This is a genomic window from Niallia sp. WK069_GA_01 (assembly GCF_983173855.1).
On record NZ_OZ470138.1, the window covers coordinates 3,460,286 to 3,517,956 of the forward strand.

At 35.1% G+C, this 57,671-nt stretch carries 50 protein-coding genes and 1 riboswitch (2 of these 51 running past the window's edge); of the genes, 17 read left to right on the forward strand and 33 right to left on the reverse strand.

The genetic code is table 11. From position 1 onward, the window contains the following. Positions 1-297: the 5' end (the start) of an ATP-binding protein gene (locus tag AC5LWL_RS16350; RefSeq protein ID WP_493435305.1), read on the reverse strand. The gene continues 1,314 nt to the left of window position 1, outside the view; the window shows 297 of its 1,611 coding nt (coding positions 1-297); the start codon lies at positions 295-297; its stop codon lies beyond the left edge, outside the window. A gap of 223 nt (positions 298-520) precedes the next feature. Between AC5LWL_RS16350 and AC5LWL_RS16355 the strand changes: the two genes are divergently transcribed. Next, positions 521-781 (forward strand): YiaA/YiaB family inner membrane protein, encoded by a 261-nt coding sequence (locus AC5LWL_RS16355; RefSeq protein WP_493435306.1) that lies wholly within the window; start codon positions 521-523, stop codon positions 779-781. Between the two features lie 75 nt (positions 782-856). Here AC5LWL_RS16355 and AC5LWL_RS16360 read toward each other — a convergent pair whose 3' ends face one another. From AC5LWL_RS16360 to AC5LWL_RS16370, 3 genes are all read right to left on the reverse strand, one after another. After that, positions 857-2,176, reverse strand: coding sequence for an aminotransferase family protein (locus AC5LWL_RS16360; protein ID WP_493435307.1), 1,320 nt, complete (start codon positions 2,174-2,176; stop codon positions 857-859). 24 nt (positions 2,177-2,200) lie between these two features. Then, positions 2,201-3,790 (reverse strand): amidohydrolase, encoded by a 1,590-nt coding sequence (locus AC5LWL_RS16365; protein WP_493435308.1) that lies wholly within the window; start codon positions 3,788-3,790, stop codon positions 2,201-2,203. Positions 3,791-4,138: 348 nt separating this feature from the next. After that, complete coding sequence (locus AC5LWL_RS16370) at positions 4,139-5,578, reverse strand: MDR family MFS transporter (RefSeq protein ID WP_493435309.1); 1,440 nt, start codon at positions 5,576-5,578, stop codon at positions 4,139-4,141. 725 nt (positions 5,579-6,303) lie between these two features. Here AC5LWL_RS16370 and AC5LWL_RS16375 point away from each other — a divergent pair. Continuing rightward, entirely contained in the window at positions 6,304-8,289 is a 1,986-nt protein-coding gene (locus AC5LWL_RS16375) for a methyl-accepting chemotaxis protein (protein WP_493435310.1), read from the forward strand. 147 nt (positions 8,290-8,436) lie between these two features. Here the strand turns inward: AC5LWL_RS16375 and AC5LWL_RS16380 are convergent, their stop codons facing one another. The 4 genes from AC5LWL_RS16380 to AC5LWL_RS16395 form a co-directional block, all read right to left on the reverse strand. After that, positions 8,437-9,726, reverse strand: a complete 1,290-nt coding sequence (locus AC5LWL_RS16380) for a DUF4179 domain-containing protein (RefSeq protein ID WP_493435311.1) — start codon at positions 9,724-9,726, stop codon at positions 8,437-8,439. Continuing rightward, positions 9,719-10,264 carry an RNA polymerase sigma factor gene (locus tag AC5LWL_RS16385; RefSeq protein WP_493435312.1) on the reverse strand — a complete coding sequence of 182 codons (546 nt, stop codon included), beginning with the start codon at positions 10,262-10,264 and terminating at the stop codon, positions 9,719-9,721. Before AC5LWL_RS16385 ends, AC5LWL_RS16380 begins: the two co-directional genes overlap by 8 nt. A 324-nt stretch (positions 10,265-10,588) precedes the next feature. Continuing rightward, positions 10,589-13,783 carry an SNF2 helicase associated domain-containing protein gene (locus AC5LWL_RS16390; RefSeq protein WP_493435313.1) on the reverse strand — a complete coding sequence of 1,065 codons (3,195 nt, stop codon included), beginning with the start codon at positions 13,781-13,783 and terminating at the stop codon, positions 10,589-10,591. Positions 13,784-13,842: 59 nt separating this feature from the next. Further along, entirely contained in the window at positions 13,843-14,793 is a 951-nt protein-coding gene (locus AC5LWL_RS16395; protein ID WP_493435314.1) for a TRM11 family SAM-dependent methyltransferase, read from the reverse strand. 183 nt (positions 14,794-14,976) lie between these two features. Between AC5LWL_RS16395 and AC5LWL_RS16400 the strand changes: the two genes are divergently transcribed. Continuing rightward, the gene (locus AC5LWL_RS16400) at positions 14,977-15,519 is read left to right on the forward strand and encodes a biotin transporter BioY (protein WP_493435315.1); all 543 of its coding nucleotides are present in this window, start codon (positions 14,977-14,979) and stop codon (positions 15,517-15,519) included. A gap of 19 nt (positions 15,520-15,538) precedes the next feature. Then, complete coding sequence (locus AC5LWL_RS16405) at positions 15,539-15,970, forward strand: DUF1284 domain-containing protein (RefSeq protein WP_493435316.1); 432 nt, start codon at positions 15,539-15,541, stop codon at positions 15,968-15,970. A gap of 59 nt (positions 15,971-16,029) precedes the next feature. On the opposite strand, the gene AC5LWL_RS16410 is transcribed toward AC5LWL_RS16405, so the two are convergent. Further along, positions 16,030-16,932, reverse strand: coding sequence for a CPBP family intramembrane glutamic endopeptidase (locus AC5LWL_RS16410; RefSeq protein WP_493435317.1), 903 nt, complete (start codon positions 16,930-16,932; stop codon positions 16,030-16,032). 593 nt (positions 16,933-17,525) lie between these two features. Beyond that, the gene (locus AC5LWL_RS16415) at positions 17,526-18,155 is read right to left on the reverse strand and encodes an HAD-IA family hydrolase (protein ID WP_493436630.1); all 630 of its coding nucleotides are present in this window, start codon (positions 18,153-18,155) and stop codon (positions 17,526-17,528) included. Between the two features lie 152 nt (positions 18,156-18,307). Here AC5LWL_RS16415 and AC5LWL_RS16420 point away from each other — a divergent pair, with 152 nt between their 5' ends. Continuing rightward, positions 18,308-19,507: an MFS transporter gene (locus tag AC5LWL_RS16420; protein ID WP_493435318.1), complete on the forward strand. Its 1,200-nt coding sequence runs from the start codon at positions 18,308-18,310 to the stop codon at positions 19,505-19,507. Between the two features lie 877 nt (positions 19,508-20,384). On the opposite strand, the gene AC5LWL_RS16425 is transcribed toward AC5LWL_RS16420, so the two are convergent. The 5 genes from AC5LWL_RS16425 to AC5LWL_RS16445 form a co-directional block, all read right to left on the reverse strand. Continuing rightward, positions 20,385-20,552: a DUF4025 domain-containing protein gene (locus tag AC5LWL_RS16425; RefSeq protein ID WP_493435319.1), complete on the reverse strand. Its 168-nt coding sequence runs from the start codon at positions 20,550-20,552 to the stop codon at positions 20,385-20,387. 442 nt (positions 20,553-20,994) lie between these two features. Continuing rightward, complete coding sequence (locus AC5LWL_RS16430) at positions 20,995-21,939, reverse strand: metal ABC transporter substrate-binding protein (RefSeq protein WP_493435320.1); 945 nt, start codon at positions 21,937-21,939, stop codon at positions 20,995-20,997. Positions 21,940-21,966: 27 nt separating this feature from the next. After that, positions 21,967-22,830 (reverse strand): iron chelate uptake ABC transporter family permease subunit, encoded by an 864-nt coding sequence (locus AC5LWL_RS16435; RefSeq protein WP_493435321.1) that lies wholly within the window; start codon positions 22,828-22,830, stop codon positions 21,967-21,969. Positions 22,831-22,845: 15 nt separating this feature from the next. Continuing rightward, positions 22,846-23,619, reverse strand: a complete 774-nt coding sequence (locus AC5LWL_RS16440; protein ID WP_493435322.1) for a metal ABC transporter ATP-binding protein — start codon at positions 23,617-23,619, stop codon at positions 22,846-22,848. A gap of 302 nt (positions 23,620-23,921) precedes the next feature. Further along, a complete protein-coding gene (locus tag AC5LWL_RS16445) occupies positions 23,922-25,415 on the reverse strand; it encodes an aldehyde dehydrogenase family protein (RefSeq protein WP_493436631.1) in 1,494 nt (497 codons plus the stop codon). A gap of 458 nt (positions 25,416-25,873) precedes the next feature. Here AC5LWL_RS16445 and AC5LWL_RS16450 point away from each other — a divergent pair, with 458 nt between their 5' ends. The 3 genes from AC5LWL_RS16450 to AC5LWL_RS16460 are packed head-to-tail and all read left to right on the forward strand — an operon-like array spanning position 25,874 to position 27,823. Beyond that, positions 25,874-26,248 carry a GntR family transcriptional regulator gene (locus tag AC5LWL_RS16450; protein ID WP_493436632.1) on the forward strand — a complete coding sequence of 125 codons (375 nt, stop codon included), beginning with the start codon at positions 25,874-25,876 and terminating at the stop codon, positions 26,246-26,248. Then, positions 26,245-27,135: an ABC transporter ATP-binding protein gene (locus AC5LWL_RS16455; protein ID WP_493435323.1), complete on the forward strand. Its 891-nt coding sequence runs from the start codon at positions 26,245-26,247 to the stop codon at positions 27,133-27,135. Before AC5LWL_RS16450 ends, AC5LWL_RS16455 begins: the two co-directional genes overlap by 4 nt. After that, positions 27,119-27,823, forward strand: a complete 705-nt coding sequence (locus AC5LWL_RS16460; RefSeq protein WP_493435324.1) for a hypothetical protein — start codon at positions 27,119-27,121, stop codon at positions 27,821-27,823. The genes AC5LWL_RS16455 and AC5LWL_RS16460 overlap by 17 nt, the downstream gene beginning before the upstream one ends. A gap of 269 nt (positions 27,824-28,092) precedes the next feature. Here the strand turns inward: AC5LWL_RS16460 and AC5LWL_RS16465 are convergent, their stop codons facing one another. From AC5LWL_RS16465 to AC5LWL_RS16475, 3 genes are all read right to left on the reverse strand, one after another. After that, entirely contained in the window at positions 28,093-28,893 is an 801-nt protein-coding gene (locus AC5LWL_RS16465; protein ID WP_493435325.1) for an SDR family NAD(P)-dependent oxidoreductase, read from the reverse strand. Between the two features lie 189 nt (positions 28,894-29,082). Then, complete coding sequence (locus tag AC5LWL_RS16470) at positions 29,083-30,090, reverse strand: HAAS signaling domain-containing protein (RefSeq protein ID WP_493435326.1); 1,008 nt, start codon at positions 30,088-30,090, stop codon at positions 29,083-29,085. Further along, entirely contained in the window at positions 30,087-30,425 is a 339-nt protein-coding gene (locus AC5LWL_RS16475) for a PadR family transcriptional regulator (protein ID WP_493435327.1), read from the reverse strand. The genes AC5LWL_RS16470 and AC5LWL_RS16475 overlap by 4 nt, the downstream gene beginning before the upstream one ends. 150 nt (positions 30,426-30,575) lie before the next feature. Here AC5LWL_RS16475 and AC5LWL_RS16480 point away from each other — a divergent pair, with 150 nt between their 5' ends. From AC5LWL_RS16480 to AC5LWL_RS16490, 3 genes are all read left to right on the forward strand, one after another. Continuing rightward, a complete protein-coding gene (locus AC5LWL_RS16480; RefSeq protein ID WP_493435328.1) occupies positions 30,576-31,487 on the forward strand; it encodes a helix-turn-helix transcriptional regulator in 912 nt (303 codons plus the stop codon). Between the two features lie 101 nt (positions 31,488-31,588). Beyond that, entirely contained in the window at positions 31,589-32,059 is a 471-nt protein-coding gene (locus tag AC5LWL_RS16485; protein WP_493435329.1) for a GyrI-like domain-containing protein, read from the forward strand. A gap of 270 nt (positions 32,060-32,329) precedes the next feature. Then, entirely contained in the window at positions 32,330-32,854 is a 525-nt protein-coding gene (locus AC5LWL_RS16490) for a type 1 glutamine amidotransferase domain-containing protein (protein ID WP_493435330.1), read from the forward strand. A 95-nt stretch (positions 32,855-32,949) separates the two neighbouring features. On the opposite strand, the gene AC5LWL_RS16495 is transcribed toward AC5LWL_RS16490, so the two are convergent. The 5 genes from AC5LWL_RS16495 to AC5LWL_RS16515 form a co-directional block, all read right to left on the reverse strand. Further along, on the reverse strand, positions 32,950-33,516 hold the full coding sequence (locus tag AC5LWL_RS16495; RefSeq protein WP_493435331.1) for a GNAT family N-acetyltransferase: 567 nt from the start codon (positions 33,514-33,516) through the stop codon (positions 32,950-32,952). A gap of 1,270 nt (positions 33,517-34,786) precedes the next feature. Continuing rightward, entirely contained in the window at positions 34,787-36,154 is a 1,368-nt protein-coding gene (locus AC5LWL_RS16500; RefSeq protein ID WP_493435332.1) for an amino acid permease, read from the reverse strand. Positions 36,155-36,365: 211 nt separating this feature from the next. Continuing rightward, positions 36,366-37,115, reverse strand: a complete 750-nt coding sequence (locus AC5LWL_RS16505) for an SDR family oxidoreductase (protein WP_493435333.1) — start codon at positions 37,113-37,115, stop codon at positions 36,366-36,368. A 488-nt stretch (positions 37,116-37,603) separates the two neighbouring features. Next, positions 37,604-37,996: an iron chaperone gene (locus tag AC5LWL_RS16510; RefSeq protein ID WP_493435334.1), complete on the reverse strand. Its 393-nt coding sequence runs from the start codon at positions 37,994-37,996 to the stop codon at positions 37,604-37,606. A 169-nt stretch (positions 37,997-38,165) separates the two neighbouring features. Then, positions 38,166-39,254 carry an ABC transporter permease subunit gene (locus tag AC5LWL_RS16515; protein WP_493435335.1) on the reverse strand — a complete coding sequence of 363 codons (1,089 nt, stop codon included), beginning with the start codon at positions 39,252-39,254 and terminating at the stop codon, positions 38,166-38,168. A gap of 682 nt (positions 39,255-39,936) precedes the next feature. On the opposite strand from AC5LWL_RS16515, the gene AC5LWL_RS16520 reads away from it, so the two are divergent. After that, entirely contained in the window at positions 39,937-40,869 is a 933-nt protein-coding gene (locus AC5LWL_RS16520) for an aldo/keto reductase (protein ID WP_493435336.1), read from the forward strand. Between the two features lie 477 nt (positions 40,870-41,346). Here AC5LWL_RS16520 and AC5LWL_RS16525 read toward each other — a convergent pair whose 3' ends face one another. From AC5LWL_RS16525 to AC5LWL_RS16545, 5 genes are all read right to left on the reverse strand, one after another. After that, positions 41,347-42,423 carry a Gfo/Idh/MocA family protein gene (locus AC5LWL_RS16525; RefSeq protein WP_493435337.1) on the reverse strand — a complete coding sequence of 359 codons (1,077 nt, stop codon included), beginning with the start codon at positions 42,421-42,423 and terminating at the stop codon, positions 41,347-41,349. A 75-nt stretch (positions 42,424-42,498) separates the two neighbouring features. Further along, positions 42,499-43,143 carry a YesL family protein gene (locus tag AC5LWL_RS16530; RefSeq protein ID WP_493435338.1) on the reverse strand — a complete coding sequence of 215 codons (645 nt, stop codon included), beginning with the start codon at positions 43,141-43,143 and terminating at the stop codon, positions 42,499-42,501. Between the two features lie 143 nt (positions 43,144-43,286). Further along, the gene (locus AC5LWL_RS16535; RefSeq protein ID WP_493435339.1) at positions 43,287-44,825 is read right to left on the reverse strand and encodes a type 2 periplasmic-binding domain-containing protein; all 1,539 of its coding nucleotides are present in this window, start codon (positions 44,823-44,825) and stop codon (positions 43,287-43,289) included. A gap of 51 nt (positions 44,826-44,876) precedes the next feature. Then, entirely contained in the window at positions 44,877-45,797 is a 921-nt protein-coding gene (locus AC5LWL_RS16540; RefSeq protein WP_493435340.1) for a carbohydrate ABC transporter permease, read from the reverse strand. Positions 45,798-45,812: 15 nt separating this feature from the next. Further along, on the reverse strand, positions 45,813-46,736 hold the full coding sequence (locus tag AC5LWL_RS16545; RefSeq protein WP_493436633.1) for an ABC transporter permease: 924 nt from the start codon (positions 46,734-46,736) through the stop codon (positions 45,813-45,815). A 286-nt stretch (positions 46,737-47,022) separates the two neighbouring features. Here AC5LWL_RS16545 and AC5LWL_RS16550 point away from each other — a divergent pair, with 286 nt between their 5' ends. Next, positions 47,023-48,732, forward strand: coding sequence for a sensor histidine kinase (locus AC5LWL_RS16550; protein WP_493435341.1), 1,710 nt, complete (start codon positions 47,023-47,025; stop codon positions 48,730-48,732). 5 nt (positions 48,733-48,737) lie between these two features. Continuing rightward, a complete protein-coding gene (locus tag AC5LWL_RS16555) occupies positions 48,738-50,375 on the forward strand; it encodes a response regulator transcription factor (protein WP_493435342.1) in 1,638 nt (545 codons plus the stop codon). A gap of 220 nt (positions 50,376-50,595) precedes the next feature. Here AC5LWL_RS16555 and AC5LWL_RS16560 read toward each other — a convergent pair whose 3' ends face one another. Further along, entirely contained in the window at positions 50,596-51,210 is a 615-nt protein-coding gene (locus AC5LWL_RS16560) for a hypothetical protein (protein ID WP_493435343.1), read from the reverse strand. A 418-nt stretch (positions 51,211-51,628) separates the two neighbouring features. Between AC5LWL_RS16560 and hcp the strand changes: the two genes are divergently transcribed. Beyond that, positions 51,629-52,915, forward strand: coding sequence for a hydroxylamine reductase (gene hcp / locus AC5LWL_RS16565; RefSeq protein ID WP_493435344.1), 1,287 nt, complete (start codon positions 51,629-51,631; stop codon positions 52,913-52,915). A 42-nt stretch (positions 52,916-52,957) separates the two neighbouring features. On the opposite strand, the gene AC5LWL_RS16570 is transcribed toward hcp, so the two are convergent. After that, a complete protein-coding gene (locus AC5LWL_RS16570) occupies positions 52,958-53,647 on the reverse strand; it encodes a Crp/Fnr family transcriptional regulator (RefSeq protein ID WP_493435345.1) in 690 nt (229 codons plus the stop codon). Between the two features lie 185 nt (positions 53,648-53,832). Then, on the reverse strand, positions 53,833-55,032 hold the full coding sequence (locus tag AC5LWL_RS16575; RefSeq protein ID WP_493435346.1) for a phosphoglycerate dehydrogenase: 1,200 nt from the start codon (positions 55,030-55,032) through the stop codon (positions 53,833-53,835). Between the two features lie 210 nt (positions 55,033-55,242). After that, a riboswitch (ZMP/ZTP riboswitch) is annotated at positions 55,243-55,321 on the reverse strand. A gap of 144 nt (positions 55,322-55,465) precedes the next feature. Here AC5LWL_RS16575 and AC5LWL_RS16580 point away from each other — a divergent pair. Beyond that, on the forward strand, positions 55,466-55,894 hold the full coding sequence (locus tag AC5LWL_RS16580; protein WP_493435347.1) for a hypothetical protein: 429 nt from the start codon (positions 55,466-55,468) through the stop codon (positions 55,892-55,894). On the opposite strand, the gene AC5LWL_RS16585 is transcribed toward AC5LWL_RS16580, so the two are convergent. After that, positions 55,872-56,102, reverse strand: coding sequence for a hypothetical protein (locus tag AC5LWL_RS16585; protein WP_493435348.1), 231 nt, complete (start codon positions 56,100-56,102; stop codon positions 55,872-55,874). The two genes, AC5LWL_RS16580 and AC5LWL_RS16585, sit on opposite strands and share 23 nt — an antisense overlap. Before the next feature lie 403 nt (positions 56,103-56,505). On the opposite strand from AC5LWL_RS16585, the gene AC5LWL_RS16590 reads away from it, so the two are divergent. Beyond that, positions 56,506-56,892: an SET domain-containing protein gene (locus AC5LWL_RS16590; RefSeq protein ID WP_493435349.1), complete on the forward strand. Its 387-nt coding sequence runs from the start codon at positions 56,506-56,508 to the stop codon at positions 56,890-56,892. Positions 56,893-56,987: 95 nt separating this feature from the next. Here the strand turns inward: AC5LWL_RS16590 and AC5LWL_RS16595 are convergent, their stop codons facing one another. After that, positions 56,988-57,671, reverse strand: the 3' end of a protein-coding gene (locus tag AC5LWL_RS16595; protein WP_493435350.1) for a helicase-related protein. Its footprint extends 1,800 nt past the window's final position; only the last 684 of its 2,484 coding nucleotides appear in the window; the start codon falls outside the window, past its right edge; the stop codon is at positions 56,988-56,990.

The window sequence follows — 57,671 nt, forward strand, 5'->3', positions numbered from 1 at the left end:
CCCCTCTACAATACCAATAGAAGCTGCTGCCGCTTTGCTTTGTTTATCGCCTTGCATTTTTAATAAATAACCTTCCGCATCACATACACTTGCAATGATGGAGATATCTTTTAATGATGTTAAAAATTTATCTAAAAAATAAATAACCACCTCTAAAATATCAGCGTATTGCATATGCTTTTGATATAACCCATTTTCCGTTAAACTCTCGGTAAATATGACAATATCTGAAGAATCTAGTCCTCTTCTTTTGCATCTTTCTTTCAATTCTTCAAAATTAATTACTTTGCCGTTCATCTCTTTATACTCCAGAATATTTTTTATGCTTATAATTGATTTTTGTTCTAACTGAACTTTACCCTTCATTATAACATAGAAAATATAACCAGATGGAAAGTAGGTTATTTCCTATTTTGATTGATTTATTAAAATAATAGTGAAATTCGTTTGCAGCAAATTTTTATGATAAGTAATGAGTTAGCTAAATTTTTTTTCCTAATATTCTATCGGAGGGGAAAATATGAATAGATATAGACGTAGAAATACACCTGCTTTTACTGTTTTAGCCTATTTTACTTTTTTTGCTGGAGTGGCACTTTTCTGCATTGGTCTTTATAATGCGGATAATTTAGAGTTGAACGAAAAAGGATATTATATTGCTGTAATGATCCTTGTAGCAGTTGGCGCCATTCTGACACAAAAAGTTACGAGAGATAATGCAGAAGACAATGAAATTTTGGCAGAACAAGATCGGAAATACAATCAGTCTAAAGCGGACTAATTGTACTTCCGAGAAGGCGCTAAGCATTTTTAATTACCCAAATCCCTTCCATTTTACTCCTGACGGTAACCCCGCTTATTTATCGGCGATTACCGTTTTAATTGTCTCTTTTAGAATGGAAATAATTTTATTTATTTCATTTTTATTAATAATTAATGGTGGGGCTAAAACAATTGTATCACTATGGTTATATGTTACACTCCGGCAGATCAGCCCATTTTTAGCTGCTTCTGCTACTACTTTTGGTGCCATTTTCTCTGAAAAACGATTCTTACTTTTGGCATTGGCGTATAGTTCAAATCCACCTAACAGTCCAATTACGCGGCTGTCTCCAACATAATTAAAGTCTTCTTCCAGTTTTTTAAACCCTTTCAATAGCTCTAAGCCCATTGCACAGCTATTTTCTACTAACTTTTCTTTCTCTATTATGGATAAATTCTCACTCGCAATATGACAGCCAACAGGATGACCGCTGTAAGTAAATCCATGAAATAATGTGCCTGTTGATTTTTCTTTAAACACTTGAAAAATATCTTCTGAAATAAGCACACCACCAAGTGGAAAATATCCACTTGTTATGCCTTTTGCAAACGTTAATATATCTGGAACTACACCCCAATTTTCCACGCCGAACATTTTCCCCGTTCTGCCAAACCCTGTTATCACTTCATCTGCAATAAATAAAATATCATGTTCGCTGCAGACAGAACGAATCTGTGTCAAATAGTCATCTGCTGGAATAAACATGCCACCTGCTCCCATTACTGGTTCAGCAATAAATGCTGCGATATTTTCTGGTCCTTCTTGAGCAATTAACTTTTTTAAAGCTTCTACAGAATCTGTCTCTACATGAAGAAAATCTGGTGCAAGTGAATTCGTTACTTGATGAAATTCGGGAATTCCCGTTGCGCTTGTCGCTCCTGTAGCAACCCCATGGTATGCCTTTTGCCTTGAGATGATTATCTTCCGCTCCGGTTTTCCTTGCATGATCCAATAATAACGTGCTAATTTAAATGCACTGTCATTTGCTTCAGAACCCCCTGATGTAAAAAAGACAGTATTTAGATTGCCTGGTGCTATGTTTGCAAGCTTTTCAGCAAGAAGGACAGCAGGCTCATGGCTAAAGGTAGAAAAAGCAGAGCTAAAGCTTAATTGATTAATTTGCTCCATTGCCGCTTTCCCCAATTCTTTTCTGCCATATCCTATTGCTACATTCCATAAAGAGGACATTCCTTCAATATATTTTTTTCCTTCTATATCTTTTACATAAATGCCATGGCCTTTTTCAAAAATAATGGATGGTCCATAATCTTGTTGCTGTTTCACAGAAGAGGTTGGATGTAGAAAGTGTTTTTTATCAAGTGCCTCTAACTGCTCTTTTGTAAGCTTTCCCATTCTTTTTCCTCCTTTGAATTACATCTAATCTTTTTTTTGATATTGAACACGTCCGCCAATTATCGTCATTTCAATCGATGTATTTTTTATTTCTTTTGGAGTATATGAAAAAAAACCGGCTGGTAATACGGTCATATCCGCTAATTTTCCAATTTCTAATGAGCCTTTCTTTTCTTCATCAAAGGAAGCCCTTGCAGCATCAATGGTGTACATTTTTAGCGCTTCTTCTAAAAGAATTCTGTTTTCCGAAACAAACATATTTCCGCTTACTGTTTCTCGACAGATAGCAGCATATATTCCAAGTAAAGGTGAACATGGGGTGATAGGAAAATCAGAGCTTCCTGCTGGTTTGAGTCCACTATTAATCATTTTTCTTGCTGCAAATACATGTTCAACCAAAGAATGAGGCAAATTTTCTTTGTACACATCTCCTGCTTGGTAAACCAATGTAGGCTGTAAAATTGGGATGATCTCTAGCTCTTTCATTTTCTTTCGTAATATTTTATTTGTTACCATTGCATGTTCAATTCGATGCCGATGATCTTGGCGAGGAAATTTTTCTAATGCGTTCTCATATGCCATTATTACTTGTTCTACTGCCCGGTCTCCAATCGCATGTATCGCTAGCTGATATCCTAATTGATGTGCTGCCATCACTTTATCTTCTAATTCTTGATCGGAAAACATCAGCATTCCTTTATGGATTGAATGATTATATAACAAAGAAATGGCTGCTGTTTTGCCACTGATCGTTCCATCAGCAAACATTTTTACTGGGCCAATTTTCAAATAGTTATTACCAGATAAAAAAGATAATTGCCGTCTTTTTGCTTGATAAAAAAAATCTTCGAGTATCATCGCATATACTCGAATCGGAAGCTTCTTCTCTTCCATCATTTCCTGCAGTACTTCAAATTCATCCAAGAAATTCGAAAAAAAGCCAAGCCCCGCCTCATGCACACTTGTAATACCATAAGAAAGATTATGCTCCATTACTAACTCTATTGCTTTCTTCATCTGATTTTTTGTATATGCAGGCATTACTTCTTTAACAAGCTGTATTGCCTCTTCCTTTAATACACCTGTTGCTTCCCCTTTTGAATTCTTTATAATTTCCCCATTTTTCACGACCGTAGTTGATTTAATATTCGCGATTTTTAATGCTACTTCATTCACGACTGCTGTGTGAGCACAATACCTTGTAATAAAAAGCGGATTTTTTATTTCCTGAAAGTCGGAAGCAATAGGCTCCCTTCCCTCTTCTAAGTTTGCCTCATCATACCCCCAGCCGATAATCCATTCATCCGCACCCACCTCTCTCGCTCTTTCCCTAACCACTTGCACCATTTCTTTGATAGAAGGTTGATTACAATGAATATTCAGCAAATTAAATCCACTCGTAAATAAATGTTGATGGGCATCAATAAACCCAGGAATAACCACTTTACCATCTAAATTAACCACTTCTGTTTGTTTCCCTGTCCATTCCACTATCTCTTTATTAAATCCTAATGCAATAATTTGCTCATCTTTTATCGCAACTGCTTCATATTTATTATTTTTCTCGTCTAATGCTATAATTTCTCCATTATAAAAAATAATATCTGCAACCATCCATCCACCTCTTCTCTCTCCACATTCCAAAAAACGGTATAGGTTCATTATAAAAATATATGTTTTTAAAAAGTAAATATCCTTGATTTTTAATAGATAGACATCCATGTTAATAAAGATTTACACCATTGCACATGAAAAAGAAACGGTTTTCTTAAGTTTATAAGCAGGGAGCAGGCGGACCATTTTGAGAGCACCACTTTTCAGACAGCCTATTAGATTGCTAAAACAAACCTTCAACATTTATATTTTTAATATCTTCTATACAAATAAAGCCGCATTTCCTAAAAAAAATGCGGCTCCCTTACAATATATCTTTTTTAACAACTGTTAAACATTATTCGCAACTCACACATCCGCTTTAGACTTATTAAAATCTGGAGAAATGGACTTTTTAATAAAGAGTGCAACGATAAAAGCAATAATACATAAACTTAACGCAAACCAGTATGCGTGATGTACACCATACGTCATAGCATCATTCACTGCCTGCTGTGTTTTTTGACCATCATATTCGTCCAAAAACCGCTTGCTTCTTCCAGTTAAAATACTAACAAAAATAGAAACGCCCAATGCTCCTGAAATAGGCTGCAGAGTATTAGAAATGGCTGTTCCATGCGGATACAAATGCTTTGGTAATTCATTTAAGGCATTCGTCTGAGATGGCATCATAATAGCTGAAATAGAAAACATTAATAAAATATAAACTAGAATAAATGCCCACATTGGTACAGAAGCATTTATTCTACTATAGAAAACCATTACTCCAATCAGTACAAAAGCTCCTGGAATTATTAATTTTCTTGGTCCATACTTGTCAAACAGCATGCCCATCACCGGTGACAAAATTCCATTCAGCAAGGCGCCGGGTAAAAGAATCAATCCAGCCATTTTTGCTGAATATCCAAGAGGTCCTTGAAGATACATTGGCATCACAATTTCAGATGCAAACATTGCCATAATAACGATGACAAATACAATTACACCAAATGCATAGTTTTTATATTTAAAAACACGTACATCTAATAACGGTTCCTCTAACTTTAATTGTCGAAGTACAAAGAGGATAAGGCCTATAACCCCTATTAAAATAAAAATTAAAATTTCCGTTGATAATAACCCGTCTTTGCTTTCACCAGCACTGCTAAATCCATATACTAAACCGCCAATTCCAATCGTTGAAAGGATAATAGACAGTATGTCCACTTTTGGTTTCGTGATTTCACCAACATTTTGCAGATATTTTAAAGCAAATAGCATCGAAAACAACACAAATGGAATAACAGATAAAAATAACCAGCGCCATCCAAAAGTATCGACGATAATCCCTGATAGAGTTGGACCAATTGCTGGTGCAAACATAATAACCAACCCAAATGTTCCCATAATTTTCCCACGAACTTCAGGTGGATACAATAATAACAAGGCATTCATGATCACAGGTATTAACAAGCCTGTTCCAACTGCTTGAATCATTCTTCCTGTAAGCAGCATTGGAAAATTCACTGCACATCCTGCAATAATCGTTCCAATTAAAAAGATGGTCATAACACCAATAAACATTTGTCTTGTTGTAAAAGATTGAATCAATAATGCAGAAACTGGCATCAATATCCCCATGACAAGCATAAAACCAGTTGCTAACCACTGTACTGTAGGTGCATCTACTTTAAATACATGCATTAATTCTGTGAGCGCTATATTAAGTAAAGTTTCATTTAAAATAGCAAAAAATGCCCCAATCATAAATGTGATTAATATTGCTTTCGAGTTAATTTTTTGTTCCATTATTTTATTTTCCTCCGATACCATTTTCCCTGATACAATTTTTTTAATGAGCTGTTTTGCTATTTTTACTCAAGAAAAATAGCACTATTCATTTCTGCTTATTTTACCAAACAAAAGTTCGCATGACAATTCTGCTGATGAAAATTTTATAAGTTTCTTCTTTTCCTATACAAAAGCTCAAAGTTATGAAAAGTTCATAAAGTTTTCCTAACTTTGGGCTTAGTATTACTTCATTATTTCCATTTAAAATCAGATAGCTGTTGTTTTCATTCACATTTTTTATGCTCCTCTAAAAAAAAGCTCTGGCTCTCTCGAATAGTCCGCAGTCAGCATACACTTCGCTTTCCTGTGGGCGAGCGTCAAGCCTCCTCTCTGCGCTGCGGGGTCTCGTCTTTCTCGCAATCCCACGGGAGTCTTCGTGTATGCTGACTGCTCCCTGCTTATAAAAATTAAGAAAATTGCTTCTTTTCATAGGTCTTGATGCAAATTTTTTTGCATGGGTGTCTGCCTGAAACTTTGCTCTTGATCCTTCTCTTGTCCAATCTTATTTTGCAATCGCTATCAATTATTGAATAAAATATTCTTCCTACAACCTTTGAATTTATTATAGAAAAAGACTTCACTTTTAATCAATACTGTCGAAATTAAAACGAATACTAATTTTATCATTTATATAAAATACAAGCATTCATCTTAGAAGCAATATAACAAAAGGAGTCAAATTAATGGAGAAATTTAAAAAACAGAAATCCACTATTCAATTAAGCACTAAGCTGTATATTGTGTGTACGCTCATTCTTATCATTCCTACTATTATGGTTGGCCTTCTATCTTATAATAGTGCATCAAAACAATTAAAAGATAGCTTACTAGTTAGTGCAGAAGAAAATGTAAAATTATTAAATTCAAATATTAATAATACAATTTCACCTAAAATACATGATGTCAATTATTTTGCAGCACATATTACCAATGAAATGCTGAGTGATGAGGGCGAGTCTTCTCCTACCATTTCAAGGTTCAAACAATATTTTGATCTTCACCCAGAAATACAAGCAATCTACATTGGTACAAAAAACGGAAAAACATTAAGTTACCCACATCTGGACCTTCCTGAAGATTTTGATCCTAGACAACGGCCTTGGTATCAAGAAGCGGAACAAAAAAAAGGAGAAGTCGTAGTGACAAGTCCTTATATTGATGAGAGTAATAATGAAATGGTTTTAACTGTAACAAAGTCTACCGACGATGGATCTGGGGTTATTGCAATCGATATTAACCTTAAAAACTTAGAAACAACAGCTGAAGAAGTAAGTGTCGGAAAAAATGGATATGCTGTTTTATTGGATTCCAAACAAAACTATATTGTAAGCCCAAACGAAAAAGCTGGTAGCAAAGCGAATGAACCATTCTTTCAAAAGCTTTATACTGCTAATTCAGGCATGCTTAATTACAATCTTAACGGACAAAACAAAATAATGTACTTTTCAACAAATGAACAAACTGGCTGGAAGGTTGCAGGAGCAATGTTGGTTTCCGAAGTTGAAGATGCATCAAAACCTATTATGAAAACCACCTTACTAGTAATAACAACTGCTCTTATTATCGGAGCAATTATTATTATTTGGATTGTTCGTTCCATCGTAAAAAGATTAAAAAATTTACAAAGCAAAGCGAAAACAATTAGCGAAGGCAATTTAAGGGAGAATATTGAAATTCAGGCACATGATGAAATTGGCAGTCTGGCTATATCTTTCCAAGAAATGCAGGCTAGCTTACGAAAGACTTTAAAAACGATTGAACAACACGCATTGCAAGTAGGAGCTTCAGCTGAGGAACTTAATGCAAGCTCTTCGCAAACAAGTGAAGCGACAGAGCAAGTAGCAGCAGCTATTCAAGATGTTGCAAGCAGTGCAGAAAAGCAAACAATTGAATTAGAAAAAAATAATGCTTCCATCGAAAAAATTTCAACAGGAAGTTCTTCTATAGCAGACAGCACTTTAGAAGTTGCCGAATTGACAAAGGATACAACAAAAATGGCTGAGGATGGTGAAAAAGCTGTCTTACAAACTGTTAATCAAATGAATCTAATTCATGATTCTGCATTAGAATCGAATAATATGATTCGTTCCTTGTCAGAACGTTCAAAGGAAATCGGCTCCATATTGGGTGTTATTACAAGCATTTCTGAACAAACAAATCTATTGGCTCTAAATGCAGCGATTGAAGCGGCAAGAGCTGGCGAAGCAGGAAAAGGCTTCTCAATTGTAGCAGATGAAGTAAGGAAATTGGCAGAGCAATCTCAAGATTCTGCAAAAAAAATTGCTGAATTAATTCAAGTTATTCAACAAGATACAGAAAACACCGTACAAAAAATGTCATCAGTTGTAGACAATGTACAGGATGGTTTACATGTTTCCAATGATGCAATCTTAAAATTTTCGCAAATTTTATCCAGCATGCAGAAAATATCTCCTAAAATCGAAGCAGTTTCTTTTACGATTCAGCAAATGACAGGAGGTATTCAAGAGGTAGAGGCTGCAGCAAATACCATTTCCGATATATCCAAAAACAATGCAGCATCCTCGGAGGAAGTGGCAGCTTCAACAGAAGAACAATTAGCTTCTATGGAAGAAATTTCAGCATCTGCCCATACCCTTTCATCCATGGCTGAAGAATTGCACGATATAGTGAAACAGTTTAAATTTTAAAAAGAAAAAATGATACCTTTCAACTTAATAGAGGTTGTTCCAAAAGAACACACCGAAGAAATAAATGGTTGTTAAGTTGTCCAAACTAGTAAATTGTTTTCAAAAAAAACTGCTCTCCCTATTGAGGAAAGCAGTTTTTTTGAAAGTTTAATCAAGAGAAATACCTATTTTTTTATTATATTGTTTCTTATAATGCATTCCTCCTATCGTAAGAATATCTGCTTCTTTATCTGTATCAAATAATAAAGTGCGCTCTTTCCCTATCTTTCCGTCTTTTTGTTTTACATATCTCGTATTCAGCGTTGCTTTTAATGGGACTTCTCCTTCTTGTGTATGGATAGATACTTTATCCATTACGATAGATTCATCTGTTGCCACTGTAATTTCCGTCCCTTTTGATGTATTGGTAATATTATTAAACCATAAATTTTTTCCATCGATTTTATAGGCTTTTTCTTGCCCAGCTTTTAAAGGAAATGTTTCATTTATTTTTTTATATCCTACAAACTGTTTAACATTTACTTCTAATGTTTGCACTTTTTTTGGAAGGGCATCAAATTGAATCTCAAAATTTTTGCCTTTTAGAGAAGAGCGAGAACTGCTTCCGATTATCTCAATCGATTTTCCGTTAGCTATCAATTGTATTCCCATTAAGTCTTCATTTAGACGATCGAAATTTTTTACGTTTAGTGACCCTTTTATGACCGTTGAAGTCGGAGATGCAACAATAGAATCAAATGTTATCGTACCTTGATCGACTGCTACCTTTTGCTTAATAGATTGTTTTAATTCAGTTTTCATCGCCTTATTAGGATCATATGAGAATGAAATTTTTTCTTCTTTTGCTTGACCATTCTTTTCATATTGCCAGTAGTAAAAGGTTAATTTTTTTGAAAACGGACTTATTGAGTCAAACTCCGCTAAGCCTTTAAATTCAGTCTTATCCTCATTAATTATTCCCTGTCCCGCTTCGTATCGTGATGATTTTGTTAGAAATCCAGTCAGTCTTGTTGGGGAGAAATAATCACTGTAATTATCATTTAAACCATTTTGATTCGATAATGTGTAGTAAATAATCACTCTATTTTCATCCGCCATCATCCCATTAAGGGTCAATTCTGTTCCATTTTCTAATGCAACCTTTTTTTCAATTCTTTGTCCCATGCCAGCTTCATTCAACTTCTTTAATGTACCTGATGTTATTTCATCAAATCCGGCTATTTTCTTCCCATAATAAGCAAAAGCATTAAAATTGTATCCTACAAACATAAATAGCAGCATAGCGATGGCAGCTAGCTTCCAACCAAATGGAAAAGAAGAGGAATTATTCTCCACTTTATCCAATGCATTTCTTAGCCGCATTTCCAATTCAGGGGGAGATTCCAATGCATCAATATGTTTTTTTTCTTCTTTTAATAACTCTTCCATATTATTCATCCAGTTTACCTCCATACTGACTCTTCATTTTTTTCAGTCCTTGAAAAATTCTAGATTTTACCGTTCCTATTGAAACATTCGTCCTATCAGCTATCGATTGATAATTCAAATCTTGAAAGTATTTTAATTTTATTGCTTCTGCCTGCTGCTCATTTAATGTTGCCAATAATTGATGAATATCCAGTAGTTGTTCTTTTGCTTTTATATCATTTTTCGGATGAATACCCACTTCTCCCTCTTCTATGTATTCATCCATTTTTTCCACTAATAATAACTTTTTTCGTCTTTTTAGTAGTGCTTTACAACTATTTACTAAAATCGTTTTGCTCCAGCTGTAAAAGGAGCTGTCTTTTTTTAGCTGATGAATATTTTCATATAAGCGTACAATCATATCTTCCATTGCATCCATTGCATCGTGGCTGTTTCCCATATACGTGTATGCAAGTTTATAATAATCTTCTTTTTCCAGCATAATTAATTGCAGTAAAGCTTCTTTATTGCCTTTTTTTGCTTTCTTTACTAACTGAGTAACTCGCAATTCCTCACCCCCACATCTATAAGAGTATTAAGCAGAAGAAAAAGTTCATTTTTTTAAAAAAATTTTTTAAGAAGCCCTAACTCTGAGAAAATATAGATAGTTTGATTCCTGCTAGTCCGCCTAGTCTTTTAATAGAAATCCAGGTAAATAGCTATCTAATTTGAAATCTATAAACGAAAGAAAGGATGTCCGATAAGTCGATTAAATCGCCTTAAGAACATCCCCTTTGTACATATTTTCTATTCAACATTTATTAATAATACCCATGCTACAATCCAAGTAATAAAAAATAATTTATGGAAACTTAAGTTGACAACATGAAAATCAGTCCCCACTCAATATTTCTTTTAAATCTTCTGCTGTAAAAGCAGATAATGCCTTTTCTTCCGAATCGATAATGGCTTCGATTAAATCTCTTTTTTTGTCTTGCAGTTCATTTATTTTTTCTTCGATTGTTCCACGAGCGAATAATTTAATCACTTGCACTGTATTTTTTTGCCCGATTCTATGAGCACGATCCGCAGCTTGCTCCTCTACTGCTGGATTCCACCATGTGTCATAAAAAATAACCGTATCAGCAGTCATTAAGTTTAAACCCGTTCCTCCAGCTTTTAAGGAAATAAGAAAAAAATCACATTCTCCAACATTATAGCGACGGCACAGTTCTACCCGTTCATCTGAGGGAGTTTGTCCATCCAAGTATAAGAAAGACACTCCTTTTACTGCCAGCTCATTTCCAATCAGATTAAGCATTTTTGTAAACTGCGAAAAAATCAATACTCTTCTTTTAGATTGTTTTGCTTCATCTACCATTGTTAGCAGCTGCTCAAATTTTGCAGAACTTCCGTTATAACCATCCACAAACAATCGTGGATGACAGCATATTTGCCTTAATCGAGTTAGTCCTGCTAAGATTCTAATCTTATTTTTCCGGAATGTATCCTTATCAAGATGCTTTAATGTATCATGACGCAGTTTGGCTAAATAAGCACCATACAATTTTTTTTGTTCAGGAAACAACTCAGCTGATTCATGCCATTCCATTTTTTCTGGAAGCTCCGTAAGCACATCCTCCTTTAAGCGGCGCAGCAAAAAAGGTTTAATCCGTTTAGCAATGTTTTTTCTTGTCAGATTGCTATACTCTTTTAAGCCAGAAAATAACTGTGGAAAAACAACATAAAAAATGGACCATAGCTCTTCTGCTGCATTTTCCACTGGCGTTCCTGTTAATGCAAAACGATGGTTTGCTTGAATCTTCTTCACCGTTTTTGCTGTTTGCGTCGTTGGATTTTTGAAATATTGTGCTTCATCAAAAAAAACAGTATGAAAACTTTGTTTTTCAAACCATTGGATGTCTTTTAATAACAACGGATACGATGTAATCACCACATCCATTTCTGTTATTTCCTTTTGCAAACTTATCCGCTCTTGTTTTGTTCCATCCATAATAATTGCTTGGATTTCAGGAGCAAATTTCATCATTTCATTTAGCCAATTATACGTTAGAGAGGATGGACAAACGATTAAAACAGGTTGCTTTTTTTGTCGTATAATAGCTAACTCTGACAATATAAAGGTAATACTCTGCAATGTCTTTCCTAATCCCATATCATCTGCAAGAATGCCTCCAAATCCATAATAAGCCATTGTTTTCATCCAATAGTAGCCAATTGTTTGGTACTCTTTAAGAATCGCTTCTACACTTTTTGGCACTTCAAACTGCAAACTGCCAGGCTGTTGTATACTGCTTAAAAATGCATGAAAAGAGTCTTCCCCATTCAGTATATTGCGTTCTTGCAAAAACTCAACAAGTGAAACACTTTGACTTATTGGCAAATCCAAACCGCTTGCCATATCTCCTTGCTGGACTTGCGGTGATTGTAAAAATCGCTGTATTTCTTCCATTTCTCTCGTCTCCAATGAAAGAAACGATCCGTTTTGGAGACGGTAATATTTTCGCTTTTCTTCTAAAGCTTCTAAAATATTCTTTATTTCTTTTTCCGGGATCCCACTCATTTCAAATTTAAACTCCAGCCAGTTAGTTCTTTCTTTTTTCACCCTTACTTTTACCATTGGATAAGTGTTTTTGCGAAAAATTCTATTTCTGACTGCCGTAGTAGCATAAACTTGAAGAAGCTTTTGCAGTTTGGGCATCATATGATACAAAAAGGCATATTCTAACTCTTCATTTTGCAAAATATAGCCACTGTCTGTTTTTGCAAAAGAACTGTTCTCCATTATTTCAAGAATCTCTGCTTCCTTTTCCGTATCTCGTACTACTATACCTTCTCCTTGCCTAGTTTCTAAAGGATTAATTACGATATGATCGTAGTGAAACTCTAAGCCAGCAAGCAAACGATTTTTTAAGCGGTCTATATATAATTTAGCGACCAACGGGACTTTTTTATACTGTTTACTAACTGTCTCAGCAACCATCACTGCACCTAATTTTTTTAAACCTGGAGCAACTTTCTCCAGAAAAAAATCCACTTGGTCTTTCGAAATGGGAATCCTATTTGTTCCAGATTGGTCGATCAGTTCTTTTAAATAGACAAGCCTTTGAAAGTCTTGCCTTTCAAGCTTTGTTAGTATTCCTTCTGATAGAATGGACTGGTACTCTGGTAAAATCGTGAGTTTATTTAGTCCCATAATTTTCAGCGCATACTTTTTTCCTTCCATTTCCATAAAATCAAATTGCAATGGAGTTAGGTTAGCTGATACACGCATGCCGTTAAAACGAGCATTCCCATCCTCTACTATCACATTTTCCGCCTTTTCAAGGAACGGAACAAGTCTGTCAAAAGAAGCTGGCGGAAGAAGAAAAATAGCATTGTTCCGCAATTTTCCGCCTTCCATTCTGTCCATAAACAGCTTTTCATCTTCTATCATATAAACAAGCTCATTAATAACCGCATCATCTTCTGTTGTAAAACAATGTAGATTTTGATTATATGTAAACATCGAGGAAAGTTCATAAGCTTTCCCCTCTTTTATATGACGTAAAAAAGTCAAAATATCGTTAACATTTATTGATCCAATTTTCAACGCAATTCCAAATAGCTTTTGTTCTCTTTTTATATCTAGCAGTTTACAACGAAATTCCACTTTCAGTATATCTCTGTTTTCAAAATGATTTTGGTGTCCACTTGAGCGTATTGGCTTCACATCAAAAATCCGCATTAAATCTTCATTTAAATGATGCTGTGAAGACTTCTCTATGATTGGAATAGCTTCATTGCGTTCATGCTCAAGTATAGCAAAGAGGACTGCCGCGATATGCTGACATTCACGGTCAAAAGAAGCCAACTTAGGGCAGGTGCATGCTGTTTGAATGCCTCCCCCCTTATCGGTTTTTATCGTGACCTGAAAATCTTCTGCTCCTTTCACTATTGCTTTACAATAATTATCCTTATATTCACTAAATTCAACTTTATTATTTTGATAAAAAGAATCTCCTCTTTTGAAGGAGACGGTTCCACATAATTCTTTAATCATTTTTTTACTTACCTTTATGTTCAAAAGTGGTGCTCCTTCCTTTTAGAAATACTTTTTCTTAATGGTTAGACCAGCTATCTAATTTACTCACAAACAAGGACTTGTCTTTTAAACCTTCCTTTTTTAGCAATGCCACGGTCTTTAATCGAGAATCCTGCTTCATGTATGAAGGAGTCAATCTCTTCCACTGTAACAATGACTGCCTTGTCTGCAAACAAACGGGCGCATCGCAACATTTCTAATTGTACATCAGCAGGCAAAACAGAACAAAGATTATAAGGCATATCGATTATGGCAATATCATAATGATTTTCTATATTCCGCATATCTGCTAATTTCACTTCTCCAGCAAGTCCAAAATGCGCAATATTTTCTCGAGCTCCGCCTGTTACAAGTGGGTTTCTGTCACTTCCGATAATGTCGATTCCCATTGATAACGCTTCAACTAACACCGTTCCAATTCCACAGCAAGGATCAATCACTTTCATTCCAAATGGATGCGGGACAGCAATATTCACAACCGCCCTTGCCACACGGGTGCTAAGAGCCGTTGAATAATTATTTGGCTTTAATTGATGCTGCAGCCAAATGGATTCACTTTTATGATATTCCCCAAAAACCCAGCCATCCTTTATAGGCATGAGAGCAAACACAACTTTAGGACATATTAAGTCCACCGTTCCTTGTATTTGGCTGCCTATTTCCCTGGCAATTTTTCTTTTTTGATCAAATGGGAATTCTCCCCGATTAGTAGGATTTTCTATAAAAACAACTTTAAAAGTCGACTCTACTATTTTGAAATCGCTTATAAGATTAACCAATTCTTTTAAACTCCCACAGCAATATAGACTATCAATTCTTTCTTTTATAAATGGACTTCGACTTGGATTTATCTTCAAGGGACTTTCTAAAATAAGCGTTTTGTTGTCAAAACCAAACAAGGAGCGCATTTCTAACCTGCATAAAGAAACTTCATCCTCATGACAGGCATATGTATACAAGTACTTTACTGTTTTTTTATCCTTCTCAATCAATTTTTCCCCGCCTTATTATGCTTTTACGTTTATGATTATTTTCTTATTATAATAGAAAAGCATGGAAATGTACGCTTTATTAACTTTACACTTTTTTCCTTAAAAAAATCACTTAACTTTTAAAAGTTTTTGTGTTAACCTTTCATATAAAATAGTTAACATTTATAAAGTGAGGGAATAAAAATGAAATTAAAAGATTTAATATTATGCGCATTCTTTGCCGCAGTAACTGGCATTTTAGCACAAGTGGAAATACCATTGCCACTCGTACCAATCAGCGGTCAAACATTAGCAGTTGGATTAACAGCAACCATTCTTGGCAGCAGATTAGGCGCGATTTCTATGATTTGCTACGCATGTCTTGGAGCGGTGGGAGTGCCAGTATTTGCTGGAGCAAGCGCTGGGTTCAGTGTATTAATTGGAAAGACAGGCGGATATATCTTTGGATTTATTTTGGCAGCATTTGTTACAGGATATATACTGAAAAAAACGAAACATACCATTCTAATGGCTTTTATTGGTAATACGATTGGTATGATCATTACACTAATTTTGGGAACGATTCAATTAAAGTATGTTGCTGATTTAAGTTGGAATTTAGCATTAGTATATGGAGCTTATCCTTTTATTGTTGTCGGACTTATTAAAGCATTTTTAGCAAGCTGGATCGGTATCCTTATACGAAATCGCTTAGTGCAAGCAAAGCTTTTGCCAAAAGCAGCTTAATAGAGAACGAGAATACGAGATGCTTGCCAAAAGGGTACTGCGTGGCCATCATTTACTCTGCGTTCATGGCTTTCAAGGAATGGGCTATAGTCCAGACTTTGTACAAAAAATGACAGAAGTAGTTACAGATGTCCAAAACGATGAATTAGATTTTCCTATTAAAGTGGTCACTGGATTAGATGAAACTTGTCTATTTTGTCCACATAGTAGAGAAGGAATATGCAATGCACCAAAAGCAAATGAATTTGTACTTGGTTTAGATCAAAAAGTGTTGACACATCTACAAATAGAAAAAGATCAGACATATCAAAAAGAGGAGCTTGTTTCTCTTGTTACTGAAAAGGTTAATCCAGATGATTTAGATTTTTTGTGCGAAGGATGTTCTTGGCTTTCTTATGGTGTTTGTAAAGAAGGCATTCGAAAACTACAAAAGAAACGAAGACCATCATAAGGATAGAAGAACAACCATGTTTGTATTAGCAACATGGCTGTTCTTCTTTTTTATGACGTCTAGATTTGCTCTTTTTTAACTTTTTTTCTGCTTAATAAATAAAAAACAGCAAAAATAAGAATGGACCATACAAGCGAAAGTCCTGGTGATTCATTTACCGTTTTAAATAGGCTGGGGATATTGCCTGCAACAGAGTCATCTGTTGCTAAAAACCAAAACAAAAACATATTATTGGCAGCATGTGCACCAATGGAAATTTCTAAGCTTCCTGTTTTAACCGAAATATAAGTTAAGGCAAATCCAGTTACAATATAATCTAAACCTACTAATACAAATGATTTGTCCATTTCTGGATTAGTAAAATGCATACAACCAAAAATAAGACCAATTATAAGGGAAAGGATGATCGGCTGTTTTAATGCTTTACCTATCCACTGTAAAAGCATCCCTCTAAAAAATAATTCTTCTGATGTTGTTTGAATCGGCACAAATAGTAAAGTAATCAAAAATAAGAATAAATACTCTTTCCCATTCACATTATTCCAACTATAATCAGGTGCATTAAAAACAACATCAATCAGAGTCGTAAGTACGAGCAGTCCGCCAAATACTGCAAATCCCCACAGCACCCTTCTCCAATTCAGCTTTTTATTGGCCGTGATAAGAGATAGTAAACTTCTTTTATGTATAAAGCGTACTCCTATCCATATTCCGATAATCCAAAAAATATTGACAATATGCATAAATAATAAATTAAGAGTAGGATTTAATCCAACTGGCATCCCTGTTATAAAGTCTATATAGGTACTTTCTTTCCCGTCAAATGCTATAATAAGCCCTATGCTTAGTCCATAAACTAGCGAACCGATCAGCATGCATGCTATGGCCAGTAAGCATGAGGAAAGATAACGTTTCCAACTGTTTTTTCCTTCTGTGATATTCAGATAGTTTTTGATGGTCATCTATCTCCCTTCGTATTTTTGAAAATTATTTTTCTTTAATGGTATTCTTTTACACCCCTATATTCCTTCTCTGTTTTTCATACAAATATGCTGGAAATTTTTAATGTTTAAGGCTATGTTGAAAAGTGGAGCTCTCAAATGGGTCCGCAGCCGGAATACACTTCGCTTTCCATGGGGCGGGCGCCGAGCCTCCTCGGAGCTTTGCTCCTGCGGGGTCTCGCCTGTCCCGCAATTCCCATAGGAGTCTTCGTGTATTCCTGCTGCTCCCTGCTTCAAACTTAAACCATAAAAAATGGAATGAAGCTTCTTTTCTTATGCCATGGTGCAAAATTTGTTGCATGGATGTCTACCCGAAAAAAAGGGTTACTCCTTGCTTCAAACTAACTTAGGCTATAAAACAAAATAAAAAGATACTTCTTTTCATGTACCATAAGTGCAAGATTTTATTTGCTTGGTTATCTATGTGCCCTCTCAATTAATCTGCATCTTATACATACTGGGTGGCGGTCTGTTCTGAACATCTTTATTTATAAGGTAAGATTCTTGGCATTCAGTGAAGCTTATAAATAATAGGCTTTATTGCGTCCCTTAGCTTACTCTATAATCTGCAAGATTTCACTAGGCTTATAAACGGAATAATCGGGGTTTTCTGCTTGAGCAATTTCTGCTGCGTCATAGCCCCACCCAACCCAAACTACTTTTATGCCTGCCTTTTTGCATGCCACTATATCTCGACATTCATCTCCTACATAAATTACTTCAGCTGGTTGAAGTTTATGAGATTTTAAAAACTTGTTGATTATTTTATCCTTTCCGAAAATTCGGCTGGAGCATAAAACATCATTTATGTGATTCATTTTGTTATTAGCCAGAAATTGACGAATATTTTTTTCAGCATTTGAGGAAATGATGGCAATCTGATAACCTGCCTCCTCCAGTTCTGTCAGCAATTCTTTTATTCCAGCAAATAAATGGATGTCTGTTATAGATTCTCTGTACAATTTTAAGAAATCAGACATAAAGAGGGGCAACTTATACATAGGAAAATCAGCATATTTACTACGTTCTTTCATCGAAAGATTTCTTAACATCTCATAGTCTGCGATTTTTAGTTTTTTATATTTATACTTCTCAGCTAGTTGATTCCAAGTAAGAAAAAAAGCCATCTTTGAATCAGCAAGTGTACCATCAAAATCAAAAATTATATATTTTATCACATTCATTTCTCCTTTTTCATCTTCTAAAAATACTATAGGATTCACCTCATTTTGTAAATAAATCATTTAAACCACTTTTAATTATCTTCTATTTCGATTATCATCTAATTAGATATTTATATAATTAGATGATAATCGAAACGAATGTGAGGTTTAATATGTTTTCTACTTTCAAAAGTGAAAAATCGTATCAAAAATTATTTATTGCTGGCATCATTAATGGGATTGGTGATCGTTTTAGTCAAGTGGCACTAATGACCATCATTTTACAATTGACAGGATCTGGCTTGTCTGTCGGCATTACGCTTGCAGTTCGAATGCTCCCATATTTATTTTTCGGCCCACTTAGCAGTTCAATAGCTCTTAAATTGTCGAGAAAAAAACTATTAATCTATACCGATCTTTTACGTGCATGCATCGCACTTTCCTTTTTAGGAATAAATAATACAGATGATATGTGGATTATTTATGTTGGATCTTTTTTATTAGCGAGTGGAGAAGCATTATATGCTCCAACAAGAAGCTCAAGCATCCCTTCCATTGTCGAGCAAGCTAACATTAAATTAATCAATGCTTGGGAACAGGTTCTATTAGGATTCGTTCTCATCATCGGGGCATTCACGGGAGGCTTCGTTTCCTTTTTATTTGGAGCGAAAGCAGCTTTCTTTGTTAATATCTTTTCTTTTATTCTTGCAGCAGCAGTAATCCACACGATTCCAACATTAGAAGCAGCATTGGACGACAATAGGGACAACCAGACAGAAAAGACAAAAAATACTGGTCTTTTCGCAATGATTTTTTCCTCTTCTTTACTCCTTCTGCTTGTATCATTTGACTTAATCGTACCTGTAGCGAACGGTATGGAAAATGTATTAATTAGTGTATATGCAGTAGAAACATTTCACGCTGCTGATTTAGGTGTCGGAATATTATATAGTGTACTTGGAGTTGGATTTGTTCTAAGTCCCCTCATTACAAAAAAAATTAATGGGAACTATCTTCTTATTGGAATTATTTGCTTGATGGCAGAAGGAATCCTACTATTAATAGTGAGTCAATCAAAATCCTTTCTACTCGTTGTGTTATTGTTTGGCATATTAACAATATTTGGAGGTATTTCCAATACATTGCTCGATACAGTTATAATGAAATCCATTCCATTAACTTATCAAGGACGTTTTTTTGGAATTTCCACCACAATCGCTAATACGGTTTTTGGGGTTTCCATGTTTTTTACAGGTCTGTTATTAGAATACTTCCATCCTAGAACAATGGGGTTAATTAATGGGGCTTTATATTTCTTTATTGGTTTCTTATACTTCATTTGGTTCAAGAGAATTTATAGAAAGGGTGATTGATTAATCTTTTTGGATGTTTTTTTGCAAACATTATTCCTTATAAATAGGGGCAAGATTCTCGTTTCAGGATGCTCGCTTTCCGTGGGGCGTGCGATGAGCCTCCTCGGCGCAAGCAAGCGCCTGCTTAGGTTTCATCTAACCCGCTAATCCCACAGGAGTCTCGCACCTTACACTCCAATCAAGCCGTTTGATCAATTAGTTGCTGTCGTTGAACTGGTGAAAACATCCATTTGATAGAAATAGACTAAAAGTGCACATTGTGGGAGAACAACGTTGAATAAGAAAAGCACAAACGCCTTGCTCAGACCCGAGAAAAATATTCATATGACCTAAAAAGTGCTTTTTATTTTTGAGGCATGGGGCAATACTCACCGGGGATAGGCGCTGACCGGCTAAATACGCCACGGCCTTATGTCTTTGCCGGCACTTGTACATCCTGTAGACACTCATCTAAGTTCAAAAATTTTATCCTTTCTTATTTTCTTTAAAAAATCAACGCTACTAGCGTTTAGCAATAATACCTTGTCATGAAATTCGAAGACAAAAACTTATTCTAAAACAGGTTGCTTGTAACGGAGGGTGCGAAGACTCCTGCGGGAAATGTGGGAAGGCTAAAGACCCTGCAAGGCAACGCCGAGGAGGCTCAGAGCTCCCACCCCGCGGAAAGCGAAGCAACCCATAGTGGAAAGCAACCCCCACAATAAAAAACATAAATAATCAGTATAGGGAAATAACCATTTACGTGCTAAATTAGAGCATGTTCGTCTTTACCTATTATCTATATAGTTATGTCTCAGCCTCTTTTATGGAACATCGTTTATTTCTTTTCCTAAGTAGAAAAGTTCCTCACTACTTTCTTTACTAGATAAAACGAAGGCTACTCTTCTTTTTCTTTTTCCTTATCAATCGTACCTTCTGTTAAACTATCGGCTGCTTGTTTATGTGTTTTTTCAAGTCCTTTTGAAACTTCATCTTTATTCTCTTTTTTCTTATCATCAGCACGAAATGTTTTACCAGCAGGAGTATTAGTTGTATCTTTCGTCATGAAAAAACCACCTCTATTTTTAGTTTTGGATAGTATAGAATAGCAAAGTGTATTCCTATCATTTGATTCCTTACTAGTGCATGTTCAAAAAGAAGGGTAAAAGTTGCTTCTGAGCATCGGCCTTCCACAGGATGTGGTGACTTCAACGTTGGAACGTTTTTAGTTGGAGACCTTCTAGGTACGTGAGAAGCGAAAGATGAGCCAACAACGAAATTCAAGGCGTCATTTTTACCGGACTTTTTAAACAGCCTTTACTAGTATAAATACCACCATTCTTCTTGGAAATAAACATAAAAATATATCTACTAACACTAACCTCTCCATCCTTTTTTAATTTATTCCTTCAATCAAAAATTTAGAGATTTAACCAAAAAAACTGCATCTCCATTGTTTGTTTAAAGCTAACAATGGAGATGCAGTTTATCACATTTCTTTTACATTACTATTCTGCTAATTCTTTATGAATCGTATCCAGATTCCATTTTACCATTTTAAGATAACTATCTCCATCAGAGCCAGGTTTTCCGATTGAATCCGTAAATACTTTCCCTTTTATGTCCACACCTGAATCTTGAGAAACCATTTCCATGCTTCTTGGATCCACGCTTGATTCAACAAATAATGCTGGGACATGACCTTCTCTAATAATATCAACGATTCGTTTTACTTGTGCACTTGTTCCTTGACTTTCTGTATTGATTTCCCAAATATATTCTGCTTGTAATCCATATGCAGCAGAGAAATATTTAAATGCCCCTTCACTCGTTACCAATACACGGCGTTCTTTTGGAATATCAGCAAATTTTGCTTTTGCTTCATTGTGTAAATCGCTTAATTGTTTTATATAAGCTGTTGCATTGTTTTCATAATCTTCTTTATTCTTCGGATCTTTTTTAATTAAAGCATCACGTACATTTTCTGCATATTTAATTCCATTATTTAAATCAAGCCATGCATGTGGGTCCTGTTCTGATTCTTTGCCTTTTGACGTTAAATATTTTGGTGTAACGCCTTTACTAATACGAAAAACTTGTTCATCTTCTTTACCTTTTTTACCTGCTGTTTCCAACATTTTATTAAACCAGCCATTTGCTGTCTCTAAATTCAAGCCATTATAAAAAATCATATCTGCATCTGTACTTGCACGAATATCTGCTGGCAATGGATCATATTCGTGCGGATCCTTCCCTACTGGTACAATAGAGTGAACAGATACATGATCTCCACCTACATTGTTAATAATATCAGCAAGAATGGAATAAGTAGCTACTATTTTCACTTTACCATTTGATTCTTCCTTGCTTGTTGAATTACTCGATTTACCACAGGCAGCTACTCCAACGATTAATAATATGGACATCAAAACAGTTAAAACTATTTTCTTCATAAAAAGAATCCCCCTTTTATATAATGTTTATATTTCACGTGATCGGACACGTTGTTTACGTGATCTCATTTTATTCCATAGAATTCCTTGCTTTGGTGAAAAGATAAACGCAAGTAAAAAGAATATCGTTGCAACAACAACAATGGATGCTCCTGATGCTAAATTGTAGATATAACTATAATAAAGTCCAATAATGGAAGCTAACGTTCCAAAAATCACAGCAAGCCCTATCATTACAGAAAGTCTATTCGTCAATAAATACGCTGTGGATGCTGGTGTAATTAACATGGCAACAACAAGAACAATTCCAACAGTTTGTAAGGATGCCACTGTTACTAGCGTTAACAATGTCATTAGTAAATAATGAATGGCTTTATTAGGCAAACCATATGCTGCTGACATAGTAGGATCAAAAGAGCTTACTAATAATTCTTTAAAAAATACAAATACAACAACTAGAATAAATAATCCGATGAAAAACGTAATCCACATATCAGAAGATCGAACGGCTAGCACATTTCCAAATAAAATATGATAAAGATCACTTGAACTTTTCACCATCGTAATTAAGATAATTCCTAATGCAAAAAATGTACTAAACATAATTCCAATAGCGGCATCATTTTTAATTCGACTATTTTGGCTTACATATCCAATGCCAAGGGCGGCTATTATTCCACTGATTACTGCCCCAAAAAAGAAATTTATGCCAAAGATATAAGAAATCGCAACACCTGGTAAAACAGCGTGAGAGATTGCATCTCCCATCAAAGACATTCCTCTTAAAATAATAAAACTGCCAATCACCCCACAAATAATGCCAACCATTACAGAAGTTAATAATGCTTTTTGTAAAAATGCATAATCCATTAACGCATGAAAAAATTCCATTTTTGTTCCTCCTTTCTATACTTGCTCTGCATTAGTATTAGAATGCTGCACTGTTTCATCTTGCCAAAAGGAGTGAAAGTGAAAATCCGCTTCATATGCGCGAATAATATGTTGTCTTGTAAATACTTCACTAACTGATCCTTCTTTAATAATTGTTTTATTTAACAGGATAAGATCATCAAAATATTTTTCTACTTTACTTAAATCATGATGAACAACAACTACCGTTTTTCCATCTGCTTTTAATTCCTTTAAAATGTTGACAATTACTTCTTCACTTGCCATGTCAATGCCGACAAACGGTTCATCCAACAGAAAAAGTTCAGGTTTTTGAGCAAGTGCTCTCGCCATAAATACACGTTGCTGTTGTCCGCCAGATAATTCTCCTATTTGTCTTTTAGCGAACCCTTCCATGCCTACTCGTTTTAAACATTCAAATGCCCATTCTTTTTCTCTCTTGCCAGGACGGCGAAAAAGACCAAGTGTTGGGTACGTTCCTAATACCACAGTATCTAATACAGTAATTGGAAATGTCCAATCAATATTACTTCTTTGTGGTACATAAGCAATTCTTTTTTTATTTTTCTTTACTGGCTCTTGGAAAATCTCCACTTTCCCTCCATCTTTCGGTGTTAATTCGAGTAATGCTTTTATAAAAGTTGATTTTCCTGCACCATTTGGACCAATAACACCAATTAATTTGCCAATTTCCAAATCAACATTGACTTGATATAAAGCTGGATTTCCATTGTAGGAAACGGATAAATCTTTCACTGAAATAACTTTCATAACACCCTCCCTTGCATTAGGACAAATTATTTACATACACGAAAATATTTTTACCTAATGCAACTTTCAATAAAATTCTAACAGATAATAATTCTAATGTACAGATTTTTTGTATATTAAAAAAAATGAAAATGCGACAATTTTCTCCTTTCCTATTAATCTAGATCATTTTTAATAAGAAACTTTTATGAAAGCTCGCTTCACCACCTTGCCCATATAAAAAAGCTGGAATCAATTGATTCCAGCTTTTTTACGTCTATTTATATTTTCGAGAAAGAAAAATCTCCATCGTTACAAATCTTTTAATACATTCCATCTGTTTCTTCTTTTGTAACAATATAAATATTTTTTGTTTGTGTATAGCTATCTATTATACTTTTATATGTTTCACGGCCAATACCAGATTTTTTGTATCCGCCAAATGGTGCACCTGCTGGCAATTGATTATACGTATTCACCCAAACCCGACCTGTTTCGATACCGCGGGCAACTCGTAAAGCTGTATTAATATTCCGAGAAAATACCGCCCCGCCTAATCCAAACTCCGATTGGTTGGCAAGCTCAATGACTTCCTCTTCTGTTTTAAATTTAATAACCGTTGCTACTGGGCCAAATATTTCTTCTTGGGCAATCCGCATATCATTGGAAGCATCTGCTAAAATGGTTGGAGCCATAAACGCCCCTTTTTCTAAGCCATCACCTGTTAATCTGCAGCCGCCTGTTACAAGTCTTGCACCTTCTTTTTCCCCGATTTTAACATGTGCTAGTATCTGCTCTAATTGACGTTCATTTACTTGCGCTCCCATTTTCACATCTTCTTCCCATGGGAAACCAACTTTTACATTTTCAAATGCTTGTTTCATTTTAGCAAGCAACTCGTCATAAATCCCTTCTTGAATGAAGATACGGGAACCTGCACAGCAAACTTGCCCTTGGTTAAAAAGAATTCCCAATTGAATGCCTTCCAATGCACGTTCAATTGGTGCATCATCAAAAATGATATTTGCAGATTTTCCGCCTAATTCTAATGTGGCTGGAATTAATTTTTTTGCAGCTGCCTCTGCTACTTCATATCCAATATCTGTTGATCCGGTAAATGCCAATTTAGCAAATCCGTCATGTTTTAACATGTAATCACCAGAATAAGAACCACGACCAGTAATAATATTGACAACACCAGCAGGCAACACTTGATCTAATAATTTTGCTAATTCTAATAAACTTAAAGAAGTAGAGGAGGAAGGATGAATAACAACTGTATTTCCTGCTGCTATTGCAGGTGCAATTTTCCAAGCTGCCATCAATAATGGAAAGTTCCATGGAATAATTTGACCAACTACTCCAATTGGTTCCTTAATCGCAATGGATAATGTGTCTTGATCGAAGGTTTGTGCTGTGCCTTCTTCTGAGCGAATAACACCAGCAAAATAACGGAAATGATCCGCACTCAATGGAACATCAATAGCTTTTGTTTCTCTTAATGGCTTCCCATTATCTAATGTTTCCACTAAAGCTAGACGTTCGGCATTTTTATCTATTAAATCAGCAATTTTCAAAAGCATATTGCTTTTTTCTAGTAAACTAACTTTTTTCCAGGTTTTAAATGCTTCTGCAGCAGCATCTACTGCTGCATCGACATCTGCATAGGATGCATCAACAAAGTCTGCAAGCTTCTCACCATTACTTGGATTATAGCTGCTCATTAATTTTCCTTCTGTTCCTGTTCCCCATTTACCATTAATATATAATTTATACTCTTTATCCAAAACATTTAAAGCATCTAAAGCAGTAGCCATCATCAAAAACTCCCTTTTTATAATAGTATAAAAGTATGGTGCCATCTGATCTGTAAAATCTGCTTTTATCTTTCCTTTCTTACCCTGAAAGCATCTTAATGTAACCTAACTTATTCCGCTCTTTTATGATTAAATATATCATTCTCTTATCTTCTTAACCAATTGAAAACGCAATCATTTTTTCAGTAAATAACCTATGAATATTGGTCTTTTTTGATTATGCAACATCCATTCTAGGGATCACAGAAGTCTGCTGGAGAAGTGATATTTCCCTTCATCAAAGAGCAAAACAAGTATTTCTACATTAGATACCATCATTTTACTTTCCATTTCAGTGTATGTCAAAAATCTTGATTGCCTATTATTTAATGATGTATTGACATATTCAGGTTCACCAACTATAGTTATATACACAACTATATAACTATACAACAAACTTAAAAAGGTGGTGATTTCAACTGAGTCCATCATTCGATGCTAACAAACCTATTTTTTTACAAATAAAAGATCGTATAGAAGATCAAATAGTCAATGAACAGCTAAAGGAACATGAGCAAATTCCTTCCACAACACAGCTTGTTCAATTTTATAAAATTAATCATTTAACGATCGCAAAAGGGATTAATTTACTCGTCGAGGCCGGGATCATTTACAAGAAAAGGGGTGTAGGCATGTTTGTCTCGGAAGGAGCAAAAGAGAAACTATTAGAGCAGAGAAAAGAATTATTTGTTGACCAGTATGTGTTGCCCATGTTACAAGAAGCAGAAAAATTAAGGATTTCCAACAGGGAGATAACGAATATGATAAAAAAATTTAAAGGAGATCAAATATGAATTTCGATATAGCTATTAATCAATTATCTGTAAATTTTGGTACATTTAACGTCTTAAAAGATATCAGTTTTCAGCTAGAAAGCGGTAGAATTTATGGTCTAATTGGACGAAACGGAGCAGGAAAATCTACTCTTCTTTCTTTATTAGCTTCCTTTATTGAACCAACAGAAGGCAGTATTACAATCGGTGGAATAGAACCTTTTGAGAACGCGAACATAATGCAGCATGTTGCCTTTGTTTACGAAACGGATTATAGCGATGAAACAGAAAAAGTGAAAGGCATGCTTGAAGCAGCAGAGCGCTATCGACCAAACTTTGATCGGGTATACGCTGATAAACTAGTGAAGCTGTTTAACCTTCCATTAGATAAACAAGTTAAACAGCTTTCAAAAGGAATGCAGTCAGCCTTAAATGTGACCATTGGTCTTGCAAGCCGTTCTCTCATAACCATTTTTGATGAAGCTTATAATGGAATGGACGCACCTACACGAGAGAAATTTTACAAAGAAATAATGGAGGATCATTCTCAGCATGCTAGAACCATTATCCTTTCAACCCATTTAGTATCAGAGATGGATTATTTATTTGAAGAGGTCATCATTCTTCACAAAGGTAAAATCCTGATGAAAGCACCGATTGACCAACTGCTTGAGAGGGGTTCTTCTATTACTGGCGGTACTAACGCAGTAGAGGAATTTGTAAAGAATAGAAACCAGCTAAATACCCAGCAGCTTGGAGGAACAAAATCAGTTATGGTGTATGGTGAAATCACGGAGGAAGATCGTAGAATAGCCGAACAAAATGAGTTGGAGATAGGTCCTGTTTCCCTGCAAGACTTATTTATTTATCTTACGAGCGAGGAGATTGAAAATGAAAACAAAAAATAATATTTCAAAGATTGCCACTGATATGTCATGGCTGCAATTAACATGGTCAGCATGGTTTCTCTCTATAGTTTTTGTTCTATATATTGCCTTACGAATGATTGGTGGAGATACAACTATCACTCACAAAAGCTTTCTTACATTCTCCTATCAGCCCGCAAAAATATATATGCTTGTGATTGGAATCATTTCAGTTTCTGGATTTCTCACTTTTTATGTCAAACAAGGAGTCTCAAGAAAAGACTACTTCTTTGGCGGATCAATTTCAGCGATTATTGTTTCCTTAATGATTATGATCATTGCAGGTATCGTCGCCTTAGTGGAGAATTTTTTTGTACCTGCAATAGAAACTGGCTCTTTTTTGGGACCGGAAGCATCATGGGTATTAATAATCGCTGTTTATAGTTTAAATATCCTTGTTTATTATGTAGCAGGGTGGTTGATTGGAGCTGGGTTCTACCGCTTTGGTGCAGCTGGAATTCTCTATATTATCCAAGCAATAATTTTAGTGGTTATTTCTGACATTTTTTGGCAATTTGAATTAAAAAATCCATTAAAGAAACTAATAACTATTCATAGCCAATGGGAATTTTCATTTTCTCTATCCGTAATTGGCACCTTTGTTCTGCTTAGTATAGCATTATGGATTATTCGTTCTACAACAAAAAGAGTGCGCATTAAGTTGAAATAACCATGTTGGTAATCGGAATGATCTTATTAAGTAAGAAGAGTGTTGACATTCATCTTATTATTTTTTAATATCTCTTATACTTTAACCAATATTATCAAGGGAAACTTCATAAAACAGGGGATTCGGTTTCCAGAAGATCAACGCGCTTCTCAGAACCAGCCGAATCCACTTCTGCTTTTTCAACAGGAGGCTACGTGATGTATGTAAGCTGCTAAGAAAGATTCCCCTCCTATTCTTTCGGTAAAATTTAAAAATATCCCCATGTTCTACTAACGCATAACCGCTCCACCAGAAATTTTCACAGATTCGCCGACAATATTATTAGCTGCATCTGTTAATAGAAAAGCAATCGTATTTGCAACTTCTATTGGACTAGTAAATCTGCCTGAGGGAATGCTTTTTGCACTTTTTACTTTCTGTTCTTCAAAGGATACATTATTTGCCTTCGCATTTATTTCTATATATTCATTCGCCATCTCTGTGTCAACAAAGCCTGGACAAACGGCATTAACACGTATATTCTCTTGAATCGCCTCAAGCGCAAGGGATTGGGTGAATCCAATTAAAGCAAATTTGCTGGCAGAATAAGCAGCATTTGCATATGTTCCTCTTAATCCGGAAAGGGAAGATACATTAACAATAGCACCAGCATGATTTTCTCTCATTTTTTGATAGACAAGCTTAGTAAGATTAAACGTAGATATATAATTAATATCCATCATGTTTCTAACATCCGTTTCTTCTAATTGATCTACGACCGTTCCTCCCATAATTGCTGCCGTATTGACAAGACCATAAATAAAGCCGAGCTTTTCTTCACAGCTTTGTACAAGATCCATTCTATCAGACTCATCACTTAAATCAGCCGCTTTTGCGAAGATGTTCTCTTCCTCCGTAAAGTTTAAAAGTTCTTTGCGTAAATTTTCTAAGACATCCACTTTGCGACCAGTAATAGAAACCGAAGCCCCCATCGCTGCAATCACTTTAGCCGTTTCCTGTCCTATCCCACCGGTTGCACCAGTAATTAAAATATGTTTTCCCTTTAATGCCTCGTTAGAAAAAATCCCCAATCCATTCAACTCCAATTTTATTTATTCGAAAATTCCGATTTTATTCTTCTTTATTATATCGATTCTTCTTTACCTCATCAAGAAACAGAGAAAATAATAATAGAAATTCTGAATTGGAGATATTTTTATTCCAGCCATAGCAATAGAAAACAAGTACCTTCATGCATGAAGAAAAATGTTCCTTTGACTCTATTTAGTAAAATACTTAATCTTCGCTTTCCGAAAGCCTTGATAACAATCAAATAGAGCAATAAAAACAACGATAATTCCAGTCACTGCTAATGATAGTTTCAGCCAATCATCATGAAACGTAAATATAGCATCCATATACGTAATAAACGCTGGATTAAATAATTTTATATTACTAATCATCATAATAAAAATACTTACTGAAATTAATTGATAAAATGCGTGAAAAAGAGCTAATTTTTTCGTCCATTTTCCTGTAATCATTTTGTAAAAAGCAATCGCAATCTCTAACACTATCACCATTCCAATTATCATCCAATAAGCATGCAAAACCTCTAGATTAAAAACAGGCATTACAAATTCCAGCACTCCACTTTTCTTTTCATAAACACCTAATAGGTTCCCTGCATTATAATATACGGTTGCCCAAATAGCCGTCCATAATAATCCGCCAAATACTTCGATTTTTGAAATCTTTTTCCCTTTAGGAAAATCAGAAAGTTTCTTTAAATCATCAGGTGACCATTCTTTAAAACTTGCGGTTAATGGCTGTTCACTTTTCGCATGATCCGTTCGTTCTAAAATCGCAAATACAACAGTTATCCAGAAAAACACTTGAATTCCTGTACTAAATATTGTTCCAATACCGTGTAAAACAACTAGCAGAATAGCATTTACCAACCCTTTCTCCGCGTTGTAAGAGATCAAATTATCAGCAAGCATCGAAATGAACGAAATGGCTACTGCGATTGGTAAAATCATTTTTATTAGATTAATATATATGTCAAAATAACGTGGCCCAATTAAATACATCGGTCGATCTTGATATCCACTTGCTAGCACAGCTGGATTTCCTAATTGAGACAGAACAGCTTTCACTTCTTCTTCTGAATATTCATCTGGCAGCATATCCTGAATTGTTGAATGAAGTTCAAGGGCTATATCCTCCCGCTGTTTTTCTGGAAGCCTTCGTATTACTTCATGAATATACAACGCTATTAAACTCATCCTAATTCCTCCCCCTTTAATAAAAGAAATAACTCTTTCGACATCTTTTTCCATTCTTTTGTTAATTGCTCCAATATCTCTTCTCCATATCTACTCAGCACATAATACCTTCGTGGTCTGCTTTCTGACGTATCCCAACTACTTGTTACCAGCTCTTGTTTCTCCAAACGACGAAGCAATGGATACAATGTACTTTGCTCAATCGTTATCCCACTTTTTTCTAATAACTGCACAAGAGAGTAGCCGTATTGTGGTGTTTTCAGCTGACTTAATACGGCCAATGTTAATGTACCTCTCCTTAATTCTGTCGTTAAAGATTGTAGTAAGCTGCTCATTATTCGCCTCTTTCCAATACTGTATGTCATACACTAATTATTTATACTATGCATCATACACTATTATTGTTTGCACAGCAATAAACAATTTAAAAGGATAAGCCAAAATAATGGATATAATGTTTTATACTAGTTATAAGGCGGTGTTTTATGCAAATTAATCGATTATTTGAGATCGTTTATTTATTACTGAATAAAAAAAGCATAACAGCTAAAGAACTTTCCGAGCATTTTGAAGTGTCTACTCGGACGATTTATCGTGATATGGATATTCTTTCGGCTGCAGGAATACCTGTGTATACAAATAGAGGAAGAGGAGGTGGTATTCAGCTTTTAGATCATTTTGTATTGAATAAATCCCTTTTTTCAGATAAAGAACAAAACGATATTCTAGTAAGCTTACAAAGCCTTCATGCTGCTAATTTCCCCGATATAAAGTCTGTATTTAACAAACTAAGTCTTCTATTCAATAAGCAAACAACAAATTGGATGGAAATTGATCTATCAAACTGGGGAAGCAACGATAGAGAAAAAGATATGTTTAACACGATTAAAACAGCAGTTTTAGCGAAAGATATGATAGCTTTTGATTATTTCAATTCCTCCGGAGAAAAAACAGAAAGAAGGATCGAACCGCTTAAGCTTCTTTTTAAAGGTAGAGGCTGGTATCTCCACGGTTTTTGCACAACAAAAAATGACTATCGACTTTTTAAAATTTCACGCATGAAGAGCCTCCATCCTTTAAACACGACTTTTGAAAGAGAAATTCCACAGGATATATGGGGAAATTCGAACACTAAACATACGGATAAAATCACCATTGTCTTACGGTTTGATTCATCTATTGCATATCGCCTTTATGACGAATTTGATCCTCAATGTATTCATAAAAATGCAGATGGCAGCTTTACCGTCTCTATTTCATTTCCAGAAAACGAGTGGTTATATGGATATATCCTATCCTATGGAAATTGTGCTGAGGTAGTAGAGCCACCACATCTAAGAGAAATAATAATAGAAAAATATCAAGAAGGATTGAAAAAGTATTTATCTCCCCGTTAATCATTTTTAACAATACATACTTTCGCTAGTAATATGACATACTGTTGTCATATTAGCGTTGCTATACTTTAATCATCTTAAAAGAAATGGTGGTTTAAAGAATGGATTATGAAATCATTGATTTAGAGGAAAAATTAGTAGCAGGATTAAAAATTCGCATGAACAACAATCGTCCAACAATGGGAAAAGAAATTGGGGACCTATGGAAAGGTTTCTTTGAACAAGGTGTTTATCAATCCATCCCTCACAAACGAAATGAGAAAACAATTGGTTTATATACCAATTACGAAAGCGATGTAAATGGAGATTACGATATGATGGTGTGTACAGAAGTTCAGCATACTTCTGATATACCTCCTTCTTTGCAGCAACACATCATATCTGCTGGAAAATACGCAAAATTTATTGTGATAGGAGATATGCAAGCGGTAGGCGCATTTTGGCAGAAGCTTTGGAAAATGGATTTAAATCGAAAGTATGCTAGTGACTTTGAAGAATATCAAAGCGGCAGTGACGGAGAAAACGCCGAAATACATATTTACATTTCATTAAATGAAAGAGAAAGGCAATAATAGATATACGAGTCTATAACATTATGTAATATTTATATTTGAAGTTGCCTGAAATCTTATCGCTTAAATCATGCCGCATCACTAACGATGCGGCATGATTTATAAAAAGAGTAATGTAACTCTTTTCCCTGCTGAAAAGGTTCAGTTGCACTACTTCTAATTTGTTCTCCCTTTTTCCAGCCACCAAATTTTTGCAGTTATTCTCTTAAGAAGCTGTCTTTTTTTAATCAGCACTTATACATGCTATACTAAACTTTGGAGGTGTTGTTTATGCGTTTAAAAAATAAAAAGGTAATTGCTCTTGTCAGTCCTGATTTTGAAGATTTGGAACTTTGGTATCCGGTATTGCGTCTTCAAGAAGAAGGAGCAGCGGTTCATTTAGTTGGAGAGAAAGCGAATGAAACATATATCGGGAAATATGGAGTGCCAGCATTGTCTGACTATGCGTTTTCGGATATACAAGCATCTGAATATGATGCCATTCTTGTTCCTGGCGGCTGGGCACCAGATAAACTACGCCGCTACCCTGAGGTTTTAGATATGGTAAAGCATATGCATGAACACAAAAAACCAATTGGGCAAATTTGCCATGCTGGTTGGGTATTAATATCCGCTAAAATCTTAAATGGTGTAAATGTAACAAGCACACCAGGGATTCGAGATGATATGGAAAACGCTGGTGCTATTTGGCATAATGAACCTGTTGTTGTGGACGGTCACATTATTTCAAGCCGACGTCCCCCAGATCTTCCACCTTATGCAAAAGCCTTTGCCGATGTTTTGGCAGAAGCTTAAGTACAAATTTATTCAACAAATCTCGAGTTTAAAAAAACAACACAAGATAGACAAAGAGCTTATTCTATAGCTACTTGTTTATCTTGTGTTATTTATTATTTATTCCTTGCAGCTTCCCATTCTTCTCTCAAAATCCCCATCCTTATTGAATCGAAATACTCTCCCTTGTATAATCTACATTTTCTTAACACACCTTCTTCCTGCATTCCAAGCTTTTCAGCTACCTTTATCATTCCCTTATTTCCAGACCATATCGTTAGTCCAACTCGCACAAGCGGTAAATGAGTGAATAAATATTCGGTCCACATACTTAAAGATTCGGTTCCATATCCTCCATTCCAATAGACTGGATCATAGATAACGATTCCCATTTCCAGCCAATTTGACGGTTTATGTTCCCAATAAAAGCTTACAGTTCCGACAATTATTTGATCAATCTCGATTATTAATCTAGATTCAATCTCTTTTGTCTGAAGCAGTTGTTGCATCCTATTCTGATATACTTCGTACTCTAGTTTTTCTAATGGATAGTGAGGAGCATCCCATTTTTTCCATTCTGGATATTTTTCTCCGTAAATAAGATTCCATAATTTGGTTAAATCTTTTTCTTGAATGCTTCGGAGGTTTACTCTTTTCCCTTTTAATAAAACATTTCCACTCAATATCTGTCCTCTTTTCCTTTCTAAGCTGTTATTAATAGGAAGAGGCTGAGACATAACTAAATAGAAGAGGCAATGACGAACATTCTCTAATTTAGCACTTAAATGGTTACTTCCTTATACTGGTTATTTATGTTTTTTCATCTAGTTAACTCAAACTTCGCAGTTATAAATTCTTCTTCATGTATTGCTATAACTTGGTTTAGAGAAATGAGAAAGGATGATTGATTCATCTTGCTTATAAACAGGGGCAAGATTCTCGTTTCAGGATGCTCGCTTTCCGTGGGGCGTGCGATGAGTCTCCTCGGCGCAAGCGCCTGCTTAGGTCTCATCTAACCCGCAAATCCCACAGGAGTCTCGCATATCCGCTCCAATCAAGCAGTTTTGATCCATTAGTTGCTGTCGTTGAACTGGTGAAAACATCCACCTTATAGAAATAGACTAAAAGTGCACATTTTGGGAGAACAACGTTGAATAAGAAAAGCATATGCGCCTTGCTCAGACCCGAAGAAAAATGTTCACATGACTCAAAAAGTGCTTTTTACTTTTAGAGGCATGGGGCAATACTCACAGGGGCTAGGCGCTGACCAGCTAAATACGCCACGTCCTTATGTCTTCGCCGGCACTTGTACATCCTGTACGGCGAAGCTAGACACTCACCTAAGTTGAAAAATTTTATCCTTTTTTATTTTCTTAAAAAAATCAACGCTACTAGTATTTAGTAGTCATACCTTGTAATGAAATTCGAAGACAAGAACTTATTTTAAAACAGGTTGCTTGTAGCGGAGGTGCGAAGACTCCTGCGGGAAATGTGGGAAGGCTAAAGACCCCGCAAGGCAACGCCGAGGAGGCTCAGAGCTCCCACCCCGCGGAAAGCGAAGCAACCCGTAGTGGAAAGCAAACCCCACAATAAAAAACAAGTCTCCCATTTTATTGTTCTAAACCGAATAACATCAAGACTTGCAAACGAATTTGATGGTGCGAAGTTTGAGTAGTTAAGTTTAAAAACTATGTTGTTCCATTGCGCTACAAACACTCGCTTTCCGCTGGGAGGAAACTGAGGCCCTGTAGGCCAAGGGCCGAAGCGGCTAAAGCCGAGCCCCATGGAAAGCGAAGTGTATGCAGGCTGCGGGTGATTACCACAAACCTTCTTTTTTACATAAATAAAAAACCCACACCATGATACGAAATATTTTTCACATCTTCGTATCATGGTTCGGGTTTATCTTCGGCTGAAATACTTATGTCCCAGCTTCCTTTTTCTTCTTATATGTTACGCCGGTTTATTATTTGTTACATTCCCTTTTGTACGAATTTTATAGATGACGATTAGCAAGATAAACCATACAGGGGTTACGAACAAGGCAACTCTGGTATCTTCTGCAAGTGCAAGTACAACTAATACAAATGCAAGGAATGCTAGAATTAAATAATTGGAAAACGGATAAAACGGCAGCTTGAATTTATTTACTTTAGCAAGATCTGGTCTTGTTTTACGATATTTCAAATGAGAAATGACGGTAATTCCCCAAATAAATATAAAACAAACAGTAGCAATACTGGTAATCAGCGTAAATACTCCTTCTGGCATTACATAGTTAAGAATAACCGCAATCAATATAACCACAATGGAAAAAAACAATGCATTGGAAGGTACCTTGCTTCCTGTTAGTTTTGCCAATGGTGCAGGAGCATTTTTTTCTTTTGCCAAGGAATAGACCATTCTGCTTGTACTAAAAACAGCACTGTTACACGCAGAGGCTGCAGATGTTAATACAACAAAATTCACAATCCCCGCTGCAGCTGCAATGCCGACCGCTAAGAATACTTGAACAAATGGACTTTCTGTTGGAACGATGGCATTCCATGGATAAATACTCATAATAACAATAAGTGCTCCGACATAGAAAATTAAAATTCTAATTGGAATATTATTAATCGCCTTTGGAATAACCTTTTCTGGATTTTCTGTTTCTCCAGCTGTAAGACCTACAAGCTCAATTCCAACAAACGCAAATACAACCATTTGGAAGGATAGAATAAATCCATGCATACCATTTGGGAACATGCCTCCATGGCTCCATAAATTCGCAAAGCTAGATGTGCCAACATCTGTGGAGAATCCCTTCACAATCATGAATATTCCGATAATAATCAATGCTAATATAGCAATAATCTTAACTAAGGCGAACCAGAATTCCATTTCACCGAAAAGCTTCACCGTTGCAAGATTCATAATAAGCAAAATGACAAGAGCAATTAATCCCGGCATCCACTGTGGTACATTTGGAAACCAAAACTGTGTATAAAGACCAACAGCTGTTAAATCTGCCATCGCAATGGAAATCCAGCAAAACCAATACGTCCATCCTGTTACAAAGGCGGCCATATTCCCTAAATAGTCTTTTACAAAGTCGACAAACGAATGATACTGCAAATTAGATAAAAGCAGTTCACCAAGTGCACGCATAATTAGAAAACAAATAATACCTGTAATGATATAAGCAAATAAAATAGATGGACCTGCTAAATGAATCGATTTTCCTGCTCCAAGGAATAGACCCGTTCCAATAGCTCCTCCAATAGCGATCAGCTGTACATGTCTGTTTTTTAACCCTCTCGACAATGTTTCTTCTTGCATGATATTTCGTCACACTCTCTTTCATAAGATGTAATAAACTTGTCTGCTGTCCATAATAAACTACTAATGTATGTATGCAAATAGAGTTCTCTGAAAAAGAGTTTACCATATAATATAAAAGAAAGCATGGAGATTAAGAAAATATCTCTTTAAATACAAGAAGTTTTGCTAAAAAAGAAACCTGCATAATTAATCAATAGATCTCTATTTTTTATCTGCCTAGCCACCCACCATCTACTGCTAGTAAATGACCATGAATATAATTAGATGCATCGGACGCTAAGAATACGACTGTCCCACTAAAATCTTCTGGCTTTCCCCAACGACCAGCAGGAATACGTTCAAGAATTTGTCTATTTCTTGTTTCATCTATAATTAACGCTTCATTCATGTCTGTTGCAATATATCCAGGAACAATCGCATTAACATTAATATTTTCTTTTGCCCATTCATTTGCCAAAGCCTTTGTTAATTGTGCTACTCCTCCTTTTGCTGCTGCATAAGCTGGAACCGTTAAACCTCCCTGGAATGATAATAATGAAGCCATATTAATAATTTTTCCTTTTTTTTGAGATACCATAAATTTTCCTGCTTCCTGACATAATAGCCAAACACATTTTAAATTCACATTGATTACATCATCCCAATCCCTTTCGGAAAATGTTACAGATGGTGAACGACGCTGGATGCCGGCATTATTAACAAGAATATCAATTTTTCCAAGTTCCTTAACAACCGTTGGAATAGCCTCCTTTACTTGCATTTGATTTTCTAAATCACATTCAACAATAATACTTTCTTGCCCTAATGCCTCTATTTCTTTTTTTACAGAAAGGTCATTTCTATTACGTTGAAGTAAAGCTACCGTTGCTCCTGCTTCCGCTAATGCTATAGCCATTTGTCTACCAATGCCTCTCGTTGCTCCTGTAATAGCAGCCACTTTACCCTCTAAGCTAAACATCTATTTCCCTCCTATTTTAAGATAAAAAGTAAACGTTATCATTCTTTTGTGTTAAATGAAAAGGTAAATGCTTCGTATTAAAGACTCTACTAGTTCCCATTCAACTCATGCGAAAACACTCTTTCCTATCATTTAATTTTATTATATATAATTCTATCACATATTGTATAATTCTAACTATTTCACCTCGCTTTACAGTAACGAAAAAAGCTGCGATCACCCTAGGCAAATCGCAGCTAAAAGCAGTTGAACAGGCAAGCAACATTTCATACGAAACACCTTAAATTTGCTGAGATAGATTCAAATACTGCCACTAATGAAATCGAAACTTCTATAGTATGCATAAATTTTAATTGGCTAGACTAATAGCGATTGGTCCTTCTCCAATACCAGATCCTAAAACACAAAGTGACTTGGAACTAGAGCATTTAGCATTTATTAAACAACTTCCTTAAATACTATCGAAAGACTTTAGCATTTTTATACGATTATTTCTTCTTTTTTAGCTTTGCTTCGGCTTTTTTTCTATTCTCTTCTACTCTAAATTTGACTATTTTGGTTATTAATTCATATGGCAGCGGCTCTTCTAATGGAAATTGCACAGAACCCTTTCCACCTTTATATGCTGATAATTCTTGTTGAAATGCACTTATCCCATTAGGCGTGGGATAAAATCCAATATGTTTGTTATACGCAGCAAAATGTACCAGATTCCCATGCCATACAAATGTAGGCATTTGGTAGCTAATCTTTTCTTCTGCTTCTGGTACAGCCTCTTTAATAACCCTTCTTAATCTATTAAGAATATCCTGAACATCAGGAGAAAATGTTACGATATATTCATCAATAGACTCAAACTTAGTTTTTTTATTCTCTTTCATAATTTCTCCTTTCATAAAACCCTTTATTTGTCTTATTAGTATAACAAAATTAAAGACTCATAAAACTAATCTTCTTAATGTGAACCTTTATCAATCAACTTCAGATAAATTCAAGTAATCATCAAATCAGCAGACTATGTTTGAACATATCCTTTTATTGCTCCCCACTTCATCCTAAATATTTCATGCGGTTAATAGCATAAATCATTTTCATAAAGACAATTGACACGATAAGGGTAAACACAAGTGCAGCAACAGGCAGCAAAAAAGGATATTCAAATACATTAACTGCTTCAAATCTAACGAACAAATCATTTACTTTCATTAAACCATAGTAAGTAAAGTCAAGGATATGCGGTGCAATCCCAACTCCTCCATCCATCTCCATCCAGATAAAGTTCATATAAACAAATCCACAAACAACAAAAGAAATTAATGTATTCTTGGCTAAAGAAGAAATCAGCAGAATAAATAAACAATAAGCAATAGAGGCGATAAGTTGGATCCCCAATTGCATAAAGTAATATTGTCCCATTGTTAATGCATATGGTGATTCTTGAAATGAATAGGCATATTGCAGGAGTGATTCCCAGCCTAAATTACCATAATTGATTTTTATTAGACAGAACGCAGCGAAATTAAACGCAAAACAGATACTCGTTGTAAAAATAATCGCAGCAATAACCTTTGCCGTAACAATTTCTTTGCGGCCTTTTTCAGCACTTAAAATAAACTGGTTTACACCTGTTGTATTTTCAATGGAAAATATTCCTGCTAAACCTAAAGTTATGCTGGAAGCTATAAACATAGCAATAATGTTAGAATTGGAAATCACTTCTCTTAACCCTTCATCTGCATAATAAACAGGCGGGTGAATTTCCCCCAGTATTTTCACTTCTAATATTACTTTCCGATATTCAATCCCCTTAAGCAAAGGAAGCTGGGTTTCCATTATTTTTTTCCGATTCTCTAACTCTTGCGTAATTCGTACATTTTCTAACGTTCTGTAGAAAACTTCTGCTGGTAACTTTCCCAGCTCCTTTGTTGTTTTTAGATATGTTTGGTCATTACTTGTAGCGATTGCAACAACTTCTTCACTTATCACTCCTTCATATTGCTTATTATTATTTGTTTTTTCTCCAATATTCGCATTACTGATGATGCAAATTGCTAAATAACCCAATAAAACAATACTTAAAAAGTAAATCATTTTTTGGTGAAACACTTTATATAATTCAAACCGTACTAATTGTCTCATCCTTACTCCTCACTATAATGTTATAAATGACAAATCTTTTAAACTTTAAAGAACTGAAACTGCATTTTTCGCAGGGGGATCATTAGAAATAAGGCGAATTTCAAACTCCAAGAAAACAATATTGTTTTCTCTTTCTTAATAATCAGCACTTTCACTAATAAAACATGGGAATCAATCGACCGAAAAATCAATACAGGCAGCTTAATTACCAAAGTAATACTATAAAACTACTACTAACTTATGTCGTATATTTCCTTTGTGAAAAAACATAGATTATAGATAATTTTTTTCATTCATCTATATTCTCCCATTCTCCATGCTTTCATTTATCTGCTCTGCTTCAGGTTTTTCTTTCTATAAAGATTTAGAAATGATTCCCACTAACTCCTCCTCAGGATTATTTTCCACTCTTTAAATAGAACGATTGAAGTAGGAATAAGGTTTTAAAAAAATGGCTTTTTTCTTAGGTTAATTTTCGTACCAGGATGCTACTCTCTTCTTGCGGGGTGAATGCCAAGACTCCAGGTTGGCACTGGCGGTGGTTTCTTCTTTCTCGCAAATCTCCACAGTAGTCTTACACCTTACACTCCGAGCAACCGTTTTACTAGTGCATATCTTTTTTGCTTTTTCCCTTATTTTGCTAAAATGATAATGAAATCTATCAATAAGGAGATGCTGTTTTGTGAGTGTACTTACTAGATTAGGAAAATCTGATTTATATGTAAATCCAATTGGTCTTGGGACAAATGCAGTCGGGGGGCATAATTTATATCCTAATTTAAACGAAGAAGAAGGAAAAAATCTTGTTCGTGCTGCTTTAAACAATGGGATAAACTTCTTAGATACTGCGTTTATTTATGGTCCAAAGCGTTCAGAAGAATTGATTGGAGAAGTAATAAAAGAAGCAGGCAATCGTGAACAAATTGTGATTGCTACTAAAGGGGCTCATAAATTTGTCGATGATCAAGTAGTATTGGATAATTCACCTTCTTTTCTGAAGCAATCAGTTGAAGATAGTTTAAAACGTTTGCAAACAGATTATATTGATTTATACTATATCCATTTCCCTGATGAATCCACACCGAAAGATGAGGCAGTTGGCGCTTTAAAAGAATTAAAAGATCAAGGCAAAATCCGCTCTATTGGTGTATCCAACTTTTCTTTAGAGCAGCTAAAGGAAGCAAACAAAGACGGCTATGTGGATGTTATTCAAGGGGAATATAATTTACTTCAACGGGAGGCAGAAAAAGAAATGCTTCCATATACTGCCCAAAATCAAATATCCTTTATTCCATACTTTCCATTAGCTTCCGGTCTATTAGCTGGAAAATACAGCAAAGAGGATACATTTAATGATTTACGCACAAACATGCCTCATTTTCAAGGGGAAAACTTCATCAAAAACTTAGAAAAAGTAGAAAAGCTAAAACCTATTGCTGAAGCCAAAAATGCCGAAATTGCTCATATTGTTTTGGCATGGTATTTAACAAAAGACTCTATTGATGCCATTATTCCAGGTGCAAAGCGGGCAGATCAGGTTTTAAATAATCTTAAAACGTTAGAGGTTCAATTAAGCACAGCGGAAATAGATAAGATTGATCAGATTTTTAAATAACTTATTCTAATGAGAAAAGTGTAAGCGCCTTGTTTATCCCGAAGAAAAATGTTCTCTTGACTCCAAAAGTGCTTTTACTTTTAGAGGCATCGGGTATACGCACAAGAGCTAGGCGCTGGAGCCGGATGCGGACACAACCGCTAAGTTATCCACCATCTCATTTCCTTTATACTTTCCTAGACAACCAGAAAGCTGCATCTCCTGCTTAAGGGATGCAGTTTTCTGGTTGTCCTGAAAATGGTTTTGGGCTTTCTCGAATAGTCCGCAGTCAGCATACACTTCGCTTTCCATGGGGCGGGCACTGAGCGCATGCTCCTGTGGGTTCTCGCCTGTCCCGCAATTCCCATAGGAGTCTTCGTGTATTCGGACTTCTCTCTGTTTCAACCTATCAACGAACTTAATCAAACGGCCTATTTTCATCGTTCATGGTGCTAAATTTGGTTGTATGGGAGTTTTCTGACTTTCGACATACTCGTTTTATGCTTTCCAAGTTGAAGGGTCCTTAGCATTTACTGTCTTTTTTAATACATTGGATTGAATGACTGCCTCTAATACTTGTTGATTAGTAAATCCAGTCATGAAATCTGGAAATCCGGGACTAGGTTTTCCTGTAAGCATTTGAGCAAAATCTTCCCATTCTGAGACTTTTAAACGATTCGGCACTCGTAAATTCTTCTCTACAATCTCCCCTGTCTGTTCATCTTTATATAACCACACTACGTTTTCTCCCCGAACTGTACTGGCATGTAAGGTTCCTTCCTTACCAAAGATGGAAATTTCATGCTGATTGTCTGATCCAATTGCATTTCGAGTTGTTTGGAAAATACCTACTGAACCATTTTTCATACTTGCCTGAAAGCTTGCAAAATCGTCTATTTCAAACTCTACTGTCTCTTCACTATCCATACTTTTTCTTTGTGTAACAAAGCTTGCCATTTTTGAAGATACTTCATCAAAAGATCCGAACAAATAATGAGCCATATCAATCATATGAGAACCTAAATCTCCAAGTGTTCCTGTACCTGTTACTTCTTTATTAAATCTCCATACATAAGGAGTTTTATAAGAAATGGATCCCCATCCTTGCAGGTATTGAAGGGAGAAGCAATGGACTTTTCCAATCCTCCCCTCTTCTAACAATTCTCTTACAAAACGAAAAGCCGGTGTATAACGATAGCTGAACCCAACCATGCAGGGAATTGGGTTCTTCTTATACTTCTCTACCAACTTCTCCGCCTCTTCATAATTTAAAGTAAACGGCTTTTCAGCTAAAATCGGCTTGTTTTTTTCTATGCAGTATTCAAGTATGGAAGCGTGGAAATTATTAGGTGTGACGGAAATCACTACATCTACCTCTTCAGAATCTATTAAATGGTGAAAATCTGTGAACCTGTATTCAGATAAAATAGTTAATTGGTCTCCAGCTTTAATCAATTTATCTTCATCAATGTCACAAATGGATGTAATCGTAAATTGGGGAACAGCTTGTAAACCACTAATATGCGCTTGTGCCATTCCGCCAATACCGATAATACCTACTTTGAATTGTTTCATATTCTTCTCTCCCTATTCATTTTGCGGTCAATATTGTAAGGTAAAAAAAGACCAGCATGACCATCCTTCTTGTTTTTATAAAGCAATAGTATGCAAATTTTTTTCATATTTGAGAAAAACTTTTTTAAAAATAAACGAATTTAGTAAAGCAGATAAAGCAAACCCGCCAAATGTGACAAAATAAATTCCAGATAGAAAACCAACAAAAGAAGACAAACACAAGAAAATGGGAACAATAGTAAAAATCATTAATAGTAGTAAATAATGAAAGTGAAAAAATCCAATTAATAATGAATTTAATAATGTTTTATGAATCGTGTCTTCAAACCTTGCTGTATATGGAAAAACAAAAAGCAAAATGGAAAGATAAATAAATCCAAATAGAAAAGTTACAAACATAAAGAATACTTTTAATACTCCACTAAGATAATCTAAAAAATAGAAATCCGCTAATAGAATGCAACCCAAAACTAGCGCCATAAGCCATATAATCGTACTTTGTTTAAAGTTCTTCCTAAAGGATGTAATGAAATTTTTCCATATATGGCTATCTTCACTTTTCGTTATTTTTATGGTTACTGAGTATAAAGCAGTCACAGATGCACCTATCGTAATAATTGGAAGAGAGAAAAGGATAAATAAACAATTTAATAGAATTAGATCGACTATCCTTGACAAAATTCGAATAACGGGGTTATTTAAACTTAATAATGGACTCATTTTTACCACCTTTCACTATCTATCAGCAACTACTTTTCATCAATTGACTACTATATTCACCTATAAATAAAACAACAGTCGGTCCCTTTTGCTGTATTCCTAACCGACTGTCGCCCTTGTTTCTATACTTGTTTATCTCAAGCTTATTTTAGGGATTCCTGATATCTGTCAAACGCTTTTTTCTGTATGTTCATAAACTCGTCATAGCCCATTTTTTTCATTTGGTCCATGTAGGAGCTCCACTCTTTGGTAGCTCCACCCTCAACAACCCATTTGGATTGCATGGACGTAACATAAGAAGTAAGGTCCACATTTAATGTATTTAAACGTTGCATTTCTTCTGCTGTAAAACTAACCGTTGGATATTGTTCCTTAGCAAATTTACTAATTTTTTTATCTAACTCCAGTTTTAAGCCATCCCCACTATCTTTTGGAAGCGCAACTTTTTCATTAAACCCATCCGCAATGTATTTTGGTCCAAAATCTCTAAACGAATTTGTCCAGGCAAATATATCTGCTGACTCACCTGCTGGAGCATCTAACACTTTATAGGTTTCATCATCTTGTTTTTCGACCCCAACTCCAAATGAACCGTAGAAAGTTTGAATACTAGCATCTTCTGTATAAAATTTATCTGCCCATTTCAAGATTTTTGCAGGATTCTTCGCTTGTGTTGTAATGAGAAGTTCATTTCTAGAATAAGTTTCTGTATCAGCGATAACATAACGCTCGCCATCTGGGCCTTTTAATGGAGCTAACGGAACATATTCACTTGCATTTGGACCAAATACAGCATCTGGCGTCCATCCAAAACCAACACCTACTAAAGAGCCTTTTTCATCTTTTCGTTTTGCTTCAGCCATAGAATCGTCTTGTGTGAAAAACTCTTGATCAATTAGTCCTTCCTTATATGCTTTATGCATCCATTCAATTCCATCTCTATACTCCTCTTGGGATGGTAGATAAACAGGCTTTCCTTCTTTTAAAGCCATAAATCCTGCCTTGTCACTACCTTTTGTTACACCAAAAGGCAAGATAAACCCATAAATATTTCCACCATATGGAATCTCATCATTAAGATTTCCATTTCCATTTGCGTCTTTTTCTTTAAATGCTTGTAATACATGATAAAATTCTTCATACGTATCAGGCATGGAAAGTCCTAAATTATCCAACCATTTTTGGTTAATAAACAGCTGATTTCCTGTCTTGGGTCTTAATGGCAACTTTTTTGGCAAACTATAAATATGACCATCAGGAGAAGTAACTAATGCACGCAGAGCTGGATCTGCTTCAAATGCAGCCATTAAATTAGGCATATTCTCTTTTATTAAATCCTCTAAAGGAATAAACAAGCTCTGATTTTGGGCAATATCGCCATCATTTAATGCAAGTGATCCCCAAAATGCATCAGGTAAATCTCCTCCAGCCATTAATACTGATTTTTTATCTCCCCATTCTGAGTTTAAATAAGTATCCCAATCAACAGTAATTCCCGCTTCTTTTTCCGTTTCTTCCACAAAGCCTTTATGATAGTCTTCTCCCCAATCTGCCCAACGAACAGTGGCAATTTTATACTCCCCTTCTTTTCTCTCCTTTGTGCTAGAAGTATTACTACACCCAACGATTAAGCTAGTTGCTAATGCTGCATTTAATATACCTAGCCACTTTTTTCTACTCATCAAAGTTTCCCCCTAAATTTTCATTTAAATAGCATTATCATAAAGCAAAGGCTACTCTTTAATAGAGCCAACCATCACACCTTGATTAAAGTACTTTTGTAAAAACGGATACAGACACATAATTGGAGCAGTTGAAACGACAATTGCTGCGTATTTCATCATGGCTGACAATCTTCTTAATTCGGAAGCAAGTTCACCTGAAGCTGTTCCAAGAAGAGATTCATTCGAGATTAAAATTCTTCGCAGCACTAATTGAAGCGGTTGCAAATCTTCATTGGAAATGTAAATTAACGCATTAAACCAAGAATTCCAAATACCTACAGCTGTCCAAAGTCCAATTACAGCTAGAATTGCTTTTGACAATGGCAATACCATTGTGAGAAAGTAACGTATCGTTCCACATCCATCAATTTGTGCTGCTTCCCAAAGCGTATCAGGAATACTATTTTTAAAGAACGTTCTGGCTATAATAATGTTGAAGGGTGACACGGCAAATGGTAAGACCATCACCCAAAATGTATCTAATAAACCAAAGCCTTTTACTACTAGATATGTTGGTACCAATCCACCACTAACAAACATTGGGATAAGAACAAAGGTTAGCACCCATCTTTTAGCAAATAGATCAGATCTTGATAATGCATACCCAGCAGGAATATTTACTATAAGCGCTATAATGGTTCCAACAACTGTGTAAATAATAGTATTTAGATAAGACCTCCAGATAATCTCTTGTTTGAATAATTCAATATATCCATCCAATTCCCACTCTTTTGGCCAAAACCATACATTCCCATTTGTAACATCAGTGGGATTACTAAAGGAAGCTATAATGATAAACCATAGTGGATATACAATCATAAGGATCATCCATATAGCAATTAGATAAACTGCTAAATCAAATATTCTCTCATTCCGACTCTTTTTCCCTTTAGTTTTTTTTAATAGTTTATTTTTAACTGTAAATTCCAATTTTCTCCCCCCTTTCTAAAGTAAGCTAGTTTTCGTTAATTTTTTAGAAATCCAATTCACTAAAAGCAGAATAATTACATTCACTACCGTGTTAAATAATCCAATCGCAGTGGACAAACTATATTGAAAATTCTGCATCCCTACTTTGTATACATAAGTAGAAATCACTTCACTTCCAGGCAAATTTAACGTGTTTTGCAGAAGCAGCACCTTCTCAAATCCTACACTCAATAGACTTCCAGCTCTCAGAATTAATAGAATCATGGCAGTAGGCATCAATAAGGGCAAATCAATATGTACAATTTTTTGAAGCCTACTTGCACCATCCATGGTAGCAGCTTCATAATAGGTTGGATCGATTGCTGATAATGCAGCTAAGAAGATAATGCTATCCCACCCTAAATGCTGCCAAACATCGCTCCATACATATACACTGCTAAATAATACTGGGCTTGACAATAGATTCGGCATTTCCATCCCAAATAGTCCTAATATATTGGCAACTAAACCATTGCTTGGTGATAAGAAAACCAAGATCATTCCACACATAACCATTGTGGAAATAAAATGAGGCAAATAAGTTGTTACTTGAAATACCTTTTTAAACATAACCATCCGAATTTGATTACAAAGAATCGCTAGAGCAATCGGCAATGGAAAACCTACCAAAATACTATATAAACTAATATAGAGAGTATTTTTTAAGGTCAAATTAAATTGATAGGAATGAAAGTATTGAATAAAATGTTTCAGCCCTACCCATGGACTATTCCATATTCCTAAAGCTGGAGAATAATCTTTAAATGCCATGACTATTCCATACAGCGGAATATAGGTAAAGCAGATTAATAAGATAATAGTTGGTAATAATAAAAGATATAATGGCCCACTCTTTTTTAATTGTTTTATATTTCTAGATATTTTTCTTTTTTTATTCAGCGATGTTGCATGGTTAGAATTTTGTGTCACAAGAGAACTTTTCAACCCTTTCCCCTCCTTTTATTGATATAATCAATTATAAGAAAGCGCATACATTACAAATAGATGTAAACAGACATGAAATACTACATTCTGGTTGTAGTTAGCTAATAACTTTCGACTACCCGTCAAAGAATTAGCACTATTCCGAACTAAAAGCATATATAAACCGCTTTCTTGACGGAATAATGCTAGAAACTGTTTATTCATTCTATATATACTGAAGGTAAGCATGGGAGATGAGAAAATGAAACAGTCCATTGAAAAAGGCCCTTCCCGATCCATTAACTACTATTTAAAAGTCCTTCTATCCATTATTGTCTTTATATTGCTTATCAATATTTTTGTCAGCACCCTAACTATTTCCATTACTAGGAAACAGAGCATAGACAACATTCATAACACAGTTAATCTCTACTTGGAAAATGCTCAAAACAAATTAAATGCCATCGACCATTTCATGCTATGGACGGTAATGCATGAGCCATTGATTGATAAAATGGAAAACGCTCAAGATATGTCTGAACTTCCTAAAAGTATTGCCGATTTTCGCTTAAGAATAAATGATTTTCAATACTCCACTGGAAAAAAGTTTCAGTTTTTCTTAGGGTTAAAAAAAGAGAACTATTTCTTCAATAGCTCTTCAATTCAAATGGACTATTCTGCTTATCTGCAAATGAAAGATTTTTTCTTCACCAAAAGCAAAATCGCTAGTCTAAATACTTATGAGAATATGAGCACTTGGAATTCATTAGAAATGAATGAACAATTCTATTTATATCATCTATTGGAATACGATAATAGAATTTTCATTTGTCTCATATCAGTAAATGATATCCTATTACCATTAAAAGATATTAATTTAGGGAAAAAGGGAACGATTGTGATGGAAAAGGAGGGGAATGGATTTTTAGCTAATTCTGCTGAAGGGAATACTTTAAAGAACGAAGCAACCTATAACCTTTTTAAAAGTCAATTAGCATTTAGGGAAAAAAATACGGGGTTACCATTTACCCTCCATCTATCTGTCGATCATTTTGGCGCTTTTACGAGTGTTGTCATTGCTCAATGCTTACTAATAGTAGCAACCATCATTATTAGCTTCATTTTGTTTATGATCTTACTTTATATTAAGAATAGATTAATATATCCTATCCATTTATTTTCGAAAAACTTATCTAAAATCAATAATAGTAAGGAACCCATCGATTTTCAAAGTAGCAGTATTATAGAATTGGAACATGCTAATACACAGTTTAAAGAATTAATAACAGAGATAAAAAAACTGAAAGTAAATATTTATGAGCAAGAGCTGGAAAAGAAAAAAACACAAATGGACTTTATGAGATTACAAATTAAACCTCACTTTTATGTAAACTGTCTATCCACTATTTATAGCATGGCTCAAATGAAAAGGTATGAGGAAATACAAGAAATGACCCTTTCTACGTCTAAATATTTTAGATATCTTTTTCAAACAAATCAAAATTTTGTTAAATTGGAAAACGAAATAAACCATATTAATGATTTTCTTGCTATCCAGAAATTATTACATGGCCCTACTTTTCTTTTTGAATGTAACTTGGACCCAAATATTGAGGATACAAACATTCCACCATTATTATTACAGACATTTGTTGAAAATATTATGAAACACGGTGTTTCATTGGAGGATGATTTAATCACGATCTCTTTATTCATTCACTATTTACATAGTAGAAATAATATTTTCATTATTATTAAGGATAATGGACCAGGATATCCTTCAGAAACATTAACCAAGCTTCAAAACAAGATTCCTTTATTCAATGAAAATGGCAGATATATTGGAATTAACAATGTTATTCAAAGACTGAGATTACTATATGGAGAGGAGTATAGCATTAGATTCTTTAACGACCCTAACGGTGGCGCTGTAGTAGAATTAATGATCCCTTATCTACCTTACAAGGAGTGAAGTTAATGAATATTTTAATTGTAGATGATGATCGATTTGTCATCTCCTCATTAGAGAAAAAAATAGATTGGAATTCATTAGGTATTGAACAAATTTTCAGCGCTTACAATATTCAACAAGCAAAGAAAATATTCTCAACAGCCAAAGTGCATTTACTCTTATCTGATATAGAGATGCCCCGCGGGAGCGGTCTTGAACTATTAGCTTGGATACGATCAGAAGGCCATGCTATTCAAGCAATTTTCTTAACTAATTTTGCTGATTTTAATTATGCACAAAAGGCAATTGAATTACAAAGTTTTGAGTATTATTTAAAACCAATTGAAATAGATAAGCTTGAATTAATTTTAAAAAAAGCAATAAAAATGGTTAGAAATAACCAATCAAGTGAGAATGCTCTTAGAGTTGGACAGTATTGGCAGCAAAACAGACAAAAACTCATTGATCATTTCTGGAACTCTTTTTTAATAAACAATGAAATTTTAACGACAGAACAACTGCAAGAACAGCTAAATTTAAATACTATTCCTTATTCAATGGAGGATTATTATTTACCAATTTTACTAGATTTATATCCCTATTCCATCATTGATCATACGAAAATCATGTCATCCTTTGATAGCATAAAAAACCTTAGTAAAAAGCTGACTTCTATCATTAAACAAACTTTTGATGAATCTTCTCTCCATTTTGAAAGTTTGCTTGAATGGAACTCCAATAAAGAGCAGATTCTACTTATCTTTAAATGGCGAGATTATTCAAGAGAATTCAATTCAACTACTGAAGTTAAATCTTCCTGTAAGCAATTAATGAATAGTATTAAGCTCGAATTAAACAGTGATGTGCAATGCAGTATAGGCAATTCTAGTACATTAACAAACATTTCTTCCCATATAAAAGAACTTCAACAAATGAGGGAAGAAACGATTGACTTTAGAAACAAAATCTTTTATTTTCCAGTCAATCAAAAGAATATCCAGACATATTTGGAGCCAAATCTACAATTGCTAGATGATTATATCCAAAGTGGCAATAGATTAAGCTTTCTCCATAAGTGCAAACAATATTTAACCAATATATTAGAAAAAAACGCTTTAAATCAACATATTTTATGTAGTTTCAGGCTGGATATAACACAATTGATCTTTACGCATTTAAAACGAAAGGAAATATTAGCGCATAAATTATTTCATGGAAATACAAGCAATTTTTTACAAACACAATCCTCTCGATCGATAGAAGATCTTATTCAATACATCAGCTATTTAGTAGATGTTTCTTTAGACTATATAGCATTTATAGACTCTCAAAAATCTGTTGTTAAAACGATTTGTGTATATATGGAGGAAAACTATCAAGAAAATATCACGAGAGATACTATCGCTAAAATTGTTTATTTAAGTCCTGATTATATTGCAAGAATTTTCAAGAAAGAAACAGGAGTATCACTTGTAAATTACATGATAAAAAAAAGAATAGCAGTCGCCAAAGATTTACTTACGAATACAACTCTTCCTGTTCATATTATTTCAGATAAAGTAGGTTATGGAAATTATTCCTATTTCACAAAAATTTTTAAAAAAGAAACAAATTATGCACCTGTCGACTATCGGAAAATAACTAGAAAACAGGAAAAAAGGTGAGAAATCGGATGCCTGTTCCTTCTAAAAGCAGTTGAGAACAGGTATCCAATAGGTAAGATATCCATTAAGGAAACAGTGACTCCACTTAGCTTTTACATACTACTTTTATACTTTATTTTCTATCTTATTCTTCTTCATTTTAGTATTGATTCCATTTTTCATCCTTGCTATTTGAGTTGTTTTTCTATTGGTGGTGGGCACCGTTGAAGGCTTTCATTTGCTAATTTTTTGATGATTCAATTTGCTTTGTTATTAGGTCAATTTGTCTTTCATTTCGGGCAGACATTTCCCAAGTATAATCCTGATCTGCTTTTAGCATATTTAATTGTCGGAGAATTTCTTGATGACTCTTTTCATTTTCTGCACGCAATTCCGTTAATTCTGTTGTAATCACTTTTTGTTCTTCTCCAAAAGCTTTTAGTTCCTCGCTGAAAAATTGTTGCTCTTTTTTCATGGATTGCTGCTCTTGTTTCATAGACTGTTGTTCTTCTCCAAAAGCCCTTAGTTCTTCTCTGAAAAATTGTTGCTCTTTTTTCATGGATTGCTGCTCTTGTTTCATAGACTGTTGTTCTTCTCCAAAAGCCCTTAGTTCTTCTCTGAAAAATTGCTGCTCTTGTTTCATGGATTGTTGCTCTTGTTTCATGGATTGTTGCTCTTTCTTCATAGACTGTTGTTCTTCTCCAAAAGCTTTTAGTTCTTCTCTGAAAAATTGCTGCTCTTGTTTCATGGATTGCTGCTCTTCAAGTGAATCCAGTAATTTTTTATTCATATTACCTGTTATCGTAATAAGGCTTGTAATCATTTCTTCTATTTTATCCAATCTTTTTTCAATCAATTTCATTCACCTCCTCTAAATTATTTTACCTCAAAGAATGAAAATATACTATGTTAAAAACTAGATGAATTTTTTTCGGATCTGGGAAATAGTAAATTGCATATACTTTTTTATGTAGTAAACAATTCCTTTTTCGAAAAGCCATCGCCGCTAATATTTCTGCCTCCATTTTCAAGATAATTTATAAATCTACAGCAGGTACCATAACACCTGATCCAACTCCCACACCGAACAATACCAATAAAATTATTGCTATATGAGAAAGCAGGCTAAGCACAATAAACCCTGCGGTTAAAAAATAAATTATTTTTGAACAAAATATGACAGATCCAAAATGATGATTTATATCACTACCTTATCCTAAGAAGAGTTATATGCTATATCGTATCTATTATTAATAAATAAGGGAGAGAAGAGAATGTTTTGTTATCAATGTGAGCAAACACCAAAGGGTGGCTGCAAGATAATTGGAGTTTGTGGAAAAGATGAAACAATTGCTAGTCTACAAGATACGATTATTTTTGCCTTAAAAGGAATTGCTGCTTATCGTACCCATGTAGCCCAGTTAGGCGCGACAGATTCTTTTGTGGATGCAACAACACATGAAGCACTATATATGACATTAACAAATTCCAATTTTAATGTACAAGAACATATTGATATGGCGATGAAAGTAGGGAAATCCGCTGTTCGCATCATGGAAGTCCTTGATGAAGCCCATACTAAACGATTAGGAATTCCACAGCCTATCCGTGTCTCACAAAATAAGATAGAAGGAAAATGCATCCTTGTCACAGGTCATAATTTATTTGCATTGGAAGAATTATTAAAACAAACAGAAGGCAAAGGAATTAATATTTATACCCATTCTGAAATGCTTCCTGCACATGGTTATCCTGCACTAAAAAAATATGCCCATCTTAAAGGAAATATCGGAAAAGCCTGGTATGACCAACGCCGTTTATTTGAAAAGTTTCCTGGCGCGATCCTTGCAACAACTAATTGTGTAATGCCTATTAAAGGTTCTTATGCGGATAGAATGTTCTCCTATGAAGTTGCAGGCTTGGAAAATGTCGAAAAAGTGGAAGAAAATGATTTTTCTAAACTAATAAATAGAGCATTGGAACTGCCAGAAACCAATATAGAATCAACAGAAACACTTGTAACAGGCTTCCATCATGAAACCGTTCTCGGGCTTGCACCTGAAGTCATTTCTGCTGTAAAGATGGGGAAAATTAAACGTTTCTTTGTTATAGCGGGATGTGATGCCCCAGGTAAAGGTGGAGAGTATTATCGCGAGTTAGCAACCTCTCTTCCTCCAGAAACCGTTATATTAACGACTTCATGCGGTAAATTTCGCTTTAACGATGTAGATTATGGGGTTGTACCTGGCACCGATATCCCTAGATACATTGATTTAGGGCAATGCAATAACTCTGGTTCAATGATTAAAATCGCCAAAGCATTGGCTGAAGCATTTGAATGCACTATTCAGGAACTGCCGATCAGTATTGTCCTTTCCTGGTTTGAACAAAAGGCGGTAGCTATTTTACTTGGTTTATTTAGTTTAGGCATTCAAGATATTCGAATTGGTCCAAAACCACCGGAATTTATCTCAGATGGCGTAATGCAAGTGCTACAAGAAACATTTCAATTAAAATTAATTCGTACAGCACAAGAAGACTTACAAAAAATGCTGCAGTAATTTTCAAAAACGGTGGTGTACTTCACTTACCGTTTTTTTTTATTAAAATAATTTATCAAGTAATTGTTCTGTATCAATCATCATTTTCCCTTCATGGATACAGATGATTCGTTCTTTTTTCCACTTTGATAATGTCCTGCTAACCGTTTCTCTTGATGTGCCAATCATATTTGCCAGTTCAATATTAGTAAAGTTTTCTGTTAAAAGAACGGATCCATTTTCTAATTTCCTTCCATATGTTTTACTTAATCGAAAAAGTAGCTTAATAAGTTGTTCATATGTATTATTTAAAATTTGCTCACCCAATCGATCTTGAAGATCTACAACCTTTTCCCCTAGCACTTTAAATACTTTCATACATAGTTTAGGATTTCCCATTAAAACTTCTTCAAATTTTTTAGTTGGAATCTTGACCAATACTGCATCTTCTTGAACTTCTGCAAATGCAGGGTATCCACCTTTCCGAAAAAAACCAATATGTGGAAACATTTCGCCTTTTTTTAACACTGCAACGATTTGTTCCTTTCCATTTAAGTCTGTTTTATAAATTTTTATTTTTCCGTTAAAGATTAAAAAAACATTCTTTAACGGCTCATCTTGTAGAAAAATATGACTGCCCTTTTTAAACGCTCTGACAATGCCTATTTCAATAATTTCCGCTAATTCACTCCGGTCTAATTCTTGAAAAAGAGCAAAAGTCGATAATAGATTACTAATAGCTTGAGTATTCATTCTGCACCTCAAAAATTAATTGCTTTTTATTAATTAGTTTATCAGAAATACCGACAATTTCCTCCGATAATCGTCTTATATTTTTTTATAAAAAAGCCTCCACTCCCTTTAAGTAAGGGAGTGGAGGCTTTACAAATTTTTAACAGCAGGAAAATTCTTTCTTACTTGCAGTATTTTACAACAACTTAAATAATACGAGCTGTAACAATGCCTTCGATTTGTTTAATTTTTTCTTCTAAACCAGGGATGATATCTCCATTAATTTCATTGTCAATATCAATCATCGTATAAGCATACTCATTACGGCTTCTGTTTACCATATCAGCAATATTTAAGTTGTAGCTTGATACAGCTGTTGAAAGCTGTCCAACCATATTTGGAACGTTTCGGTGGAAAGCCGCTAAGCGTCGTTTTCCTGTATAAGGAAGAGAAGCATTAGGGAAATTCACTGAGTTTTTAATATTTCCAGTTTCTAGAAATTCTTTTGTTTGACGAGCTGCCATAATCGCACAGTTCTCTTCTGATTCTTGTGTAGATGCACCTAAATGCGGTACTGGAATCGTATTTTTCATTTTCATCACATTTTCATTTGGGAAGTCTGTAATATATTTGCCTACTTTACCACTTTCCAATGCAGCTGCCATATCCTTTTCATTCACAAGCTCACCACGTGAGAAATTCAAAATATGAACACCAGGCTTCATGATGCTAAATGTTCCTTGATTAAACATTCCTTTTGTATCATCCGTTAATGGAACATGTACAGTAATAAAATCACAATTCGCAAATAGTTGTTCAATTGTCATTGCTCGTTGAACATTTCGAGATAAATTCCAAGCAGTATTTACAGAAATGAATGGGTCAAATCCAATAACATCCATATCTAAATCCAGGGCATTATTCGCTACTAGTGCACCGATTGCACCTAATCCAATAACGCCTAATGTTTTCCCCTTAATTTCTTTCCCAACAAATTGTTTTTTTCCTGCTTCTACTAGCTTTGGAATTTTTTCTCCCTCTTCTGCTATTGTCTTTGTCCATTCCACACCATCAAAAAGGTTGCGAGATGAAGCCATTAAAGAGGTTAACACCATTTCTTTTACCGCGTTAGCATTGGCACCAGGAGTATTAAATACAACAATCCCTTGTTCTGTACATTTCTCAACTGGAATATTATTAACCCCTGCCCCAGCTCGTGCAATTGCTTTTAAATTTTCACCTAATTCTGTATTATGCATATTAAAGCTGCGAAGTAAAATTGCATCAGGATTTTCACTGTCATTATCTAAAACAAAATGATCCTTGTTAAATACATGTAGTCCACTTTCAGCAATATTGTTTAATGCCTTGATTGTTTTCACTTTATCTAAAGTTACAGTCCCCATTTTATTAGCTCCTCTTTTTTCATTTTATTTTTTTATTTATGATGAGTTTTACTTTACTTATAAATGGTAAAAACGGTAAGTCGAAAAATTAAATAAACCGCAATTCTAATTGTTATGAAAATCAGTATTTTCCAATAATTATACTAGCAAAATAATATTGACTTTCATATCCCCTCCTAATAAACAGAAAGAGGCAAGGGATATTTCCCTTACCTCTGCCCAGGCGAGCGGCTACGACACTATATGCTCCCTCGCGGTTATCCGCGTTTCGCCAGTCACATATAGCCTTTTCATTTCCTTTACTTTAACAAATTCTATATTAATCTTCAACCTTTATTTTGTAAAAATTCTCTTCTTTTTCTTTCTTTGAAGAATTATTAACAAAAATGACAAATTTCTATGCTTTCCACAAAAAAAGACGTTCTTTCCTTTTTTGATGACGATCCGCGCTTCTCCTGATTATTCCGCGCTCCTCTCGCTTATTCCGCGTTTCTCTCAATTATTCCGCGCTTCTCCCGATTATTCCGCGTTCCTCCCGATTATTCCGCGCTTCTCCCGATTATTCCGCGTTCCTCCCGATTATTCCGCGTTTCTCCTGATTATTCCGCGCTTCTCTCAATTATTCCGCGTTTCTTCTGATAATTCCGCGTTCCTCTCGCTTATTCCGCACTTCTCCCAATTATTCCGCGTTTCTCCCGATTATTCCGCGTTCCTCCTGATAATTCCGCGTTTCTCTCGATTATTCCGCGCTTCTCCCGATTATTCCGCGTTTCTCCTGATTATTCCGCGCTTCTCTCAATTATTCCGCGTTTCTTCTGATAATTCCGCGTTCCTCTCGCTTATTCCGCACTTCTCCCGATAATTCCGCGTTCCTCCTGATAATTCCGCGTTTCTCTCGATAATTCCGCGCTTCTCCTGATTATTCCACGTTTCTCCTGATAATTCCACGTTTCTCCTGATAATTCCGCGCTTCTCCCGATAATTCCGCGTTTCTCTCGATAATTCCGCGCTTCTCCTGATAATTCCACGTTTCTCCTGATAATTCCGCGCTTCTCCCGATTATTCCGCACTTCTCCCGATTATTCCGCGCTCCTCTCGCTTATTCCGCGTTTCTCTCAATTATTCCGCGCTCCTCCCGATTATTCCGCGCTTCTCCCGATTATTCCGCGTTCCTCCCGATTATTCCGCGCTTCTCTCGATTATTCCGCGTTTCTCCCAGTAATTCCGCGTTTCTCCCAGTAATTCCGCGTTTCTCCTGATTATTCCGCGCTTCTCTCGATTATTCCGCGTTCCCCTCCATTATTCTGCTTTTCAAAATTTTTTACTTACTTTTAAATAAAATCCCCCCTATACACTGTTGAATAGCAAAAGTATTAGAAAGTATACAGCTCACTGCTAAAATAATTATTTCCTAATTTCTTATAACAATGTTACAGTAAGATAGAAAACTTTAAAGACTAGTAGGTGACTAATATGATCGAGGTAAAGACTTCTCCTGTAAGCGATGGAGAATTTAATAGAGGCGTATTCGCTACATGTGATATTAAAAAAGGCACGCTATTACATGAAGCACCTGTCATTCCATATCCGAATGAACAGCATCAACATATTGAAAAAACATTACTTGCTGATTACGCTTTTGAGTATGGTATAAATCATACAGCACTTCTTCTAGGTTATGGAATGTTGTTTAATCATTCGTATGAGCCTAATGCAACCTATGATATTAATTTTGACCAACACACGTTTGACTTTTATGCTTATAAAGATATTAAAGCAGGCGAAGAGATCTTAATTAATTATAATGGCGATGTAGATGACCAAGAACCGCTATGGTTTAATAAGGACGAAGAAGAATAAGAAGCAGGCACTTTCTTTATAGGGAAAGTGCCTGTTTTTATTCACTATCCTTTCGAGTTTCCTCCCCAAAAAAATTCAACGTCAGTTCTTTTCTTTTAATACCCTGAAAAATAGCAATCATTGCAAATCTGATAGCGAAAACCTGCCGGAAGAGACACACCACATCTTCTACAAGCCTTTTTCCTGTTCGGGATATCCGCTTTTAATTGCTCGTGTATGCTGCTGCTAATTTCCTTTCTTACTCTTTCCCAATAATGGGCTTCGGTTCTTTTTCCAAGTTTGTATAAAAATAATAAATGCACACCTACTGATTTATACGATAACTCCATATCTTCCAGACTGAATTCTTTTATTAGTGGATCAGGCAATTCTTGATTTTCCACAATTGCTTTCATATTAACTTTCCACTGGGCCCTTAATACTGGTTCACTTGTAGCAAAAGGCAACCGTAAAAATCCAAATAAATCATGTACAGGCAATCTTGCCTCTATCATTGTATCTTCAATCATCTCATATAATATTCGTTCTTCTGAGAGAGTAGCTTTTTTGGTTCCCTCAGGACTTTCAAAACGATCCCATAGAAGAAAAAATACATTTAATTTATTCGCATATTTCTGAAATCTGTCTAAAACAGATGCTGTAGGAGCAATCGCAAATCCAGTTAATTCTTCGTCCTTTTGTTCCAGCAGCTTTGTCATTTTTTTCAGCTCACTTGTAAAAGCTACCCTTCCCTTATCATAAATCCCCTGACGCCCAGCCCGTCCTGCAATTTGTTTTAC

What these genes read in the sequence shown, in the direction of transcription:
- AC5LWL_RS16460 (WP_493435324.1), top strand. Translation starts at nt 27,119, where the DNA reads ATGAAAACAAAAAATAATATTTCAAAGATTGCCACTGATATGTCATGG.
- AC5LWL_RS16590 (WP_493435349.1), top strand. Translation starts at nt 56,506, where the DNA reads ATGATCGAGGTAAAGACTTCTCCTGTAAGCGATGGAGAATTTAATAGA.
- AC5LWL_RS16400 (WP_493435315.1), top strand. Translation starts at nt 14,977, where the DNA reads ATGAAATTAAAAGATTTAATATTATGCGCATTCTTTGCCGCAGTAACT.
- AC5LWL_RS16525 (WP_493435337.1), bottom strand. Translation starts at nt 42,423, where the DNA reads ATGAAACAATTCAAAGTAGGTATTATCGGTATTGGCGGAATGGCACAA.
- AC5LWL_RS16570 (WP_493435345.1), bottom strand. Translation starts at nt 53,647, where the DNA reads ATGAATACTCAAGCTATTAGTAATCTATTATCGACTTTTGCTCTTTTT.
- AC5LWL_RS16415 (WP_493436630.1), bottom strand. Translation starts at nt 18,155, where the DNA reads ATGAATGTGATAAAATATATAATTTTTGATTTTGATGGTACACTTGCT.
- AC5LWL_RS16475 (WP_493435327.1), bottom strand. Translation starts at nt 30,425, where the DNA reads ATGAGCAGCTTACTACAATCTTTAACGACAGAATTAAGGAGAGGTACA.
- AC5LWL_RS16505 (WP_493435333.1), bottom strand. Translation starts at nt 37,115, where the DNA reads ATGTTTAGCTTAGAGGGTAAAGTGGCTGCTATTACAGGAGCAACGAGA.
- AC5LWL_RS16420 (WP_493435318.1), top strand. Translation starts at nt 18,308, where the DNA reads ATGTTTTCTACTTTCAAAAGTGAAAAATCGTATCAAAAATTATTTATT.
- AC5LWL_RS16430 (WP_493435320.1), bottom strand. Translation starts at nt 21,939, where the DNA reads ATGAAGAAAATAGTTTTAACTGTTTTGATGTCCATATTATTAATCGTT.
- AC5LWL_RS16445 (WP_493436631.1), bottom strand. Translation starts at nt 25,415, where the DNA reads ATGGCTACTGCTTTAGATGCTTTAAATGTTTTGGATAAAGAGTATAAA.
- AC5LWL_RS16355 (WP_493435306.1), top strand. Translation starts at nt 521, where the DNA reads ATGAATAGATATAGACGTAGAAATACACCTGCTTTTACTGTTTTAGCC.
- AC5LWL_RS16375 (WP_493435310.1), top strand. Translation starts at nt 6,304, where the DNA reads ATGGAGAAATTTAAAAAACAGAAATCCACTATTCAATTAAGCACTAAG.
- AC5LWL_RS16425 (WP_493435319.1), bottom strand. Translation starts at nt 20,552, where the DNA reads ATGACGAAAGATACAACTAATACTCCTGCTGGTAAAACATTTCGTGCT.
- AC5LWL_RS16410 (WP_493435317.1), bottom strand. Translation starts at nt 16,932, where the DNA reads ATGACCATCAAAAACTATCTGAATATCACAGAAGGAAAAAACAGTTGG.
- AC5LWL_RS16535 (WP_493435339.1), bottom strand. Translation starts at nt 44,825, where the DNA reads ATGAGTAGAAAAAAGTGGCTAGGTATATTAAATGCAGCATTAGCAACT.
- AC5LWL_RS16575 (WP_493435346.1), bottom strand. Translation starts at nt 55,032, where the DNA reads ATGGGGACTGTAACTTTAGATAAAGTGAAAACAATCAAGGCATTAAAC.
- AC5LWL_RS16490 (WP_493435330.1), top strand. Translation starts at nt 32,330, where the DNA reads ATGCGTTTAAAAAATAAAAAGGTAATTGCTCTTGTCAGTCCTGATTTT.
- AC5LWL_RS16515 (WP_493435335.1), bottom strand. Translation starts at nt 39,254, where the DNA reads ATGAGACAATTAGTACGGTTTGAATTATATAAAGTGTTTCACCAAAAA.
- AC5LWL_RS16555 (WP_493435342.1), top strand. Translation starts at nt 48,738, where the DNA reads ATGAATATTTTAATTGTAGATGATGATCGATTTGTCATCTCCTCATTA.
- AC5LWL_RS16485 (WP_493435329.1), top strand. Translation starts at nt 31,589, where the DNA reads ATGGATTATGAAATCATTGATTTAGAGGAAAAATTAGTAGCAGGATTA.
- hcp (WP_493435344.1), top strand. Translation starts at nt 51,629, where the DNA reads ATGTTTTGTTATCAATGTGAGCAAACACCAAAGGGTGGCTGCAAGATA.
- AC5LWL_RS16405 (WP_493435316.1), top strand. Translation starts at nt 15,539, where the DNA reads ATGCTTGCCAAAAGGGTACTGCGTGGCCATCATTTACTCTGCGTTCAT.
- AC5LWL_RS16370 (WP_493435309.1), bottom strand. Translation starts at nt 5,578, where the DNA reads ATGGAACAAAAAATTAACTCGAAAGCAATATTAATCACATTTATGATT.
- AC5LWL_RS16510 (WP_493435334.1), bottom strand. Translation starts at nt 37,996, where the DNA reads ATGAAAGAGAATAAAAAAACTAAGTTTGAGTCTATTGATGAATATATC.
- AC5LWL_RS16530 (WP_493435338.1), bottom strand. Translation starts at nt 43,143, where the DNA reads ATGAGTCCATTATTAAGTTTAAATAACCCCGTTATTCGAATTTTGTCA.
- AC5LWL_RS16365 (WP_493435308.1), bottom strand. Translation starts at nt 3,790, where the DNA reads ATGGTTGCAGATATTATTTTTTATAATGGAGAAATTATAGCATTAGAC.
- AC5LWL_RS16440 (WP_493435322.1), bottom strand. Translation starts at nt 23,619, where the DNA reads ATGAAAGTTATTTCAGTGAAAGATTTATCCGTTTCCTACAATGGAAAT.
- AC5LWL_RS16480 (WP_493435328.1), top strand. Translation starts at nt 30,576, where the DNA reads ATGCAAATTAATCGATTATTTGAGATCGTTTATTTATTACTGAATAAA.
- AC5LWL_RS16470 (WP_493435326.1), bottom strand. Translation starts at nt 30,090, where the DNA reads ATGAGTTTAATAGCGTTGTATATTCATGAAGTAATACGAAGGCTTCCA.
- AC5LWL_RS16360 (WP_493435307.1), bottom strand. Translation starts at nt 2,176, where the DNA reads ATGGGAAAGCTTACAAAAGAGCAGTTAGAGGCACTTGATAAAAAACAC.
- AC5LWL_RS16435 (WP_493435321.1), bottom strand. Translation starts at nt 22,830, where the DNA reads ATGGAATTTTTTCATGCGTTAATGGATTATGCATTTTTACAAAAAGCA.
- AC5LWL_RS16455 (WP_493435323.1), top strand. Translation starts at nt 26,245, where the DNA reads ATGAATTTCGATATAGCTATTAATCAATTATCTGTAAATTTTGGTACA.
- AC5LWL_RS16380 (WP_493435311.1), bottom strand. Translation starts at nt 9,726, where the DNA reads ATGAATAATATGGAAGAGTTATTAAAAGAAGAAAAAAAACATATTGAT.
- AC5LWL_RS16550 (WP_493435341.1), top strand. Translation starts at nt 47,023, where the DNA reads ATGAAACAGTCCATTGAAAAAGGCCCTTCCCGATCCATTAACTACTAT.
- AC5LWL_RS16500 (WP_493435332.1), bottom strand. Translation starts at nt 36,154, where the DNA reads ATGCAAGAAGAAACATTGTCGAGAGGGTTAAAAAACAGACATGTACAG.